General features: G+C 56.9%; 54 protein-coding genes and 1 pseudogene (2 of these 55 only partly in view). 41 read left to right on the plus strand and 14 right to left on the minus strand.

The features are described 5' to 3' along the window. The 4 genes from O2N63_RS08100 to O2N63_RS08115 all read left to right on the plus strand — a co-directional run. A protein-coding gene (locus O2N63_RS08100; RefSeq protein WP_271053745.1) for a UDP-N-acetylmuramoyl-tripeptide--D-alanyl-D-alanine ligase crosses the window boundary here: on the plus strand, positions 1 to 1030 show its 3' portion. Its footprint begins 389 nt before the window's first position; the window shows 1030 of its 1419 coding nt (coding positions 390–1419); the start codon falls outside the window, past its left edge; its stop codon occupies positions 1028 to 1030. Between the two features lie 101 nt (positions 1031 to 1131). Beyond that, positions 1132 to 2214: a phospho-N-acetylmuramoyl-pentapeptide-transferase gene (mraY, locus tag O2N63_RS08105; protein ID WP_271053833.1), complete on the plus strand. Its 1083-nt coding sequence runs from the start codon at positions 1132 to 1134 to the stop codon at positions 2212 to 2214. Between the two features lie 138 nt (positions 2215 to 2352). Beyond that, positions 2353 to 3750, plus strand: a complete 1398-nt coding sequence (gene murD, locus O2N63_RS08110; RefSeq protein WP_271053746.1) for a UDP-N-acetylmuramoyl-L-alanine--D-glutamate ligase — start codon at positions 2353 to 2355, stop codon at positions 3748 to 3750. A 184-nt stretch (positions 3751 to 3934) separates the two neighbouring features. Beyond that, positions 3935 to 5215 (plus strand): DUF3422 family protein, encoded by a 1281-nt coding sequence (locus O2N63_RS08115; RefSeq protein ID WP_271053834.1) that lies wholly within the window; start codon positions 3935 to 3937, stop codon positions 5213 to 5215. A gap of 69 nt (positions 5216 to 5284) precedes the next feature. Here O2N63_RS08115 and O2N63_RS08120 read toward each other — a convergent pair whose 3' ends face one another. The 3 genes from O2N63_RS08120 to O2N63_RS08130 form a co-directional block, all read right to left on the minus strand. After that, positions 5285 to 6184 carry an ABC transporter permease gene (locus O2N63_RS08120; RefSeq protein ID WP_271053747.1) on the minus strand — a complete coding sequence of 300 codons (900 nt, stop codon included), beginning with the start codon at positions 6182 to 6184 and terminating at the stop codon, positions 5285 to 5287. Further along, positions 6177 to 7187, minus strand: coding sequence for an ABC transporter permease (locus tag O2N63_RS08125; protein WP_271053748.1), 1011 nt, complete (start codon positions 7185 to 7187; stop codon positions 6177 to 6179). The genes O2N63_RS08120 and O2N63_RS08125 overlap by 8 nt, the downstream gene beginning before the upstream one ends. Before the next feature lie 69 nt (positions 7188 to 7256). Next, positions 7257 to 8960 (minus strand): peptide ABC transporter substrate-binding protein, encoded by a 1704-nt coding sequence (locus tag O2N63_RS08130; protein ID WP_271053749.1) that lies wholly within the window; start codon positions 8958 to 8960, stop codon positions 7257 to 7259. Positions 8961 to 9300: 340 nt separating this feature from the next. Between O2N63_RS08130 and O2N63_RS08135 the strand changes: the two genes are divergently transcribed. Then, positions 9301 to 11127 (plus strand): ABC transporter ATP-binding protein, encoded by a 1827-nt coding sequence (locus O2N63_RS08135; RefSeq protein ID WP_271053835.1) that lies wholly within the window; start codon positions 9301 to 9303, stop codon positions 11125 to 11127. Positions 11128 to 11146: 19 nt separating this feature from the next. Further along, entirely contained in the window at positions 11147 to 11380 is a 234-nt protein-coding gene (locus O2N63_RS08140) for a hypothetical protein (protein WP_271053750.1), read from the plus strand. 430 nt (positions 11381 to 11810) lie between these two features. On the opposite strand, the gene O2N63_RS08145 is transcribed toward O2N63_RS08140, so the two are convergent. Next, positions 11811 to 12530 carry an RHS repeat-associated core domain-containing protein gene (locus O2N63_RS08145; RefSeq protein ID WP_271053751.1) on the minus strand — a complete coding sequence of 240 codons (720 nt, stop codon included), beginning with the start codon at positions 12528 to 12530 and terminating at the stop codon, positions 11811 to 11813. Between the two features lie 246 nt (positions 12531 to 12776). Between O2N63_RS08145 and O2N63_RS08150 the strand changes: the two genes are divergently transcribed. Beyond that, positions 12777 to 13940, plus strand: a complete 1164-nt coding sequence (locus O2N63_RS08150; RefSeq protein ID WP_271053752.1) for a M20 aminoacylase family protein — start codon at positions 12777 to 12779, stop codon at positions 13938 to 13940. Positions 13941 to 14074: 134 nt separating this feature from the next. On the opposite strand, the gene moaA is transcribed toward O2N63_RS08150, so the two are convergent. Beyond that, positions 14075 to 15121, minus strand: a complete 1047-nt coding sequence (moaA, locus tag O2N63_RS08155; protein ID WP_271053753.1) for a GTP 3',8-cyclase MoaA — start codon at positions 15119 to 15121, stop codon at positions 14075 to 14077. Between the two features lie 173 nt (positions 15122 to 15294). Here moaA and O2N63_RS08160 point away from each other — a divergent pair, with 173 nt between their 5' ends. Together O2N63_RS08160 and O2N63_RS08165 are read left to right on the plus strand one after the other, a co-directional pair. Continuing rightward, positions 15295 to 15687, plus strand: coding sequence for a hypothetical protein (locus O2N63_RS08160; protein WP_271053754.1), 393 nt, complete (start codon positions 15295 to 15297; stop codon positions 15685 to 15687). A 68-nt stretch (positions 15688 to 15755) separates the two neighbouring features. Further along, positions 15756 to 17324 carry an AMP-binding protein gene (locus O2N63_RS08165; RefSeq protein WP_271053836.1) on the plus strand — a complete coding sequence of 523 codons (1569 nt, stop codon included), beginning with the start codon at positions 15756 to 15758 and terminating at the stop codon, positions 17322 to 17324. Positions 17325 to 17333: 9 nt separating this feature from the next. Here the strand turns inward: O2N63_RS08165 and O2N63_RS08170 are convergent, their stop codons facing one another. The 4 genes from O2N63_RS08170 to glmU are packed head-to-tail and all read right to left on the minus strand — an operon-like array spanning position 17334 to position 21838. After that, entirely contained in the window at positions 17334 to 18098 is a 765-nt protein-coding gene (locus O2N63_RS08170) for a DNA alkylation repair protein (protein WP_271053755.1), read from the minus strand. Continuing rightward, positions 18095 to 18643 (minus strand): pyridoxamine 5'-phosphate oxidase family protein, encoded by a 549-nt coding sequence (locus O2N63_RS08175; protein ID WP_271053756.1) that lies wholly within the window; start codon positions 18641 to 18643, stop codon positions 18095 to 18097. Before O2N63_RS08175 ends, O2N63_RS08170 begins: the two co-directional genes overlap by 4 nt. A gap of 17 nt (positions 18644 to 18660) precedes the next feature. After that, a complete protein-coding gene (gene glmS / locus O2N63_RS08180) occupies positions 18661 to 20481 on the minus strand; it encodes a glutamine--fructose-6-phosphate transaminase (isomerizing) (protein ID WP_271053757.1) in 1821 nt (606 codons plus the stop codon). Position 20482: 1 nt separating this feature from the next. Next, a complete protein-coding gene (gene glmU / locus O2N63_RS08185) occupies positions 20483 to 21838 on the minus strand; it encodes a bifunctional UDP-N-acetylglucosamine diphosphorylase/glucosamine-1-phosphate N-acetyltransferase GlmU (protein WP_271053758.1) in 1356 nt (451 codons plus the stop codon). Positions 21839 to 21982: 144 nt separating this feature from the next. Between glmU and O2N63_RS08190 the strand changes: the two genes are divergently transcribed. Then, positions 21983 to 22660, plus strand: a complete 678-nt coding sequence (locus O2N63_RS08190; RefSeq protein WP_271053837.1) for an HAD-IA family hydrolase — start codon at positions 21983 to 21985, stop codon at positions 22658 to 22660. 51 nt (positions 22661 to 22711) lie between these two features. Continuing rightward, a pseudogene (locus tag O2N63_RS08195) lies at positions 22712 to 22852 on the plus strand (aminotransferase); the annotation flags it as partial. 4 nt (positions 22853 to 22856) lie between these two features. Here O2N63_RS08195 and O2N63_RS08200 read toward each other — a convergent pair. Beyond that, positions 22857 to 23756, minus strand: coding sequence for a LysR substrate-binding domain-containing protein (locus tag O2N63_RS08200; protein ID WP_271053759.1), 900 nt, complete (start codon positions 23754 to 23756; stop codon positions 22857 to 22859). Positions 23757 to 23876: 120 nt separating this feature from the next. On the opposite strand from O2N63_RS08200, the gene O2N63_RS08205 reads away from it, so the two are divergent. The 30 genes from O2N63_RS08205 (at position 23877) to O2N63_RS08350 (ending at position 52273) form a co-directional block, all read left to right on the plus strand. After that, entirely contained in the window at positions 23877 to 24110 is a 234-nt protein-coding gene (locus O2N63_RS08205) for a hypothetical protein (RefSeq protein WP_271053760.1), read from the plus strand. A gap of 225 nt (positions 24111 to 24335) precedes the next feature. Beyond that, complete coding sequence (locus tag O2N63_RS08210; protein ID WP_271053761.1) at positions 24336 to 25496, plus strand: isovaleryl-CoA dehydrogenase; 1161 nt, start codon at positions 24336 to 24338, stop codon at positions 25494 to 25496. Next, positions 25496 to 26035, plus strand: coding sequence for a lysozyme inhibitor LprI family protein (locus O2N63_RS08215; protein WP_271053762.1), 540 nt, complete (start codon positions 25496 to 25498; stop codon positions 26033 to 26035). Before O2N63_RS08210 ends, O2N63_RS08215 begins: the two co-directional genes overlap by 1 nt. Further along, on the plus strand, positions 26032 to 27636 hold the full coding sequence (locus O2N63_RS08220; protein WP_271053763.1) for a carboxyl transferase domain-containing protein: 1605 nt from the start codon (positions 26032 to 26034) through the stop codon (positions 27634 to 27636). Before O2N63_RS08215 ends, O2N63_RS08220 begins: the two co-directional genes overlap by 4 nt. Positions 27637 to 27737: 101 nt before the next feature. Further along, on the plus strand, positions 27738 to 29672 hold the full coding sequence (locus tag O2N63_RS08225) for an acetyl/propionyl/methylcrotonyl-CoA carboxylase subunit alpha (RefSeq protein WP_271053764.1): 1935 nt from the start codon (positions 27738 to 27740) through the stop codon (positions 29670 to 29672). Then, positions 29665 to 30351: a glutathione S-transferase family protein gene (locus O2N63_RS08230; protein ID WP_271053765.1), complete on the plus strand. Its 687-nt coding sequence runs from the start codon at positions 29665 to 29667 to the stop codon at positions 30349 to 30351. Before O2N63_RS08225 ends, O2N63_RS08230 begins: the two co-directional genes overlap by 8 nt. An 8-nt stretch (positions 30352 to 30359) precedes the next feature. Next, positions 30360 to 31217, plus strand: coding sequence for a hydroxymethylglutaryl-CoA lyase (locus O2N63_RS08235; protein ID WP_271053766.1), 858 nt, complete (start codon positions 30360 to 30362; stop codon positions 31215 to 31217). Positions 31218 to 31219: 2 nt separating this feature from the next. Continuing rightward, a complete protein-coding gene (locus O2N63_RS08240) occupies positions 31220 to 32005 on the plus strand; it encodes a crotonase/enoyl-CoA hydratase family protein (RefSeq protein WP_271053767.1) in 786 nt (261 codons plus the stop codon). A gap of 353 nt (positions 32006 to 32358) precedes the next feature. Then, entirely contained in the window at positions 32359 to 32724 is a 366-nt protein-coding gene (locus tag O2N63_RS08245) for an NADH-quinone oxidoreductase subunit A (RefSeq protein WP_271053768.1), read from the plus strand. Next, complete coding sequence (locus O2N63_RS08250) at positions 32715 to 33248, plus strand: NuoB/complex I 20 kDa subunit family protein (RefSeq protein WP_271053769.1); 534 nt, start codon at positions 32715 to 32717, stop codon at positions 33246 to 33248. Before O2N63_RS08245 ends, O2N63_RS08250 begins: the two co-directional genes overlap by 10 nt. Positions 33249 to 33251: 3 nt before the next feature. Next, entirely contained in the window at positions 33252 to 33860 is a 609-nt protein-coding gene (locus tag O2N63_RS08255) for an NADH-quinone oxidoreductase subunit C (protein ID WP_271053770.1), read from the plus strand. Continuing rightward, positions 33857 to 33997, plus strand: coding sequence for a hypothetical protein (locus tag O2N63_RS08260; RefSeq protein WP_271053771.1), 141 nt, complete (start codon positions 33857 to 33859; stop codon positions 33995 to 33997). Before O2N63_RS08255 ends, O2N63_RS08260 begins: the two co-directional genes overlap by 4 nt. Further along, complete coding sequence (locus O2N63_RS08265) at positions 33997 to 35217, plus strand: NADH-quinone oxidoreductase subunit D (protein ID WP_271053838.1); 1221 nt, start codon at positions 33997 to 33999, stop codon at positions 35215 to 35217. The genes O2N63_RS08260 and O2N63_RS08265 overlap by 1 nt, the downstream gene beginning before the upstream one ends. Then, on the plus strand, positions 35217 to 36344 hold the full coding sequence (locus O2N63_RS08270; protein ID WP_271053772.1) for an NADH-quinone oxidoreductase subunit E: 1128 nt from the start codon (positions 35217 to 35219) through the stop codon (positions 36342 to 36344). Before O2N63_RS08265 ends, O2N63_RS08270 begins: the two co-directional genes overlap by 1 nt. 21 nt (positions 36345 to 36365) lie before the next feature. After that, the gene (locus tag O2N63_RS08275; protein ID WP_271053773.1) at positions 36366 to 36593 is read left to right on the plus strand and encodes a DUF5337 domain-containing protein; all 228 of its coding nucleotides are present in this window, start codon (positions 36366 to 36368) and stop codon (positions 36591 to 36593) included. A gap of 6 nt (positions 36594 to 36599) precedes the next feature. Next, positions 36600 to 37895, plus strand: a complete 1296-nt coding sequence (nuoF, locus tag O2N63_RS08280) for an NADH-quinone oxidoreductase subunit NuoF (RefSeq protein WP_271053774.1) — start codon at positions 36600 to 36602, stop codon at positions 37893 to 37895. 145 nt (positions 37896 to 38040) lie between these two features. Next, the gene (locus tag O2N63_RS08285) at positions 38041 to 38451 is read left to right on the plus strand and encodes a DUF5333 domain-containing protein (RefSeq protein ID WP_271053775.1); all 411 of its coding nucleotides are present in this window, start codon (positions 38041 to 38043) and stop codon (positions 38449 to 38451) included. Positions 38452 to 38526: 75 nt separating this feature from the next. Next, positions 38527 to 40545, plus strand: a complete 2019-nt coding sequence (gene nuoG, locus O2N63_RS08290) for an NADH-quinone oxidoreductase subunit NuoG (RefSeq protein ID WP_271053776.1) — start codon at positions 38527 to 38529, stop codon at positions 40543 to 40545. A gap of 20 nt (positions 40546 to 40565) precedes the next feature. Next, entirely contained in the window at positions 40566 to 40982 is a 417-nt protein-coding gene (locus O2N63_RS08295; protein ID WP_408629795.1) for a hypothetical protein, read from the plus strand. A 14-nt stretch (positions 40983 to 40996) separates the two neighbouring features. Then, entirely contained in the window at positions 40997 to 42034 is a 1038-nt protein-coding gene (gene nuoH / locus O2N63_RS08300) for an NADH-quinone oxidoreductase subunit NuoH (RefSeq protein WP_271053777.1), read from the plus strand. Positions 42035 to 42037: 3 nt separating this feature from the next. Beyond that, positions 42038 to 42529 (plus strand): NADH-quinone oxidoreductase subunit NuoI, encoded by a 492-nt coding sequence (gene nuoI / locus O2N63_RS08305; protein ID WP_271053778.1) that lies wholly within the window; start codon positions 42038 to 42040, stop codon positions 42527 to 42529. Positions 42530 to 42550: 21 nt separating this feature from the next. After that, complete coding sequence (locus O2N63_RS08310; RefSeq protein WP_271053779.1) at positions 42551 to 42958, plus strand: carboxymuconolactone decarboxylase family protein; 408 nt, start codon at positions 42551 to 42553, stop codon at positions 42956 to 42958. Further along, positions 42955 to 43569 carry an NADH-quinone oxidoreductase subunit J gene (locus O2N63_RS08315; protein WP_271053780.1) on the plus strand — a complete coding sequence of 205 codons (615 nt, stop codon included), beginning with the start codon at positions 42955 to 42957 and terminating at the stop codon, positions 43567 to 43569. Before O2N63_RS08310 ends, O2N63_RS08315 begins: the two co-directional genes overlap by 4 nt. A gap of 83 nt (positions 43570 to 43652) precedes the next feature. Beyond that, the gene (gene nuoK / locus O2N63_RS08320; protein ID WP_271053781.1) at positions 43653 to 43958 is read left to right on the plus strand and encodes an NADH-quinone oxidoreductase subunit NuoK; all 306 of its coding nucleotides are present in this window, start codon (positions 43653 to 43655) and stop codon (positions 43956 to 43958) included. A 4-nt stretch (positions 43959 to 43962) separates the two neighbouring features. After that, a complete protein-coding gene (nuoL, locus tag O2N63_RS08325; protein ID WP_271053782.1) occupies positions 43963 to 46086 on the plus strand; it encodes an NADH-quinone oxidoreductase subunit L in 2124 nt (707 codons plus the stop codon). Next, entirely contained in the window at positions 46086 to 47630 is a 1545-nt protein-coding gene (locus O2N63_RS08330; protein ID WP_271053783.1) for an NADH-quinone oxidoreductase subunit M, read from the plus strand. Before nuoL ends, O2N63_RS08330 begins: the two co-directional genes overlap by 1 nt. Before the next feature lie 11 nt (positions 47631 to 47641). Beyond that, positions 47642 to 49078, plus strand: a complete 1437-nt coding sequence (gene nuoN / locus O2N63_RS08335) for an NADH-quinone oxidoreductase subunit NuoN (protein WP_271053784.1) — start codon at positions 47642 to 47644, stop codon at positions 49076 to 49078. After that, the gene (locus O2N63_RS08340) at positions 49068 to 49820 is read left to right on the plus strand and encodes a biotin--[acetyl-CoA-carboxylase] ligase (RefSeq protein WP_271053785.1); all 753 of its coding nucleotides are present in this window, start codon (positions 49068 to 49070) and stop codon (positions 49818 to 49820) included. The genes nuoN and O2N63_RS08340 overlap by 11 nt, the downstream gene beginning before the upstream one ends. A gap of 12 nt (positions 49821 to 49832) precedes the next feature. Continuing rightward, positions 49833 to 50612, plus strand: a complete 780-nt coding sequence (locus tag O2N63_RS08345; RefSeq protein WP_271053786.1) for a type III pantothenate kinase — start codon at positions 49833 to 49835, stop codon at positions 50610 to 50612. Beyond that, on the plus strand, positions 50609 to 52273 hold the full coding sequence (locus O2N63_RS08350) for a ribonuclease J (RefSeq protein WP_271053787.1): 1665 nt from the start codon (positions 50609 to 50611) through the stop codon (positions 52271 to 52273). Before O2N63_RS08345 ends, O2N63_RS08350 begins: the two co-directional genes overlap by 4 nt. A 63-nt stretch (positions 52274 to 52336) precedes the next feature. Here the strand turns inward: O2N63_RS08350 and O2N63_RS08355 are convergent, their stop codons facing one another. From O2N63_RS08355 to O2N63_RS08370, 4 genes are all read right to left on the minus strand, one after another. Next, the gene (locus O2N63_RS08355) at positions 52337 to 53767 is read right to left on the minus strand and encodes a DEAD/DEAH box helicase (RefSeq protein ID WP_271053788.1); all 1431 of its coding nucleotides are present in this window, start codon (positions 53765 to 53767) and stop codon (positions 52337 to 52339) included. Between the two features lie 191 nt (positions 53768 to 53958). Next, positions 53959 to 54588, minus strand: coding sequence for a hypothetical protein (locus tag O2N63_RS08360; protein WP_271053789.1), 630 nt, complete (start codon positions 54586 to 54588; stop codon positions 53959 to 53961). Between the two features lie 20 nt (positions 54589 to 54608). After that, positions 54609 to 56216, minus strand: coding sequence for a peptide chain release factor 3 (locus O2N63_RS08365; RefSeq protein WP_271053790.1), 1608 nt, complete (start codon positions 56214 to 56216; stop codon positions 54609 to 54611). 54 nt (positions 56217 to 56270) lie between these two features. Continuing rightward, positions 56271 to 57143, minus strand: the 3' portion of a protein-coding gene (locus O2N63_RS08370; RefSeq protein ID WP_271053791.1) for a Hint domain-containing protein. 141 nt of this gene lie beyond the right edge of the window; the window shows 873 of its 1014 coding nt (coding positions 142–1014); its start codon lies beyond the right edge, outside the window; it ends in the stop codon at positions 56271 to 56273.

Raw genomic sequence — 57143 nt, forward strand, 5'->3', positions numbered from 1 at the left:
CCACGTGGCGGAAGCGAGCTATAACAATCACTGGGGCGTGCCTTTGACCCTCGCCCGCATGCCTGCTGACACAGAATTTGCCGTGATCGAGATCGGCATGAACCATCCGGGCGAGATCGCACCACTGTCAATGCTGGCGCGTCCACATGTGGCGATGGTCACAACAGTCGCCGCCGCCCATCTGGAAGCTTTTGACGACATCGACGGGATTGCCCGCGAAAAAGGCTCTATTTTTGAGGGGCTTGAACCGGGGGGCGTGGCCGTGGTGAATGGCGATTTGCCCACCACTCCGATCCTGATCGAGGCGGCAGGAGGGGCGCAGGTTGAGCGCTTTGGGGCAGATGCAGTCAATGCGAACCACCTGACACATGTGTCCCTGAACGAAGAGGCGACGATCTGCAAAGGATGTGTCGCGGGGCTGGAGTATCTATTCAAAATCTCAACTCCTGGGAGGCATTTTGCAAGCAATGCGCTCGCGGTCCTGATCGCAGCCCAAGCTTTGGGGGCCGATGCCGCCCTTGCAGCTCGCGACATGCCACTTTGGCAGCCTCCAACTGGGCGCGGCACCCGCGAAAATGTTGTGCTGGATCCAGCAGAAGGGCTTTCAGTCACATTGATCGATGACGCGTTTAACGCAAACCCGACATCAATGGCGGCTTCGTTGGAAGTTTTATCGATCATGCAGCCGACGGATGGGGTCGGGCGGATCCATAAGGGACGCCGGATCGCTATTCTCGGAGATATGCTTGAACTAGGCCCTGATGAGGTTGCGTTGCACGAAGGCCTTGCCGAATTACCCTATCTGGCTGGTATCGACGTGGTGCATTGTGTTGGCGCGCGTATGAAGGCGCTGTGGTTGAAACTACCTGTCGACAAACAGGGGGAATGGGTGGCCAGCGCGCCCGAGATCCAGCCGACGTTGAATGCACTGGTGGATGCGGGTGATATTGTGCTGGTGAAGGGATCAAAGGGATCCAAAGTCAGCCTCGCGGTTGACGCGCTCAGGAAATTGGGCCATCCGGTCGGGTGAATGTAGGGTATTGCCGGACCTGTTGATCGGTGAAATGAAAAAAAATGCGTCCACCGCGATCAGGTGGAGTCGTGTGGGCGCAGGTCAAAGGAACGGTTCTGATGCTTTACTGGCTTACCGAATTTTCAGACGGCGGCGATGTCTTCAATCTGTTCCGCTATATCACCTTTCGGTCAGGTGGAGCGTTTTTCACGGCTTTGCTGTTTGGCTTCATGTTCGGCAAGCCGCTGATCAATATCCTGCGTAAAAAGCAGGGCAAAGGGCAGCCGATCCGCGATGATGGACCGCAAAGCCATCTGGAAAAGCAGGGCACGCCCACCATGGGAGGCTTGTTGATCCTGTCAGCCCTGCTGGTCGCCACGCTTCTCTGGGCGCGTTGGGACAATCCATTTATCTGGATCACGCTGTTTGTCACCTATGGGTTCGGACTGATTGGCTTTGCTGATGATTTTGCCAAAGTGTCGAAGAACAATACCGCAGGTGTTTCAGGCAAGATCCGCCTGGCTCTTGGGTTGCTGATTGCGGCAATTGCCGGGATCTGGGCATCCTGGGCACATCCTGAAGCCTTGCAATACCAGTTGGCATTCCCCTTCCTGAAAGACACGCTTTTGAACATGAGCTTTCTGTTCATCCCTTTCGTGATGATCGTGATTGTGGGCTCTGCCAATGCGGTGAATCTGACGGATGGCCTGGATGGGCTTGCGGTGATGCCGGTGATGATTGCCGCCGCCACGCTGGGGGTGATTGCCTACGCGGTTGGCCGGGTCGACTTTACGCAATACCTCGAAGTTCACTATGTGCCGGGCACGGGTGAGCTTTTGATCTTCACCTCTGCCCTTATCGGTGGGGGGCTTGGGTTCTTGTGGTACAACGCTCCGCCCGCAGCTGTTTTCATGGGGGATACGGGCTCTCTTGCTCTTGGTGGTGCTCTGGGGGCGATTGCGGTTGCCACGAAGCACGAGCTGGTTTTGGCCATTGTGGGTGGGCTGTTTGTCGTCGAAGCGCTCTCGGTGATCATTCAGGTGCTTTACTTCAAACGCACCGGAAAACGCGTGTTCCTGATGGCGCCAATTCACCACCATTTTGAACACAAAGGCTGGAAGGAACCGCAGATCGTAATCCGCTTCTGGATCATCTCGTTGATCCTTGCGCTGATCGGACTGGCGACGCTGAAAGTCCGCTAGGCGGTGAACATTAGCGCTGCAAGTTTGGCCCCGTCGTATGCCTCCGGCGGGGATATTTCTTGCAAGAGGAAAGGCGTAGGGCTTTCGTTTTTTGCGCCACTGGTCTAGCCATAAATAATCGAACTTGGAGGCGCGCGCATGATCCCGGTCAAAGGTTACGAAGGGCAAAAGGTTGCAGTTCTCGGGATGGGGCGCTCGGGGCTTGCCACAGCCCATGCGCTTGAAGCGGGCGGCGCTGATGCGCTTTGCTGGGACGACGGGCAAGAGGCGCGCGAGAAGGCCGAGGCTCAGGGGCTTACGCTGCATGATCTGAACAAGGGCAACGCGTGGGAAGATGTTGCTGCGCTTATTGTCAGCCCTGGCATCCCACATCTTTATCCGGAACCCAACAAGCTTATCGCCCGCGCGATGGAGGCGGGTGTACCGGTCGACAATGACATCGGTCTGTTCTTCCGCAGCTTTGCCACTCAGGAGTGGGACAATTTCGAACAGCTTCCGAAAGTGGTTGTTGTGACCGGTTCCAATGGCAAATCCACCACGTCGGCGCTGATCCATCACGTGATCGAAGCCTGTGGTCGTCAGGCGCAGCTCGCAGGCAATATTGGCCGTGGGGTTCTGGATATCGATTCCGCGCATGATGGCGAGGTGGTGGTGCTTGAACTGTCGAGCTATCAAACGGACCTTGCGCGCGCGCTTACACCGGATGTGGCGGTGTTCACCAATCTTTCTCCCGATCATCTGGACCGGCATGGCGGGATGGGCGGTTATTTCGCTGCCAAGCGCCGCCTGTTTGCCGAAGGCGGACCTGACCGTGCCGTGATTGGTGTGGATGAGAAAGAGGGTGTTTATCTTGCAGGGCAGCTAAGTGAAGGGGCCGCCGATGACCGGGTGATCCGGGTGTCGGTTGACCGAAAGCTCACAGGACCCGGCTGGCAGGTTTTTGCCCGCAAAGGGTTCTTATCGGAGTATCGCAAGGGGCGTCAGGTGGGCTCGATTGATCTGCGTGCGATCAAGGGGCTGCCCGGCAGTCATAATCACCAGAACGCCTGCTGCGCCTATGCTGTCGCACGCACGCTGGGGCTGGCGCCGCGTCAGATTGAAGCAGCGTTTTCGAGCTTTGCCGGGCTGCCGCACCGCTCGCAGCTGGTGGGCGAAAAGGATGGTGTGGCCTTCGTGAACGATTCGAAAGCCACAAATGTCGACAGTGCCCGTGCCGCTCTCGGTGCGTTCACGAATATTCGCTGGATTGCTGGGGGGCTTGGCAAGGATGGCGGAATTGAAAGCTTGCGGGGGGATCTCGGCGGGGTCACCAAAGCCTATCTGATTGGCCATTCCGCACGGGAATTTGCCTTGCAGATCGGGGATTTACCCCACGAGATTTGTGAAACGATGGAGGCTGCGGTTGCTGCCGCCGCTCGGGATGCCGAGCCGGGAGATACGGTGCTATTAGCACCGGCAGCGGCTTCGTTTGATCAATATCCGGATTTCGAAAAACGCGGGGAAGATTTCTCGCGTCTGGTGCAGGCGGTTATCTGATTTTCTGTCAGATCGGTTCTTTGTAGAAGACTGATCCACGTTCGCGCTAACTGTATTCCGCGGTATGCGAATGCGGCGAAAAATAACGTGTTTATAAACACTTGCAATGTATGTGGGCTCTGTTAACGCTTCGGCTCAGGAGGAATGCCCCAATCAGGTGATGGGGTGTCAGGAGGACAGTGCAATGTTTCCATTGGCGGATCACAAGGATCGTTACGGTCTGGCAAACGAGCTGCATGCCCGACCTTTTCCGCCGGTCTCGGCGCCCGCTGTTGCGGCCTATCTGGCCGTGAAACGGCCCTCGGATGCGGCAAAGCGCGACCGCTCCGCAGATCGCGCGCATCTGATCGAACTTCTGGATCGCTTCGGCGCGCCCCATCCGCAGCCCGATGCCAGCCATTATTACGGTCAGATTGGACGGCATCACCTGAAATGGGAGAGCCACACCGAATTTGTCACCTACACGGTGTTCATGGACGGCTTGGCAGATCGTCCGTTTGATCCTTCCAAGTTTGATGTCTTCCCCGAAGACTGGGTGGCCCGTGCACCGGGAGTACGGATGACCTCCGCGCTGATCCAGATCCAGGAGCAGCCTCCTGAAGAAGTCATGATGCACGCAATCGCCGACTGGTTTGTCGCAGAAAGCGTGGCGGTGAGCTGGGTGCTGGATCGGGCTGCGATTGTCATGGGGGATTTCCGTATCGATCCGGCTGGGCATATGCGATTTTCGGTCTTTGTCGCCCCTGGAACCGGGCGACGGCGGACCGGTCGCATTGTCCAGCGGATCTGTGAGATCGAGACCTACAAGAGCATGTCGATGCTTGGGCTGAACCGTGCCCGGCGCCTGCATGCGCGTCTGGGCGTGCTTGATGGCGAGTTGTCGCGCGTGGTTCAGGAAATGGGGCAGGGGGAAGATGCCGCCAGCACCTTGGACGAACTCTTGTCGATCTCGGCAGAGCTTGAGGATCTGATGGCGCGGAACTCTTTCCGTTTCGGAGCCACACAAGCCTACCGCGCGATCGTGAACCAGCGCATCGAAGTGCTGCGCGAAGAACGATTCAACGGGCGTCAGACGTGGCGAGAGTTTATGATGCGCCGCTATGATCCTGCCATGCGCACGGTGGAGAGTGCAGAAACACAGCTGACTGCGATGGCACAACGCGCGAAACGCGCCGGGGATTTGCTTCGGACACGGGTTGATGTAGAGCGCTCGGCGCAGAACCAGGCTCTGCTTGAAAGCATGGACAAACGGGCGCAATTGCAACTGCGCCTGCAGGAAACGGTTGAAGGGCTGTCAGTGGTGGCGATCAGTTACTATGCCGTCTCACTGGCGAGCTATTTTGCCTATCCGCTGACGGGATGGATGGGGATCAGCAAGGGAATGCTAACCGCGATGCTCACCTTGCCGGTTGTTGTTCTCGTATGGATGATGGTGCGGCGCATCCGCCATTCGATTGACAAATAATGTCTCTGAGGTGGGATCTTCTACCCCGATGTCACAGCGATGAATATATCGTCGTCGTTTTCTATTGGCTTATCGGCGCAGGCGGGGATCCAACGCATCACGCAACCCATCCCCTATGTAATTCACGCTGAGAACTGTCAATGAGATCGCCAGACCGGGCCAGAGCACACGCCATGGGGTCAGCGTCATGTAATTGGTGCCGTCAAACAAAAGCCTTCCCCATGTCGGGAAATCGGAGGGAAAGCCAAGCCCAAGGAAGGACAGCGCACTTTCAGTGATGATCGCATTGGCGATGCCCAGCGTGGCCGAGACCATGATCGGGCTCATCACATTGGGAAGGATATGGCGCAGGATCATCATCCGGTTAGAGGTGCCGACGGATCGGGCGGCGAGAACAAACTCGCGCTCCTTCAATGCCAGCACATCGCCGCGCACAATCCGCGCAGTCTGCATCCAGCTGGTGATGCCAATGATGAAAACGATCAGCAGAAATATCCCGGTTTCGGCGCCAAAAGCCGCGCGTAACGTATCGCGCCAGAGCATGATGATGACAAGTAGGAGAGGGAGCAGGGGCAGGGCGAGAAACAGATCGGTGAGCCGCATGAGCGGCCCGTCCAGCCGCTTGAAAAACCCTGCCAGAACACCAATCAAGGCCCCGAGGAAAAGCGACAACAACATCGCCACGACACCCACCAGAAGTGAGACACGACCACCCTGCAGAACGGCGGCAAACGTGTCACGGCCCAGCTGGTCTGTCCCCATCGGGTGCGCCCAGCTCGGTCCTTGGTTTTTCGCGCGAATGTCGATCTTGCTGGGATCAAGGTCCCACAAAATGGGCCCGAGGATCACCATCAAAGTGATCAGGACAAACACCGCCATGCCCAGCATCGCACCCTTGTGACTGCGAAACTGCTGCCAGATGTCCAGCCATTTGGAATGGGGGGGCGTGTTTAGGGATGTCTCACTCATACCGCACCCTCGGATCCAGTAAGCCGTAGAGGATGTCGGCCACGAGGTTAAACAGCACAATCAACACCGCAAAGATGAAGGTGAGCGTTTGCACCAGCGGAATATCTGCCCCCTGAATGCCTGTGATCAGCAGTTGCCCCAGCCCGTTCACCTTGAACACCTGTTCTGTGATGATCGCGCCGCCAAACACCTGCGGGACACCAAGCGCAATCACAGTCACCACGGGAATGAGCGAGTTACGCAGCACATGGACCAGCACCACGGTCTTTTCGGTGAGCCCCTTGGCGCGCGCCGTGCGCACATAGTCCTGATTGAGGTTGTCCAGCATCGAGGCGCGCATGAAGCGACTAATCTGCGCGGCAGTGTATAATGCGAGCACGAAGACCGGCATTGCCATCTGGCGCAGCTGATAGATAAAACTCTCCCAGTTGGTGACCTCATGTGTCGTGTCATAGATCGACGGGAACCATCCAAGCCCAACCGAAAACACCACAATCATCAATACACCGGTGAAAAAGGTTGGCACCGAAAATCCGATCATCGAGATGAACGTGCCAATCTGATCGAACCAGCTGTATTGTCGATAGGCCGAGAGGACGCCAATTGGAACAGCGATCAGGATGCCAACCACATAGGACAGGCCAACCACCCACAATGTCTGCGGTAAACGCTCGACAATCAGGTCCACAACGGGTGAGCGTGTCGACCAGCTGCGCACACGCAGGCGCTCGCCATCGCCAATTGTCCAGCCCGTGACCTGCTCTAGAATATTCAGCGGCTCGTTGATGAAAAACTGTTTGCACCAAAGCAGATAGCGGATGTGGATAGGCTCGCCCAAACCCAAACTCACTCGGATCTTTTCCCGCACCTCAGGTGGGATTGTCATCGGCAGATTGCCGGTCGGATCATTGGGGGCCAGATCCAGCAGCAGAAAGATTATAAAGCTGATGAACAGCAATACGGGTACGGTAAAGATCAAGCGCCGCAATGTGTAATTGAACATATCGCCGTCTCGCCGGGCTGGTGTTGAATGGCGGCCCCGTTTGGGCCACCACTTGTTAGGGTCGCGCCTTTACTTTGCCCGCGTCCAATCCGCAATATTCCACAAATGGCTGTCCCATGCATTCAGGCGAATACCTTCAAGCGAGTTGGCATGACCAATGGTGGTGCCACGGTTGATCAGAGGGATCATTGCCCCCTCTTGCATCAACATGTCATTGAGCTGTTTGACAATCTCACCACGGGTCTCAGTGCCTGATGTGCTGGCCAGCTTGGTGACCAATGCATCGTAATTCGGGTTGCAATAGCGCGGCATGTTGAAGCCCAGCCAGTTGTTCGACGGGTTCGGGATCTCGCCACAGGTCCAGTTGGTCATGTAAGTTTCCGCATCGGTGCCGGGGAAGAGATTGGTGTACATCTCAATATCGGCATAGAATTTCTGGTAGGTATCCGGGCTGGACTGATCCCCGCCAAAGAACACGGCAGCGTCCACGTTCTTCAACTCGGTTTCCACGCCAATCTCTTCCCACCACGCCTTGATCAGTGCCTGAGTGTCCTGACGCACGGCGTTGGTTGAGGTCTGAAAAAGGATCGACAGGCGCACACCGTCTTTCGACCGCACGCCGTCGGCACCGCGCGACCACCCGGCCTCATCAAGGATCTGATTGGCCTTGGCGACATCCTGAACCAAGCATTCGTCATTGGCGGTGGACATGTTGTAATCTGGGGCCGTGACCACATTGCAGGTCGGTTGGCCGGCAAATCCATATCCCACTTCCGCCAGTGTACCCCGGTCGATTGCCACGCTCAGTGCCCGCCGCACGGCAGGATCAGTGAGGAACGGGTGGGGGCCACCCTCAAGCGTTGATCGCGCATCCGCGAGATCGGGGGATGGATTGGTAAGGTTCACCATCAGGCGTTCGACGGAGTTCGAGAAAGCGGCAGCCACTTTGCCACGTCCGGCGGCCTCCATCTGGGCCAGAATGACGGGATCGATTTGCAGGTTCCAAGCGTAGTCGAACTCGCCCGTTTCCAGAACCGCACGAGCGGCCGCAGCAGCATCGCCCCCACCTTTAAACGTCACAGTGGCAAATCCGGGTTTGGCTGCGTCCCGATAATGTGGGTTTGCCTCAAAACTGACCACATCATTGGCTTTGAAGTCAGCAACACGGAACGGACCGGTCCCATGTGGGGCAAAGTTTTCAGCCGTGCAATTTGGGGCATTGGCCCCTACGCAGTTTTCAAACTGCGCCTTTTGGATGACCGGGCTTTCCATGCCTACGAATGGACCATAGGGGAAAGGCTTGGGTTTGGAAAAGTTGACCTTCACAGTGAGTGGATCAAGGGCTTCGACGCTATCGACATCGGAGAATTTGGTCAGTTGCTGGCATCCGCCGTCCGGATTCATGCAGTAGCCCGCGGTAAAGGCCACGTCGTCTGCGGTGAAGTCGCTCTCGTCAGACCATTTCAATCCGGGTGTGATCTTCCAGGTGATCGACATCAAATCCGCACTGATCCCACCATTCTCAACTGTCGGGATCTCAGTGACCAGCCAGGGGATAAGCTGCCCTCCATCATCGTAGCGAGCCAGGGGTTCAATCACCATCGACGCGGCGTGAACGTCTTTTGTGCCGCCGGACAGGAACGGGTTCATGATCGAAACAGCCTGCCAATAGAGAATATTCAGATGCCCATCGCTGCCACGTTCGGCAAGCGCAGCAGTGCCGGTTGATGCGGCGAGGGCCGCAGCCCCCAAAAGTCCAGATGTTAGTTTCATTATTTCCTCCGGAGGTTTGGCAGGGGCAAAAATTGCGATCATCGCATGAAGGTGGAAAGATTGCGGATCACCAGGGTGTATTGAACATCAATTTGAGAATATCCTTAACTCGTTACCTATGTGAGAGATTCCATTTGCGAATTACTAGAGTTTGGCGAATTTTCCTTTGAAATTCAATTCCGCATTGCGTTGGTGTAGAGTGATCGACAGCTGGGGATTACTGAAAATTGACACCCGTTTCATCGGGATGCTCGAGATATGAAATGCGATTTGAATTCGGTCAAGATAGGATCATGTAATGCTGGACAAGTCGGAGAATATTGCTTCTGGGGCCTCTGGAATGCGAAAGCCGCTTGTTCAGTTTGATCGCCTGAAAGTGGTGTTTCAGACCAGAAATGGCCCTGTAACGGGGGTTGAAGACGTATCCTTCTCAATCCATCCCGGTGAGACGGTTTGTGTGGTTGGGGAAAGCGGATCGGGCAAATCCGTCTCCTCCCTGTCCCTGATGGGGCTTGTGGGGTACGGCGGTGGTAAAGTGGCCGACGGTCAGGTGTTGTTTCAACGGCGTGACCTAAATGAGATCGATATGGCCAACGCCGAAGAAGAGGACATGCGCCTCTTGCGTGGAAACGATATCGGCATGGTGTTTCAGGAACCGATGACCGCGCTCAACCCGGTGTTCACGGTGGGGTACCAGCTGGCAGAAGGTCTGCGGCATCACAAGGGGATGAGCAAGCGGGACGCGCGAGAGCATGCGACCCAGCTGTTGAAACAGGTGCGCATCCCTGAACCGGAACGGCGGTTGGACCAATACCCTCATGAACTTTCCGGTGGGATGCGGCAGCGCGTTGTGATCGCCATGGCACTGGCCTGCGAACCGCGTCTGCTGATCGCGGATGAGCCCACAACTGCGCTCGATGTGACAATTCAGGCGGAAATCCTGGCCCTGATCAATCGGCTCAAGCGTGAGACTGGCACCGCTGTGATGTTTGTCACGCATGACATGTCTGTGGTTGCCCAGATGGCAGATCGGGTGGTGGTCATGTATCGCGGGCACAAGGTTGAAGAAGGTCCGGTCGAGCAGATCTTTGCCGCACCGAAACACGACTACACCAAGGCGTTGTTGGCCGCCGTTCCGAAACTGGGAGATATGCGGGGCAAACTCACCCCGGAACCGATGCGGTTGATGGGGCAGGAAGAGGACCATGATCGTGCAATTACGCCCGTCGAAAGTACGCAGGAACCTTTGCTCTGCGTGCGCGGCCTGACCACCCGTTTTCCGGTGAAAGGCGGGCTGCTACGGCGGACGGTGGCCCAGGTTCATGCGGCAGAGGATGTCTCATTCACTTTGAACAAAGGGCGCACGCTGGCTCTGGTCGGGGAAAGCGGCTGTGGTAAATCCACGGTGGGGCGTTCCATTCTGCGATTGGTGGAGCCGACAGGGGGCGAAGTCACGCTGGAGGGCACCGATATTCTGTCGCTCGGCCCGGATGCGTTGCGCAAGGCCCGGATGCAGATGCAGATGGTGTTTCAAGACCCGTTTGCCTCGCTCAATCCGCAGATGACATTGATGGAGCAGGTGGCCGAACCCCTGCGTAACTTTACCAGCCTTCGGGGCCGCGACCTGATCGATCGTGTGGCACATCTGTTTGACCGGGTGGAGCTGCCGCAAAGCTTCCTGCGCCGCTATCCGCACGAGCTTTCGGGCGGACAACGCCAGCGCATCGCCATCGCGCGCGCGCTGGCTCTGAACCCCAAACTGATCGTCGCCGATGAAGCGGTGTCTGCGTTGGATGTCTCGGTACAGGCGCAGGTTCTCAACCTGATGATGGAGCTGCAGGCAGAGCTTGGCCTGTCCTATCTTTTCATCAGTCACGACATGGCGGTGGTAGAACGTGTCGCCCATGATGTCGGGGTCATGTATCTTGGTCGGATCGTCGAAATCGGACCCCGTCAGGCGGTGTTTGAAGATCCGCAGCACCCCTATACCAAGGCCCTGCTCAAAGCGGTGCCTATTGCCGATCCGGCCCAGCGAGTTCTGGACCGTGACGTGTCCTTCAAACCAATCCCATCCCCTATCCACCCTCTTGGCCACATCCCACCCCCTTCGATCTATGAAGAGGTGTCGCCGGGGCACAAAGTCTTGGTCTCTGATTGCGGATATTGAGGCGTTCAAGCGGTTGACGGTGGCGCATCAGGAGGCGTTGGCGCAGGATGCGGCGCGGGCGCTCATTCGGCCTGCGGTTGCGGAGGCGATGGTGCGGTTTGAGGGGGCGGCGGCGGCGCGGTTTTTTGACACGCCGCATCTGGTGGAATTTGCCGGGGCGCGGGTGGAGATTGTGGTCAGCGTGGTGGAGGAAAGTGCGAGCGGGCAGCCGGTTGCAGTAACTGCAAGTCAAGAATCCAATCCGTTGAGTTAGACTGGTAGCGCTGATCAATCTCTAGCCCCCAAAATCAATCATACGAGATATCCAAGTCTAGCGTGTTCCAGTGCTACCGAGACCAACGAAAACCAACTCGGGCAAATTAAGCACCCAAGGATCCTCTCTTTCGCAAGAGAACAATTCCAGTCTTTTACCATCCGATAGATAAAAAGCTGGATCAATTGGGAAGTCAGAACTCTGGTATCTGACGTCAACGACCTGCAACCCTTCCAACGTGTTACAGATTTTTTCTGATTTTTCATCCTCGTACCCAATCGAGATAGAATTTGCCTCGACAACTCTCCATGCAGATTGACAACTCAAGCTCCAATCCAACCCTGAGACGACAAGAGTCGTGTTATCCCAAGAGCAAAATGAAATCTTGAGTGGCAGAGCCGATCTTATTTTAGAAGTTAAATCCTTCATTTCATTCCTCCTGTTCAATATGTGTCCTGCTGCGCACATACTGCTTGCGTTCCGCTCTAGTCAAATTACTTGGTGGCTGTGGTGGCTTTCCAGTTCTTGGATCAATAGGCTGTCCATTAGAATTCTCAAAAGAGGCACGACGAGGGTTTCTGCCATCTGGGTCCATCACTCTAACCTTTGACCCATCTGGTAGAGTATATTGCTTCCCAACCAACTTCCCACTGGTGGGGGATACAACCGGCTTACTTTGATACCCAGCATCTTCAAACTCACTAACCATTTGGCGTTGGCTCGTAGGTAATGAGACACCGCTTGAATGTTTGACATCGCCCAATCGGCCACTTCCGGGCACCTTTGCAGTCCCGCGCTCATCAGCGACAAGATCTTTCACTGTTGATTTGACAGCCCCACCGACTTTTTCGACGACTTTTGCGAGACCCTTGCCAACAGTGGCCCCTATGACCACATCCCCGGCAACGCCTGCTACGGCTTCGCCGACGCTGACGCTCCCATTAGAAACGCTCTGAACCGTCTGATAGGCGTCATGAACAGCGATGGCCGCCGAGACTGCTTTATACGCTGCAACTGCGCCCCAGACGGCCAATGGTACGAAGTTCCCGTTGGGATCACTGAGGTTCACCGGATCGTTAAACGAGTAGGAGCACCTGTTTGTTCCGGCTCCTGGTTGTGTGACTTCGAACCAGTCGGGTTGGATGAACATGGCGAGTTTGGGGGCGTCGTAGCGGGCGCCCGCGCATGTAGTCCTCGTTGGTCGCCCGCGTGAGAGTGATGGCGCCAGGATCAGTCGGGAAGTTGGCCGCGCTGTTGCCAATCTCGTTCAAGGGCAGAAAGCGGAGCACGACATCTCTTTGTTCCGGTTTGACCGGTTTTACGGTGGTTCCACGCTGGAGCTTGGCTGCTTGATGTGACACTCTCTTCCGGTAATGACGTGATCAAGGAACGCTCCATGCCCATCAAGAACCGCTTTGCCGAATTGCAGCAGGACATCACGGCCTGGCGTCGTGATTTTCACGAGCATCCCGAAATCCTGTTCGAGACCCACCGTACGGCGGGGATCGTGGCGGAAAAACTCGCTGAATTTGGGTGCGATGAGGTGGTCACGGGAATTGGACGCACCGGGGTTGTTGGTGTGATCAAGGGGCAGAAAACCGGATCCGGCAAGGTAATCGGGTTGCGGGCGGATATGGATGCGCTGCCAATTCTTGAACAGACGGGGTTGGATTATGCCTCAAAGACCGAAGGTGCAATGCATGCCTGTGGGCATGACGGGCATACGGCGATGCTGTTGGGCGCGGCCAAATACCTGTCCGAGACGCGCAATTTCGATGGGACCGTTGTGGTGATCTTCCAGCCCGCCGAAGAAGGTGGCGGCGGCGGCAAGGAGATGTGTGACGACGGGATGATGGATCGGTTTGGCATTCAGGAAGTCTATGGCATGCACAATTGGCCCGGTCAGCCGGTGGGGAGCTTTGCGATCCGCCCCGGTCCGTTCTTTGCGGCAACTGACATCTGGACCGTGACATTTGAGGGCAAGGGCGGACACGCCGCCAAGCCCCACACCACTGTGGATACGACGGTGATGGCAGCGCAGGCGGTGACCGCGCTTCAGACCATCGCGGCGCGCAACGCCAATCCGGTGGAGCAGCTGGTGGTGAGCGTGACCTCGTTTGAGACATCATCCACAGCCTTCAACGTCATCCCGCAACAGGTTGTGGTCAAAGGCACGACGCGGACATTGTCAGGTGAGATCAGGGATCTGGCACAGGTGCGGATCACCGAGATATGTGAAGGGATTGCCGCGACCTTCGGTGGCGTGGCCACAGTGGAATATAATCGCAATTATCCGGTGATGGTGAATCACGAAATGCAGACCGAATTTGCAGCGGATGTGGCCCGGAAGGTCTCTGGGGACTGCAATGATGCGCCTCTGGTGATGGGTGGAGAAGACTTCGCCTTCATGCTCGAAGAACGACCGGGTGCCTATATCCTGGTGGGCAATGGCGACACGGCGATGGTCCATCACCCGGAGTATAATTTCAACGATGAGGCCATTCCCGCGGGATGCAGCTGGTGGGCAGAAATTGCCGAACAAAGGATGCCGATCGGGTAAAGTCGCCTGCCGCATTGTTCGGGGCGCTGCTGGTGGCTCACGTTGTGAGCCTAAAAGGGGCGCTGCCCCTCGACCTGCGGTCTCACCCCGGGATATTTTGAGACAGAAGATGAGGTGATGGGGCGGCTGATCGATCAGCCGCCGGTATGGCTCATGTGGCGCTGGGTCTGCCCTGCGACTGACTGACGGGAATAGTCGAAGTCATGACCTTTGGGTTTGCGCGCGATAGCAGCATGGATCGCTTCGATCAGATGAGCGTCATCGTCATTCTCGCGTAGCGGTGCGCGCAGATCCGTCATGCCGTCATGGCCAAGGCATGTGTAAAGCTGGCCGGTGCAGCTCATCCGCACGCGGTTGCAGCTTTCGCAGAAGTTATGGCTGAGTGGCTGGATCAGACCAATTTTCTGGCCGGTTTCTTCAAGGCGCATATAGCGGGCCGGACCGCCGGTATTGTCGCCCAGATCGGTAAGCGTATAGCGCGTTGCCAGTTCATTTCGAAGATCGGTGAGCGACCAGTATTGGCCCAGACGCGCGACCTCGTCCATATCGCCCATTGGCATGACTTCGATGAAGGTCAGGTCCATGTCGCGTTCGGCACAGAAGGACACAAGGTCAAAAAGTTCCGACTGGTTGAAATCTTTCACCGCAACTGCGTTGATCTTTACCCGCAGCCCAGCTTTTTGCGCCGCTTCGATGCCGCGCAATACCTGGGGCAGGCGACCCCAGCGGGTGATTTTGGCAAATTTCTCTTCGTCCAGCGTGTCGAGCGAGACATTCACACGGCGCACTCCGCAGGCGTAAAGCTCATCGGCGAAACGGTGCAGTTGTGAGCCATTTGTGGTGAGGGTCAGTTCGTTGAGTGCCCCGCTATCGAGATGGCGCGACATGGCGCGGAAAAACTCCATGATCCCACGGCGCACAAGGGGTTCCCCCCCGGTAATCCGCAGCTTTTTTACGCCCAGCCCGATAAACGCGGTACAGATCCGGTCAAGCTCTTCCAGCGACAGAAGGTCCTTTTTTGGCAAAAAGGTCATGTGTTCGCTCATGCAATAGGTGCAGCGGAAATCGCAGCGATCGGTGACCGACAGACGCAGATAGGTCACTGGCCGCAGAAATGGATCGACCAAGCGCGGCGCGTCCGGGGAGACGGAAGAGGATGGATGTTGTGCAGTGTTTTCCATGACGCGAACCTATGCCTGTGATGGGCCGTATGCAAGGGCAGGGGCATCAAATCTCCATTGATCCAGGATCAAATATGCGTCACGTTCACCATATGAAAAACTATGTTTTACTCCCCGCAATTGGGCTTGTCCTCTCAGGATGTGCCGGAATTGAAATCCCTCAATTTCTTCCGATGCCATCTGATCCGGATAGAACTTCGGCGCCTGTTTCCTCAACCGCGCCACCACCGCCGGTGGAGGGGGTGACTGTTGAAGAGTTGAGTGCGGTAGGCCCTGAAGACGTGCAGGGGTCAGCAAGTGCATCTTCGGCCTCTGATGGCGTGATTGGCACCACGATTGCCACTTTGGGTAACGCAACTGATCCCGGTTTCTGGATGGAAACCCCATTGGTTGCGACGGTCAGGGAAGGGCGGATCAAATCCAATGTGACCGGCCGTACCGTCAAGGTCACCTTGCGTCCGATACCGGGGCCGGCGGGGGCTGGTAGCCGGATATCTCTATCAGCGCTGCAATTGTTGGATCTACCCTTGGATGGTCTTCATAAGCTTGAGGTGTCTGGCCTGTGACAACAGACCAATGGCTTGCTGAAGGTCGGGCGCGAAAACAAGTGCGCCGCTGGGCGAGCTGGGATGATATGCGGGCCGAGTTTTCGTGGGACATCCCCGATCACCTCAATATCGCAGAACGCTGTTGTGACAGCTGGGCAGCGATGGATCCCGCGCGGGTTGCCCTGACCCACGTTACACAGGATGGCGTCGCCAGAGAGTGGAGTTTTGGCGAGCTTCGCGACTTGTCTGACCAATTTGCAACTGTGTTGCAGGGGTCCGGTGTGACCAAAGGTGACCGCGTTGCGGTGTTGTTGGGGCAGGGGCCAGAGGTTCTGGTTGCACATTTTGCGGCTTATAAAATTGGTGCAGTCGTGCTGCCGCTCTTTACACTATTTGGGGTGGAAGCTCTGCGTTACCGGCTTTCGGACAGTGGGGCGAAAGCGGTGGTGACGGACGCTGAAGGCATGATCAAACTGTCTGAGATTCGCGAGGATCTTCCGGGTCTAACGCGTGTGTTCGTGACTGATGATGTCGCTGGAACAGCAAGCTTTTATGATTTGATCAACGCAGCAGAGCCGCTGAGTGAGCGCGTGATGACAAAAGCCGAAGACCCGGCGCTGATGATCTACACGTCCGGTACAACCGGTGCGCCCAAAGGGGTGTTGCACGCGCATAGGTTCCTGTTGGGGCATTTGCCCTGTGTCGAAACCTACAACCCTGATTTTCCGCAGGCGGGGGACAAGGGTTGGACGCCTGCGGATTGGGCCTGGATCGGCGGGCTGATGGATCTGGCCATTCCGTTTCTTTACTTCGGTATTCCCATCGTCAGTCACCGGATGCGCAAGTTCGAGGCAGACGCGGCCTACCGCCTGATCGCTGATCATAAGGTCCGCAACCTTTTCCTGCCGCCAACTGCACTGAAACTGATGCGACAGTCGGGTGCTGTGCCCCCAGAGGTGGATATTCGGTCCATCGGGACCGGCGGGGAAAGTCTTGGGACAGAGCTTTTGAGATGGGCGCGTGGGGCCCTGAAGGTGGAGCTCAGTGAGTTTTACGGCCAGACCGAATGTAATCTGGTTGTGTCCTCTGCGGCCGGGGCGATGACGGTAAAGCCGGGGTCAATGGGGCAACCCGTGCCCGGTCACGATGTGACGGTGATTGATAAGAACGGCCAAGAATGTGCTCCGGGAGAAATGGGGGAGATTGCGGTGCGCGCGCCAGATCCGGTCATGTTTTTGCGCTACTGGAACCTGCCAGAGAAGACGCAAGATAAGTTTCAGGGGGACTGGATGCGCACCGGTGATCTCGCCGTGCGCGATGCATATGGATATCTGACCTTTGCCAGCCGCGATGACGATGTGATTACCTCAGCAGGTTATCGCATTGGCCCGTCCGAGATTGAAAACTGCCTGATGGCCCATCCCGATGTGGTGATGGCCGCCGTAATTGGCGTGCCGGATGATCTGCGCACCGAAATCGTCAAAGCCGTTGTGGTGCTGCGCCAAGGTTGTGATGCCACAGGCAAGGATCGGGAACTTATTGATCTTGTGAAATCCCGGATCAGCCCGCATGTGGCACCACGCATCGTGGAATTCGCAGACGCCCTGCCGATGACAGCCACCGGCAAGATCATGCGGCGTGAATTGCGGGGCTAACCTAGTAATTTACTCTTCCGTTGCTGAATCCTGAGGCTCTGAGGTGTCGATCTCTTCAACTGGTGCAGGCACATCCTCCGGTGTGAAACCGATATATTTTCCGGCTTCCTTTACAGCGAAATCTTTCATGATGTGACCGTGTTCCATGAGGAACTCCCGCACACGGTCCGGGTCATGTTTCGACAGATCTCGCAGCCACCAAGCCACAGCCTTTTGCATGGCGCCATGCTTTAGGGTGGCCGCTGAGGCAACCCAGCCCAAGATCCGCTCACGTGCCTCGCGTTCCTCGGGTTTCGGATGGTTCTGCTTGGTCCATGGCAGGGTGATTACCAATGCGGCCCGCCGGATCCAGAGTGTGTCGGGCCACGGTGCCGCCTCAATCCATTCCTCAACTTCGTCAAGACGTGTGGGATCAGCCACGAGGCGTTTTTGCCCCGCCATGCAAGCGTGATCGGCAATGGCCCAGCTGTCGAACTGTGGCACCCAGCTTTTGATCAACTCCCAAGTGGCGTCATCCGGGCGAATGCGCGCTTGTGTCAGCAGCTTCGCAGCCGCGATACGTGCCTCGAAAATATCTGTGTTCCAGAGTTCATCTGCCAGGGCCACACGCTCATCCACACTCAACTCTTTGCGCCAGGTTTTGGTCAGATCATTGAGTGTCGGGTTCGCTACGCCCAATACTTCGCGGGTCTGTTTGTGATAGGTGGCACTTTCCACCGCCCGTTTCGGGTCGATATGCGCGCGTATCGCGTTCAGGGCGTCATCGATGGTCATTCATTATCTCCAAGGACGCCAGTGGGCAGCCCATCAATTGTTGCGGTGTTTTTTGCGGCCCAGTAGTCTTCGACCGGTTCTGGTTTGGCTTTTAAGGCGGGCAACAGGATGTTCCGGTCACCGGTCAGTTCCATTTGCGGAACGGCATAGCCGCAGGAGGTCTGCACCATCTCAACCTGCATATCGTAGATCTGTCGTGCTGCGTAGTCTTCCCCAAATCGGGCAATCAGTTCGTTCCAGTTATCATCCCGCGGGTGAAGTGTCCGCGCAGTGCCATAAGCGCGCAGGATCTGAGGGCGTTTGCCAAAGCTGCACCACATCAGGGTCATCCGATTGAGTGCGCGAAGGTGCCCCGCCGTTTCATTGCCCGACCCCGTGTAGTTCAGCCAGAGGATCCGGTTTGGTCCCATGACGCGAAGGCTGTCCATCCCTTTGGGCGAGACATTCACCCGCCCCTCGGGCGCTGCTGTGCCGGTAAAGAACATGGGTTGTTCTTCGATAAAGGCGCGGTGGCTATCTTCGATCTTGTCAAACTGTTTCGCCATGAAAGGCTCCTGTCCGGTTATTCCACTGTGACCGATTTTGCGAGGTTGCGCGGCTGGTCAACATCCGTGCCTTTGGCAATGGCGGTGTGATAGGCGATCAGCTGCGCCGGAATTGCATAAAGGATCGGCTGCAACAGCTCAGGTGCTTCTGGCATGGTGATGGTATTCCACACACCGTCACCGGCGCTGTCCGCTGCTCGAACATCCGAGATAAGCAACACGCGACCACCACGCGCCATCACCTCCTGCATGTTCGAAACAGTCTTGTCGAAAAGCCCGTCATGGGGTGCCATGACCACAATTGGAGTATGCTGGTCGACCAATGCGATTGGGCCGTGTTTCAGCTCGCCTGATGCATAACCTTCGGCGTGGATATAGCTGATTTCTTTCAGCTTTAACGCACCTTCCAGCGCGAGTGGGAACATTTGTCCGCGACCGAGGAATAAAACATCCCGTGCCTCAGCCAGCTTGGTTGAGATTTTTTGGGTGATGTCGTCAATGGACAAGGCTGCTGACATCAATCCAGGCAATTGCCTCAGCTCGGCCAGCTTCCCGGCCAGCACATCGGCACTCATATGACCGCGTTGGTGGGCTGCCTTCAGCGCCATAATGGCGAAGCTGGTAAGCTGCGCAGTGAAGGCTTTCGTTGAGGCGACGGACACCTCGACACCTGCATGGATTTTAACCGCCACGTCACTTTCACGGGCAATCGAGCTTTCGGGGACGTTGATCAGGCTGATGATGTGATCGGCTTTGTCGCGAGAGTAGCGCAGGGCGGCAAGCGTGTCAGCGGTTTCCCCGGACTGGCTGACGAAAAGCGCTGCGGTGCCGGGGCTGAAGGGCGCTTCGCGATAGCGGAATTCAGATGCCACGTCGATATCCACGGGCAGGCGGGCATAGTGTTCAAACCAATATTTCGCGGTGAGACCCGCGTAATAGGCCGTGCCACAGGCAACAATGGACAGGCGGTCGATTTTTGAAAAATCGACCGGGCCAAGATCCATGGTGATCTGATCGTTCTGCACATAGGCTGACAGGACTCCCCCAACCACAGTGGGCTGCTGGGCGATTTCTTTCGCCATGTAGTGCTTATAGCCGCCTTTTTCTGCCATGCTGGCATCCATGCGTACCTGTTTCATGGGCCGATTGGCATGTTGGTTCCGAGCGTCAAAAATTTCGGCTCCCGCGCGGGTGATCACGGCCCAGTCCCCTTCTTCAAGATAGGTGACTTTGTCGGTCATCGGGGCAAGTGCTATGGCATCAGATCCCACGAACATTTCACCGTCCCCATGGCCGATGGCCAGCGGGCTGCCCCTGCGGGCCGCGATTATCAAATCGTCTTGCCCATCAAAGAGAAAACAAAGTGCAAAAGCTCCGTCCAGCCGCGCCAGCGTGGCCTTGACGGCTTCAACCGGGGACACCCCTTTTTCCAGATGGCTTTGCGCCATCAGGGCAACGGTTTCCGTATCGGTTTCGGTGCAGAAGTTGATGCCTTCTGCTGCCAGTTCTTCACGCAGTTCGCGGAAGTTTTCGATGATCCCGTTATGCACCACCGCCACAGGACCCGCGCGATGTGGGTGGGCGTTGTCGGTTGTGGGGGCGCCATGGGTGGCCCAGCGGGTGTGACCGATCCCGGATTTGCCTTGCAGCGGATTATGCACAAGTTCATCGGAGAGGTTTACCAGTTTGCCCACGGCGCGGCGGCGGTCTAGCCTGTTGTCTTTGTTGACCGTGGCAATGCCCGCACTGTCATACCCGCGATATTCCAGCCGTTTCAGCGCTTCGACCAAAATCGGAGCGGCTTCGTGATTACCCAATACGCCGACAATTCCACACATATCAGTTTGCCCCCTGTTTGCGGGCTTTGAGAGCCTTGAGTTTCTTGAACAGTTTCACCGCCAAACCCGGTTTGATCTGCTGGTCTGCCCGCGCGATCGACAATGCGCCATCCGGGACATCTTTTGTAATGGTCGAGCCTGAGGCCGTCATCGCCTCATCTCCTACCCGCACCGGGGCCACAAGCATCGTATCCGATCCAATAAAGGCACGGTGACCAATATGGGTGTGGTGTTTCATCACCCCGTCATAGTTGCAGGTCACGGTGCCCGCACCCAGATTGGCCTCGTCCCCGACGAACGCATCACCTACGTAGGACAGGTGATTGACCTTTGCCCCTTCACCAATCTGCGCGTTCTTGATTTCTACGAAATTTCCGATCTTGGCGCCATTTGCCAGTTCCGCCCCAGGGCGCAGTCGCGCAAAGGGACCAACGATAGATCCGGCAGACACATGGCAGCCCTCGAAATGGCTGAAGGCGCGCAGGCGCGCACCACTTTCCACGGTCACATCAGGCCCGAAATAGACGTTGGGTTCGATAAACGCATCGCGGCCGATGACCGTATCGAGCGAGAAAAACACGGTGTCTGGGGCTTGCAAAGTGACGCCGTCTTCCAGCGCCTCTGCGCGACGGCGGGCTTGGAACAGCTCTTCTGCGGCAGCCAGTTCCGAGCGAGAGTTGATGCCCAGTGTTTCGGCTTCATCACAGCTTACGGCCACAGACTTCAAACCACGCGAATTGGCCACAGCAACGATATCAGGGAGGTAGTATTCGCCGGCCGCATTGTCATTGCCAACATTGTCGAGCAGGTCGAACAGAAGCCCGGCATCCGCAGCCACAACACCGCTGTTGCAAAGGGTGATGGCGCGTTCTTCTTCCGTGGCATCCTTGTATTCCACAATGCGTGACAGCTGCCCATTTTCAACCACCAGACGCCCGTAACGCCCGGGATCAGCGGCTTCAAACCCCAAGACAACAATATCTGCCCCGTCACGACGGGTCATTGCCATCTCTTCAAGGGTCTCTGCACGAATGAAGGGTGTGTCGCCATAGAGCACAAAGGCATCGCCTTCAAATCCGGCCAGCGCGTCCTGAGCCTGAAGCACAGCATGCCCGGTGCCAAGTTGTTCGTCCTGAACGGCAATTGTGATGTCTGGGTCAATATTTTCGGCGGCTTTCTGAACAAGATCAGCGCCATGCCCCACAACAAGAACAGTTCGATCGGCATTCAGCTCGCGGCCAGACCCCAGAGTATGCGCAAACAGGGGCGCATTGCCAACCTCATGCAACACCTTCGGAAGGTCTGATTTCATGCGCGTGCCCTGGCCTGCGGCGAGGACGATCAAAGCTGTTGTCATATCGATCTGCTCTTTTAAATCCGTTCATCCCGTTTTACCTCTTGGGAAAACCCCTGCAAGGGGGCAAGGTTCAATTAACCTTACCATGGGTTACAAAACGAAGCAGAGTAAGGCAGGGGGCGGCAGGGAATTGCCGATATCATGATGCAGACCGTGATTTTTGATCTGGACGGAACACTGGCGGATACCTCTGGCGATCTGATTGCTGCGGCCAATGCCTGTTTTCAGGCGCTTGGCCATGGTGAAGTGCTCGACCCGTTGGCGGATGCGCTGACAGCCTTTCACGGCGGGCGGGCGATGTTGACACTTGGGTTTGAGCGCTTGGGGGTAGACACATCGGATGTGGTCGACCGGGAGTTCCCAAATCTTCTTGTGCACTATGAGCAGGGGATTGATCGGCACACGGTGCTTTATCCCGGCGCAATTGATGCTGTGGAGAGGCTGCGGGCAAATGGCTACGCCGTCGGGATCTGCACCAACAAACCCGAAGGGCTGGCCGAACTGCTGCTTATGCGCCTTGGGATCCGCGACCTGTTTGGATCTCTGATCGGCGCGGATACATTGCCAACTCGAAAACCGGATGTGGCGCCGTATGCAGCTTCGGTGGAGAGGGCTGGGGGCGTGGTCGGGAAATCCCTGATTATCGGAGATACAGTGACCGACCTGAACACAGCGCGGGCAGCGGGTGTTCCCTGCATCCTTGTGGGGTTCGGCCCTGAGGGTAGCGGCGTTGCGCGCTTGAACCCCGATGCGCTTTTGGATCACTACGACGGTTTGGATCAGATCGTTGCCCGTCTGATAGGACATCCGGTCTTGGTATAAGATAGGACCATTTTGATGAGCGAGGTTTTTTGCCGGTAATTTCACCCGACTTCGCCCAACCTGCCGCAGACCGACCGCATTCTGCGCGCTGTGCTGGATCTGCGGCTTCCGCTGACTTTCAGTCTTGAAGACTGCGCCCAGATTGCCCGGATCATTCGAGCTGAGATCTCATCGGCTTTTCAACGAACCTGACGGGTCACTGAGTTTTTTCGTCGCCTAGAATTTCACTTTTCAACCATTCTGCAAAGGCAAGGATCCGCGGGTCGGGATGTGGTGTTTCCGGAAAGACCAGATACATCCCGCGGGGGCTGGGAATGGTCATGGGGTGAAGACGCAGAAGCTGCCCCTGCGCCTCGTCCGTCTGGGTCAGGCGCGCATCCGCCAGCGCCACACCGTTGCCGGACAAGGCCAGGTCGAGCATCCTCGCACGGTTCTTGTATTCGACGCTCATGAGCTGTGGCACCTCTTCCAGCCCTGCCGCCAGAAACCAGTCATGCCAGTCCGTTTCACGCCCCTGAATGTAACCAAGCGTCAGTTTTGCGATCTGATCTGGAGGAAGGGGGAAGGGTGCCCCATCCACATAAGATGGCGCACAAACCGGTCCGATCCTGTCCCCGTGAAGGTGTAGGGCTGTCAGCCCCGGCCAATTTCCATCGCCATAGCGAAGGCCTGCCTCCAGATCATCGGATTGAAAATCAACTAGACGATCCTCGAACATCAACTGGACCTTTAGGTCCGGATATAGATCGTGAAACCGGGAGAGCCGTGGCAACACAAGGCGGTTGGTATAAAAGGGGGCCGCCGAAATTCTCAAGCTGCCGGACATTTTCCGGGAAGCCATGTCTGTTGTCGCGGTTTCCAACTGGTCCAGCGCCTGCGTGATGGTTGGCGCGAGCTCAGCCCCGACTGGTGTCAGCCTGACCTCTCGCGTGAGGCGACGGAATAACTGCACCCCCAGATGCTCTTCCAGCGCCTTGATCTGATGGCTCACCGCTGCCTGTGTGACGCATAATTCATTCGCGGCCTCTTTAAAACTTTGATGACGCGAGGCGGCTTCAAAGACGCGCAGTTGGTTCAGGTTCGGCAATTTACGCATGTTACATACCTTAGAAAATCTAAAGTATCATGTGAAAAACCATCGTTTGTTGTCAAATCCACCATTCGGTTAAGCTCTTCTCAGGCGCCTCGAATGAAACACTGTCCCGAGGAGAATGACATGGCACATCAACCAAAAACGCAGCTGACACTGAGTGAATATGACCTGATGTTGTTGCGCAGTGGATTTATCCTGCCGGGGGATCACCGCTATCTGACGCTGGGAGAGCGCATTCCACTGTCGCGATTAAAACCGGTTTTTGGTCAAGTGATGCATAAGATTGCAATGTGGCTTCACGCCATCGCTGACCGGATTGATGTGAAGTCATCCCGATCCGAGACAGCGGCACTTTGACTGCGTAAAATCATATCTGACATTGAATTGGAGCGGGAATTGCCCGCTCCTTTTGTTGGTTATCGAGAGGCTGGCTGTGCTCTCAGCTGATCTTCGTATGTTTTTGCGACGCTGCGTCCCCATTGACGCGAATCTCCCGCTTCGTCTAAGAACTGAACAACCGTTCAATAATGGGCAAGAGACATATACGACCGGCAGACCCGGCCATATTCAGAGGATCCAGCCATGTTCATGCAATCTATGAATTTCGACCTTGGGGAAGACGTCAACGCACTGCGTGAGATGGTACATCGTTTTGCGCAGGAACGGATCAAGCCGATCGCGGAACAGGTCGACAAGACCAATGAGTTTCCGAACGAGCTGTGGAAAGAGTTTGGTGATCTGGGCCTGCTGGGTGTGACCACTCCCGAAGAATATGGCGGATCGGACATGTCCTATCTGGCCCATGTTGTGGCGGTGGAAGAGATTGCCCGAGCTTCGGCCTCGGTCTCGCTGTCCTATGGCGCGCATTCGAACCTCTGCGTGAACCAGATCCGCCGCAACGCCACCGACGAACAGAAGGCGAAATACCTGCCGAAGCTGTGTTCGGGTGAACATGTGGGCGCATTGGCCATGTCCGAAGCGGGCGCTGGCTCGGATGTCGTGGGCATGAAACTGCGGGCGGAAAAGCGCAACGGCTACTATGTTCTGAACGGCACCAAGTTCTGGATCACCAACGGCCCCGACGCCGATACCCTTGTGGTTTACGCCAAGACCGACCCGGATGCTGGCGCGAAGGGCATCACCACCTTCCTCATCGAAAAAGACATGAAGGGCTTCAGCACCTCCCCGCATTTCGACAAGCTTGGGATGCGCGGCTCCAATACTGCTGAACTCATCTTCGAAGGCGTGGAAGTGCCGTTTGAGAACGTGCTGGGTGAAGAGGGCAAAGGCGTTGCCGTTCTGATGTCCGGGCTGGATTATGAACGCGTCGTGCTCTCGGGCATCGGCACCGGCATCATGGCCGCCTGCATGGATGAAATCATGCCTTACCTGAAAGAGCGCAAACAGTTTGGCCGCCCGATTGGCGACTTCCAGCTGATGCAGGCCAAGATCGCCGATATGTATACCGCGATGAACTCGGCCCGCGCTTATGTCTACGAGGTTGCCAAAGCCTGTGATCGCGGTCAGGTGACACGCCAAGACGCCGCTGCCTGTGTGCTATACGCCTCCGAAGAAGCAATGAAACAGGCCCATCAGGCTGTACAGGCCATGGGTGGCGCCGGCTTTATGAACGAAAGTGCCGTCTCGCGCTTGTTCCGTGACGCCAAGCTGATGGAAATCGGCGCCGGCACCTCGGAAATCCGCCGTATGCTGATCGGCCGAGAGCTGATGGCGAACCAGTAATGACGCGCTGGGCGATCATATGCGCCCTGACCTGTGTGGGGGCTCCGGCCCTTGCACAGGACGTCATTTATTCGTTTGACGCGACAGTGAACTGTCTTGCGGAAAAGGGCGAAGAAGGCGAAGCGCATCAGTGTTTTGGCACATCTGCGAATGCCTGTATGGAAACAACCGACGGTGGTTGGTCCACGTTGGGCATGGTGCAATGCCTTGATGCTGAGTTGAAAGACTGGGATCGCCGATTGAACACCGCTTACGGGCTGTTGATGAAACACAGCAAAGAAGTTGATGCGGAAATGGCTGAATGGGGCTCAAGCGCCCCCAGTCAGGCGGAAGCTCTGCGAAAAATGCAGCGCGCCTGGATCCCCTTCCGCGATGCCTCCTGCGAATACGAACGCTCGACCTGGGGGGGCGGCACGGGCGGCGGACCGGCCAGCTTGTCCTGCTTTTTACACCTGACCGCCCAACAGGCCTGGTCCTTGGAAAAGAACGTTGAGGCTTATGAAGCTGCGACCTGCAACCACGAAGGATGCACAGAATGAAACTGAACTCACAAGCGATGCCGGGATCAGAGGCCTATAAAGCCAATCGTGACGGACATTTGGAGGCGCTGGATGTGGCAGCGGCTGCTGCCGAAAAGGCGATGCAGGGGGGCGGGGAGCGCTCTCGCGACCGCCATCTGTCGCGCGGCAAAATGCTGCCCCGCGACCGCGTATCGAACCTGTTGGATCCGGGCAGCCCGTTCCTCGAAATCGGCGCGACGGCTGCCCATGGTATGTATGACGATGCCGCCCCCTGTGCAGGCGTGATCGCCGGGATCGGGCAGGTGCATGGTCAGGAAGTGATGATCGTCTGTAATGATGCCACCGTAAAAGGCGGCACCTATTACCCGATGACGGTGAAGAAACACCTGCGCGCACAGGAGATTGCCGAGGAATGCAACCTTCCCTGCATCTACCTTGTGGACAGCGGCGGAGCGAACCTTCCGAACCAGGACGAGGTGTTCCCAGATCGCGACCATTTCGGCCGCATCTTCTACAATCAGGCGCGCATGTCGGCCAAGGGCATCCCGCAGATCGCCGTGGTGATGGGGTCCTGCACCGCTGGCGGCGCTTATGTGCCCGCCATGTCAGACGTGACCATCATCGTGAAAGAGCAAGGCACCATCTTCCTTGCCGGTCCTCCGCTGGTGAAGGCGGCAACCGGTGAGGTCGTGTCCGCCGAAGACCTTGGCGGCGGTGACGTGCACACCCGTCTTTCTGGCGTGGCCGACTACCTTGCCGAAGACGACGCCCACGCGTTGGCGCTCGCCCGACGGGCCGTGGAAAGCCTGAACCGCGAAAAGCCTTTCACGGTGAAATGGCAGGAACCGGAAGAACCGCTTTATGATGCAGAAGAGCTGCTGGGCGTAGTCCCCGCAGATTTGAAAACGCCTTACGACATCCGCGAGGTTATCGCCCGCATCGTGGATGGTTCACGTTTCGACGAATTCAAACCGCGTTTCGGTGAAACCATCGTCTGTGGCTTTGCCCATCTGATGGGCTGCCCAATTGGCATAATCGCCAACAATGGCGTGATTTTCTCGGAAGCCGCACAAAAAGCCGCGCATTTTGTCGAGCTCTGCTCGCAGCGCAAGATCCCGCTGGTGTTTTTGCAAAACATCACCGGCTTCATGGTCGGCCGTAAATATGAAAACGAAGGCATCGCACGCCATGGCGCCAAGATGGTGACCGCCGTGGCGACCACCTCAGTGCCGAAAGTGACCATGGTTGTGGGCGGCTCTTATGGCGCGGGCAACTACGGCATGGCCGGTCGCGCCTATCAGCCGCGTTTCATGTGGACCTGGCCGAACTCGCGCATCTCGGTCATGGGCGGCGAACAGGCGGCGGGCGTGCTCGCCACCGTGAAACGTGACGGGATTGAACGTAAAGGCGGGGAATGGTCAGCTGAGGAAGAGGCAGCCTTCAAACAGCCCACTATTGACATGTTCGAAGAGCAATCCCACCCGCTCTATGCCTCTGCCCGCCTTTGGGATGACGGGGTGATCGACCCGCGCAAATCGCGCGAAGTGCTTTACCTGTCACTCCTTGCCGCCCTCAACGCTCCGATCGAAGACACCAAATTCGGCGTATTCAGAATGTAAGCCAGAGAGGGAAGGCCTGTTCTTCCTCTTGCCATAAATATCCTCGGGGGTCCGGGGGCAGACAGCCCCCGGTTCCGCCGCCCGAAAAAAGGAACAAATAGATGTTCAAGAAAATTCTGATTGCCAACCGGGGCGAGATCGCTTGCCGAGTGATGGACACCGCCCGCAAGCTGGGTGTGGCAACAGTGGCGGTTTATTCCGATGCGGATGCAAACTCCCGCCATGTAAAGCTGGCCGATGAGGCAGTTCACATCGGCCCACCGCAGCCCGCCGAAAGCTATCTTCTTGGGGATCGCATTATTCAGGTGGCGCTGGAAACTGGTGCGCAGGGCATCCACCCGGGCTATGGCTTTCTCTCTGAAAACCCCGACTTCGTGGACGCGGTTGAACAGGCGGGTCTGACTTTCATTGGTCCGTCTGCCGACGCGATCCGCAAAATGGGTCTGAAGGACGCAGCCAAGAAGCTGATGGTAGAGGCAGGCGTTCCAGTTGTGCCTGGCTATCATGGCGAGGATCAGGACCCGGCGCTGCTGGCATCCGAGGCTGAAAAGATGGGCTATCCGGTTTTGATCAAAGCCGTCGCAGGCGGTGGCGGCAAAGGGATGCGCCGTGTGGATGATCCCAAAGACTTCGCCGACGCGCTCGCCAGCGCACAGGGTGAAGCACAGACCGCTTTCGGCAATGCCGATGTTTTGGTTGAGAAATATATCCTCAGCCCGCGCCATATCGAAGTGCAGGTCTTTGGTGATGGCACCCATGCGGTGCACCTGTTTGAACGCGACTGTTCACTGCAGCGCCGCCACCAAAAAGTGATCGAAGAAGCACCTGCGCCGGGCATGACCGAAGAGGTGCGTGAGGCAATGGGTATGGCGGGTGTACGCGCCGCTGAAGCCATTGGCTACAAGGGTGCAGGCACGGTGGAATTCATCGTGGACGGCGCAAATGGTCTGCGCACCGATGGGTTCTGGTTCATGGAAATGAACACGCGCCTGCAGGTGGAACATCCCGTGACCGAAGAAATCACTGGTGTGGATCTGGTCGAATGGCAGTTGCGCGTTGCCTCGGGGGAAGGTCTGCCCAAGCAGCAGGACGAACTCTCGATCAACGGTCACGCGTTTGAGGCGCGACTGTACGCAGAGGATGTGCCGAAGGGCTTCCTTCCTGCCACCGGCACACTGACCCACCTGAAATTCCCCGAAGGCGCACGCGCCGATACCGGCGTTCGGGCCGGGGACACGATCAGCCCATTTTACGACCCGATGATCGCCAAGCTGACCGTGCATGCGGCGACCCGTTCGGCGGCGCTCCGCATGATGTCGACGGCGCTTGCCCACACCGAAGTGGCGGGCTCGGTGACGAACCTCGCCTTTCTCGGTGCCCTGACCCGGCATGATGGATTTGCGGTGGGGGACGTGGACACGGGCCTCATCGACCGCGATCTTGACGCGTTGATTGACGAACCGGGCCCGACCATGAGCGATATCGGCGCGGCTGCGCTCTGTGCGCTGGATTTGCTGAAACCCAAAGGCAACGGCTTCACGTTGTGGGGTGGTCTCAACCATTTCGTCACATTGACCCATGCAGACGAGAGCGTGGATGTGGTTGTCACCTCGCGTGGTGCCGATCATCACATTATCACCGTGGGTGAGGAGCAGATCGAAGCCACACGTATTCATGGCCAGTGGAAAATGGGTGGTGATCGCGGCCCGCGCGTGGCCAAGGCGGGCAACGTGGTGACCGTATTTGCGCAGTCTGGACTTGAATTCCATGTTGTTGATCCGCTGGATCAGGACGCAGGAGCCGGGGCGGGCGCAGGGGTGATCGAAGCCCCGATGCCGGGCCTAGTGAAAGCTGTGTTTGCTGAGGCCGGTCAAGAGGTAAAACAGGGCGACCGCCTTGCTATCCTTGAAGCGATGAAGATGGAGCATTCGCTGGAAGCGGCACGCGACGGCGTGGTGGCAGAAGTGCTCTGTGCCGCAGGTGATCAGGTCGAAGCCGGGGCGCCGCTTGTGCGTCTGGAGGAAGAGGATGAGTGATTATCCATTCCGCCTGCACCACGTGCAATATGGCCGCTCGATCCGTGTTCTCTGGCTGATTGAAGAGATCGGGCTGGAAGAAAAGCTTGGGACTCCACTTGAAGTGGTGGATTACCAGATCGGGTCAAAAGAAATGTTCGAGGGGGGGCTGAATAAGGTCTCCCCGGCGACCCGCATCCCCGCGCTGGAACTCGGTGACATCACCATGAGCGAAAGCGGGGCCATTGTTCAGTATCTGATCGAGGAATACGCCCCCAATCTGGGGGTGGCCCCCGGTCAGCCTGGGCGCACGGATTTCCTGCAATGGATCCATTACGCCGAAACCATGGCGAGCCTGATTGAACAGCTCAATCTTCAGATGGTGTTCCTGCGTCCGCCCGCAAAACCCAGCCCGATTGTGATCAAGCTGAATGTGGCCCGGTTGCGGCACACGCTGGCTGGGCTGGAGGCGCGGCTTGCGGGGCGCGATTGGCTTCTGGATCAGGGGTTTTCGGGTGCAGATATCATGCTGGGGTTCAACCTCTTTGCCGCGCCCTACTACGTCAAACTGGACGCGTTTCCCAATATTCTCGCCTATAAGGCACGCATCGAGGCGATGCCATCTTATCAGCGTGTTGTGGCTCGCGAAGGAGAACAGAGATTTTATGCTCAGGATTTCTATCCTGTGCCTGAAACGTGAGGACGCATATGTCTGATTATGTAGAAATCTTCGAAGTTGGCCCGCGTGATGGGTTGCAAAACGAAAAGCGCCAGATCCCGACAGTCGAGAAGATCGCTTTGGTGGACCTGCTCTCCGGGGCTGGTTTCAGGCGGATCGAAGTGGCTAGCTTTGTCAGTCCCAAATGGGTGCCCCAAATGGCCGATAGCGCTGATGTGCTGGCCGGGATCACCCGTGCGCCGGGCGTATCTTATGCGGCGCTCACCCCAAATATGCGGGGCTTTGAGGGGGCTGTGGCCGCCAAAGCGGATGAAATCGCCATCTTCGGTTCCGCCTCAGAAGGATTTTCCAAGGCTAATATCAATTGTTCGATTGAGGAAAGCCTTGAGCGGTTTCAGCCGGTGGCAGAGGCCGCCAAAGCCGCAAATCTGAAAATGCGCGGCTATATCTCCTGCGTGACCGACTGTCCCTATGACGGCGAGACACCACCTGAGAAAGTGGCATGGGTGGCCGAGAAGCTGATCGCGATGGGCTGTTACGAAATCAGCCTTGGTGACACGATTGGCAAAGGGACGCCGGAAACGATTACGCGCATGTTGGATGTGGTTCTGGGCGTAGCCGGGCCAGAGATGTTTGCCGGTCACTACCACGACACATCTGGCCGCGCCTGTGACAATATCGAGGCCTCGATTGAAAAGGGTCTGCGGGTATTTGACGCCGCTGTTGGCGGTCTAGGGGGGTGCCCCTATGCACCGGGAGCACAGGGCAATGTTGCCACCGAAGCCGTCCATGACCGTGTGATAGCACTGGGAATGACCACCGGGTTGGATCGCACCATCCTGGACAAAGCCGCCGACTTGGCGCGGCGTATGCGAGTTGAGGGATAACAATGGGTTACGAAACGATTTCGATTTCAATGGATGAGCGTGGCGTGGCCACCTTGCTTTTGGATCGCGCGGAAAAGCACAACGCTATGTCGGCGCAGATGATCGAGGAACTGACCGATGCAGCCCACAAGCTTGGCGTGGATCACAATGTTCGTGTGGTGATCCTGACCGGTGATGGCAAGAGCTTTTGTGCCGGTGGCGATCTGCGCTGGATGCAGGATCAGATGGCCGCCGATCCGGTCACGCGTGGGGTTGAGGCGAAAAAGCTCGCCATGATGCTCAATGCGTTGAATACCATGCCGAAACCATTGATTGCGCGGGTACAGGGACAGGCCTTTGGCGGAGGGGTCGGTATGGCGTCGGTCAGCGACATCGCTATCGGTGTGGAAGGCGCAAAATTTGGTCTGACCGAAACGCGACTGGGGTTGATCCCGGCCACCATTGGTCCCTATGTCCTGGCCCGTCTGGGCGAGGCGATGGCGCGGCGTGTCTTCATGTCAGCGCGAATTTTTGATGCTGAAGAGGCGGTCACACTGGGTCTCTTGGCAAAAGCGGTGGAAGCAGATGATCTGGACGCAGCGGTGGAAGCCGAGGTGAAGCCATATCTCAGTTGCGCCCCCGGTGCTGTGGCCGAGGCCAAGGCCCTGGCCCGCCGTCTCGGACCACCGATCACCGAAGAGATCATCGATGAGACCATCGCCGGTCTGGTATCGCGCTGGGAAAGCCCCGAGGCGCAGGATGGCATTGCAGCTTTTTTCGCCAAGGAAAAACCTAGGTGGCAAATGTGAATGGAAAGGGGGCGGCCTCAATCCCGAGTGTTTTGCTTGTGATTAGGGCGGGTGAGTCTCTTTTCAACCCCAAAAAGCGACATCGTTGCAAAAAGGAGATGGCCATCACGGCACATCTCCTATTTTTTTGATTAACAGGTGATGAAACTGACCATTTTTGTGGGGTTAAAAAACCTCAAAAAATCTCCGGAAACCCCTGTTAAACAAGGATATGCTTCACAGGTGAGACAATGTGACGGACTTTTATAACACAGTTTGAATAATTGACCCGCTCGGTTGACCCGACAACAGTGCGGCGGTAAACCGCACATAGCTAGCGAAATGTGGATTAAACCACATAAAAGGAGCCACACGTGGAAGACCTTCTCAGGGAATATCTCCCGATCATCATTTTCCTCGGACTTGCCATCATTATCGGTCTCGTACTGATCATCGCTGCCGTTGTCCTGGCTGTCCGCAACCCCGATCCCGAAAAACTCAGCGCTTACGAATGTGGTTTCAACGCATTTGATGACGCACGGATGAAGTTCGACAGCCGGTTTTATCTGGTGGCGATCCTATTCATCATTTTCGATTTGGAAATCGCCTTCCTGTTCCCTTGGGCCGTGGCCTTCAAGGGCGTCGGGCTGGTTGGCTTCTGGTCGATGATGGTGTTCCTCGCCGTGTTGACCATTGGCTTTGCCTATGAGTGGAAGAAAGGGGCGCTCGAATGGGAGTGATGACCGGAGCAAACACGGCGCAGGGCGACCGTGAACACGCCACCCGTCTGCTGAATGATCAGCTGGCGGATAAGGGATTTTTGCTGACCACAACCGATGACATCATCAACTGGGCCCGCACCGGGTCACTGCACTGGATGACCTTTGGTCTGGCGTGTTGCGCTGTTGAGATGATGCATGCTTCGATGCCACGTTATGATCTTGAGCGCTACGGGGTCGCCCCGCGTGCTTCCCCGCGTCAGTCGGACGTGATGATCGTGGCAGGGACGCTGACCAACAAGATGGCGCCGGCGCTGCGTAAGGTTTACGACCAGATGCCAGATCCTCGCTACGTGATCTCTATGGGATCCTGTGCAAACGGTGGCGGCTACTACCACTATTCCTATTCGGTTGTGCGCGGCTGTGACCGCATCGTGCCGGTTGACGTCTATGTGCCCGGCTGCCCGCCGACGGCAGAGGCGCTGGTATACGGCATCCTGCAGCTGCAACGCAAAATCCGCCGCACCGGCACGATTGTGAGGTAAGCGATGAGTGAAGCCCTGAATGAACTTGGAGCGACGCTGGAAGCAAAGCGCCCAGATTGTGTGCTGAGCTGGGAGGTTGCCTATGGCGAGCTGAACGTGAACGTTCCGCTCTCGGCCATCCCTTCCTTCATCGAATTTCTGAAGACTGACAAAGCCTGCAAGTTTTCGAGCCTAGTGGATTTAACCGCCGTGGATTACCCGTCACGCGAAGAGCGTTTCGACGTGGTTTACCACTTCCTGTCGATGTACACCAACCAGCGCATCCGCGTGAAAGTGGCCGTGCGCGAAGAAGAAATGGTGCCCTCGATCACCGAGGTTCACCCCTCGGCGGGATGGTTCGAACGCGAAGTCTTTGACATGTTCGGCATCCTTTTTTCCGGGCACCCGGATCTGCGCCGCCTGCTGACCGACTATGGTTTCCGCGGCTATCCGCTGCGCAAGGACTTCCCGACCACCGGTTATACTGAAGTGCGCTATGACGAGGTCGAGAAACGTGTGGTCTATGAACCTGTGTCACTCACTCAGGACTACCGCCAGTTTGACTTCATGTCGCCATGGGAAGGGGCTGATTACATCCTGCCCGGCGATGAGAAAACCGACGAGGCAAAATGATGGCTCTGCTGATTGAATTCATCGAGCTATTCACAGCTTCGATCCTGCTGCTTGGGGCATCACCCTTTTTTAAAACAAGCTGCGGATCACCTTTTAAGGTGAAAATCACCACGAAAGATTGGGGAAAGCGCCAATGATGGACGGAACCAAAGGCTTCAACGACGCCGAGACCGGCGAACAGAAGATCCGCAACTTCAACATCAACTTTGGCCCGCAACACCCGGCGGCACACGGCGTGCTTCGGATGGTGCTGGAGCTGGATGGTGAGATTGTGGAGCGCGCTGACCCGCATATCGGCCTGCTGCATCGCGGCACCGAAAAGCTGATGGAAAGCCGCACCTATCTGCAAAACCTGCCCTATTTCGACCGGCTCGATTACGTGGCCCCGATGAACCAGGAACATGCCTGGTGTCTGGCCATTGAAAAGCTGACCGGTGTAGAAGTGCCGCGCCGCGGCCAGTTGATCCGCGTGCTCTTCTCCGAGATTGGCCGGATCCTGAACCACCTTCTGAACATCACCACGCAGGCCATGGACGTGGGCGCGCTGACGCCGCCGCTCTGGGGCTTTGAAGAGCGTGAAAAGCTGATGATCTTCTACGAGCGCGCCTGTGGTGCCCGCCTGCATGCCAACTATTTCCGTCCCGGTGGTGTGCATCAGGACCTGCCGCCGGAGCTGATCGACGACATCGAAACCTGGGCCAATGAGTTCCCGGAGAAGATCGCCGATATCGACGGGCTGCTGACCGAAAACCGTATCTTCAAACAGCGTAACGCCGATATCGGTGTAGTGAATGAAGAAGACATTCTGAATTGGGGCTATTCGGGCGTGATGGTCCGTGGTTCGGGCCTCGCCTGGGATTTGCGCCGTGCGCAACCTTATGAATGTTATGACGAATTCGAGTTCCAGATCCCAGTGGGTAAAAATGGCGACTGTTATGACCGTTACCTCGTCCGCATGGAAGAGATGCGCCAGTCGCTGAAGATCATGCATCAGGCGATCGAGAAATTGCGCGCTCCCGAAGGGCAGGGCGACGTTCTGGCCCGTGGCAAGCTGACTCCGCCTAATCGCAGCGACATGAAGCGCGACATGGAAAGTCTGATCCACCACTTCAAGCTTTACACCGAAGGGTTCAAGGTTCCGGCCGGCGAAGTTTACGCCGCTGTGGAAGCCCCGAAAGGTGAGTTCGGCGTCTATCTCGTCTCGGATGGGTCGAACAAACCCTACCGCGCCAAGATCCGCGCGCCGGGGTATCTGCACCTTCAGTCGATGGATTATGTGGCCGGTGGCCACCAGCTCGCCGACGTCGCCGCCATCATCGGCACCATGGATATCGTGTTTGGGGAGATCGACCGCTAATGCTCCGCCGTCTGCATCATGAACAGCCCGAAAGCTTTGCTTTCACCGCCGCCAACCTTGCTTGGGCGGAAGGGCAGATCACCAAATATCCCGAAGGGCGTCAGGCCTCTGCGGTTATTCCGCTTTTGTGGCGTGCCCAGGAACAGGAAGGCTGGCTTTCGAAGCCGGCAATTGAAGCCATCGCCGACATGCTCGGCATGGCCTATATCCGCGTGCTGGAAGTGGCGTCTTTCTACTTCATGTTCCAACTGCAACCGGTTGGCTCCGTCGCTCATATCCAGATCTGTGGCACCACGTCCTGCATGATCTGCGGCGCGGAAGACCTGATTGCCGTCTGTCGCGAAAAGATCGCCGACAAGCCGCATCAACTCTCGGAAGATGGCAAGTTCAGCTGGGAAGAGGTTGAGTGCCTCGGTTCCTGCACCAACGCCCCGATGGCGCAGATTGGCAAAGATTACTACGAAGATCTGACGGCCGAGGGTTTCGCCAAGATGATCGATGAGATGGCCGCCGGTCAGGTGCCGGTACCAGGCCCGCAGAACGGCCGTTACGCGGCCGAACCGCTTTCGGGTCTGACCTCGCTTACTGAATATGATAGCGGCAAGACCAAGTATAATGCGTCTGTGCAGCTTGCGACCGATATCGGTGACAGCATCAAACGGATCGATGGCACCGAAGTGCCGCTCTCGACACCTTGGCTGGGCAAGAACGCCACTGGCACCAAGGCGACCCCGCCGAAAGCTGCCGAAACCGGCAAACCTGCCAACCAGCAGAAAAAACCTGCTGCAAAGAAGGCAAAAGCCGACAAGGCTGAAGCAGCCGCTCCTGCTGCAACCGGTAAGCCGAAAAAACCGCGCACCATGAAAGCGCCGCGCAAGGCGGGTGCCGATGATCTGAAGCAACTCAAGGGCGTTGGTCCGAAGCTGGAACAGACGCTCAATGAGTTGGGTTTCTGGCATTTCGACCAGATCGCCAAATGGGGTGCGGATGAAATTGCCTGGGTGGATGACAACCTGAAATTCAAAGGCCGGATCGAACGCGATGGCTGGATCGAACAGGCCAAGATCCTCGCGGAAGGCGGCGAGACCACGTTTTCGAACAAGGTCAAGAAGGGCGACGTCTATTAAGGACGGGATAAGGGAATGACGATGGCACAAGATCCACAGAACAGCATTGGCCGGGAAGGGCGGTTGGCGGGCATCGTCATCGCCATGACCGGCGCGCTGTGGGTTGGTGCCTCCTGGGTCGGGAAAAGCCTCGATTGGTCCATGCGGACCATGGCTCTGGTGGATCTCATGGCCCTGGCCGGGTTCGTGTTTGGCCTGGTGGTAACATATCGGATCTGGCGCAAATCACGCCAGAATGACGAAGGATAAGAGCGAATGCTGCAGGATAAAGACCGGATCTTTACCAACCTTTACGGCATGCACGACCGTACCCTTGCGGGTGCAAAAGCGCGTGGCCATTGGGACGGCACAGCCGGGATCATCAAAAAAGGTCGTGACTGGATCATTGATCAGATGAAGGACTCGGGCCTGCGGGGCCGTGGTGGCGCGGGTTTCCCGACCGGTCTGAAATGGTCGTTCATGCCAAAAGAAAGCGACGGTCGCCCGGCCTATCTGGTGATCAACGCGGATGAATCCGAGCCCGGCACCTGTAAAGACCGTGAGATCATGCGCCATGATCCGCATACGCTGATCGAAGGGGCGCTGATCGCGTCTTTCGCCATGAACGCCAACACCGCCTATATCTATATTCGCGGCGAGTTCATTCGTGAACGCGAAGCGCTTCAGGCTGCGATTGACGAAGCTTATGACGCGGGTCTTCTGGGCAAGAACGCTGCGAAATCCGGCTGGGATTTTGACCTCTTCCTGCACCACGGGGCCGGCGCCTATATTTGTGGCGAGGAAACCGCTCTGCTGGAAAGCCTTGAGGGCAAAAAAGGCATGCCGCGCATGAAACCTCCTTTCCCGGCGGGCGCTGGTCTTTATGGCTGCCCGACCACGGTGAACAACGTGGAATCGATTGCTGTTGTGCCGACCATCCTGCGCCGAGGCCCTTCGTGGTTTGCAGGGTTTGGCCGTCCGAACAACGCGGGCACCAAACTGTTTGGCATCTCGGGTCACGTGAACAACCCCTGTGTGGTTGAAGAAGCTATGTCGATCTCGTTTGAAGAGCTGATCGACAAACATTGCGGCGGCATTCGCGGCGGCTGGGATAATCTCAAAGCCGTGATCCCCGGTGGTTCGTCGGTGCCCTGTGTAACCGGCGAAAACATGCGCGAAGCGATCATGGATTTTGATTATCTGCGCAATGAGCTGGGCTCGGGTCTGGGTACCGCTGCCGTCATTGTGATGGACAAGCAGACTGACATCATCAAAGCGATTTGGCGCTTGTCGAAATTCTATAAACACGAAAGCTGCGGGCAGTGTACCCCGTGCCGCGAAGGCACCGGCTGGATGATGCGCGTGATGGATCGCCTGATGCGCGGTGAAGCCGAGGTCGAGGAAATCGACATGCTGTGGGACGTGACCAAGCAGGTCGAAGGCCACACCATCTGTGCTTTGGGTGATGCGGCTGCATGGCCGATCCAGGGCCTGATCCGCAACTTCCGCGATGAGATCGAAGATCGCATCCGGGTGAACAAACAAGGTAAAGCCAGCCTCGCGGCAGAGTAATACGGGTAGTAGAGACGTCAGATGACACTGAAGATGCAACCACATAATAGCTTGAAAGCGGGCGAAAATTCGCCCGTCGAAGCTATGTGTTATTGCATGACAGTGGCTGCTCTCCCCATCTCCTTTCTAATGAAAGGAGAGTTTAATGAGTAAACTGACATCACTTCTGGCTGGCCTCTTTTTTGCGGGAACCGCCACGGCGGCAACAGCAGTGGACTATACAGCGATGCGGCAAGATGCCCGCGTGCATGATGAGCTTTTGGGCGCTTCGATTGCCTATCTGATCGATGAGAATTGCCAGGATCTCAAACTGCGCAAATTTCGTCTCTTCAACAAGGCGATGGCGTTGCAGTCTTATGCCCGCGGACTTGGCTACTCTTTCCGCGAGATCACTGCTTACGTGGACAGCAAAATAGAACAGGACCGGTTTCGGGCGATTGCCGAACCGATGCTGGCCGAAATGGGTGCCCGTAAGGGCAATGAAGATAGTTACTGCGCGGCGGGCCGCGCGGAAATGGAAAAGGGTTCTTTTGCAGGCAAGTTGCTGACGGATTGACGTCGCACATTGCAGGCAGGGGCCAATAAAAAGGGCAGGGGGCACAGACCCCTTGCAGAATGAAAAGGGACCGTGATGAGCGACCTGAAAAAGATCGTCATTGACGATATGGAAGTCGAAGTGGATGGCGCAATGACGCTGATCCAGGCTTGTGAGGTAGCGGGCGTGGAAGTGCCGCGCTTCTGTTATCACGAGCGCCTCTCGATTGCCGGCAACTGTCGTATGTGCCTTGTCGAGGTTGTGGGTGGCCCACCCAAGCCCGCTGCAAGCTGCGCCATGCAGGTGCGCGATCTGCGTCCCGGTCCCGAAGGCCAACCGCCGGTGGTGAAAACCAAGTCTCCGATGGTCAAGAAAGCCCGCGAAGGTGTGATGGAGTTCATGCTCATCAACCACCCGCTGGACTGTCCAATCTGCGATCAGGGTGGCGAATGTGATCTGCAGGATCAGGCCGTGGCTTACGGTCTGTCCGGTTCGCGTTTCAAAGAACAGAAACGCGCGGTGGATGATCTGGACCTTGGTCCGCTGGTCTCGACCACCATGACACGCTGCATTTCATGCACCCGTTGCGTGCGGTTTACTTCTGAGATCGCTGGCATCAACCAAATGGGCCAGACCGGCCGTGGCGAAGATGCCGAGATCACCAGCTATCTGAACCAGACGCTCGACAGCAACCTGCAGGGCAACATCATTGATCTCTGCCCGGTTGGCGCGCTGACCTCGAAGCCTTATGCCTTTACCGCCCGTCCGTGGGAACTGGCCAAAACCGAAACCATCGACGTGATGGATGCGCTTGGGTCTAACATCCGCGTGGACACCAAGGGCCGCGAAGTGAAACGCATTCTGCCGCGCAACCATGATGGTGTGAACGAGGAATGGATTTCGGATAAGACCCGTTTCATCTGGGACGGGCTGCGTCGTCAGCGTCTGGACACCCCTTACATCCGCGAAAACGGCAAGCTGCGCAAAGCCAGCTGGGGCGAAGCCCTCACCGCCGCCGCAAGCGCGATGAAAGACAAAAAGGTCGCCGGTCTGATTGGTGATCTGGCCAACGTCGAAATGGCCTATTCGCTGAAAACCTTGATCGAAGGTCTGGGTGGCAAGGTTGAATGCCGCGTCGACAACGCGCGCCTGCCTACCGACAACCGTTCGGGTTATGTGGGCAACGCGTCGATCGAAGACATCGACAATGCGAAATTCATCCAACTGATCGGCACCAATCCTCGGGTGGAAGCTCCGGTTCTGAATGCACGTATCCGCAAGGCATGGCTGAAGGGCGCTGAAGTGGGTCTGGTGGGTGAAGCCGCGGACCTGACTTATGAATACGCGCATGTGGGCAATGACCGTGCCGCGCTGGATAGCCTGCTGGGCAAAGACTACGGCGCAGTGAAAGACGCGCCGAGCGTTGTGATTGTTGGCATGGGTGCTCTGCGCGAAGCTGACGGTCTGGCCGTTCTCGCAGCTGCGATGAAACTGGCTGAAGATACCGGCTCTAAGCTGATGGTTCTGCACACCGCCGCTGGCCGTGTGGGTGCGCTGGATGTGGGGGCCGTGACCGAAGGTGGGATCGAAGCCGCCACCCATGACGCTGAAGTGATCTTCAACATGGGTGCCGATGAGATCGATATCGATGCAGGCCCCACAGTGATCTACATGGGTAGCCATGGGGACCGTGGCGCGATGCGTGCCGACATCATCCTGCCCGGTGCCGCCTACACCGAAGAAGGTGGTCTTTTCGTGAACACCGAAGGTCGCCCGCAACTGGCACAACGTGCTGCCTTCCCGGTGGGTGAGGCCAAGGAAAACTGGGCGATCTTGCGCGCATTGTCGGCAGAACTGGGCCAGACCCTTCCATGGGACAGCCTCGCAGGTCTGCGACAGGCGATGGTCGGCGCCGTGCCGCATCTGGCACAGATCGATCAGGTTGTGGAAAACGAATGGCAACCGCTGACCACAGGTACGCTGGGCAAAGCCAGCTTCCGCTATGTGATTGGTGATTTCTATCTGACCAACCCGATTGCACGGGCGTCAGAAGTGATGGCAGAGCTTTCGGCCAACGCGCGCGCGCGTCAGGCTGAAAAGATTGCAGCTGAGTAAAGACAGGACGGGATCCCAACATGTTCGAGGCAGCGATACAGGCAAAGATGGCAGGGGCGGCGATGCTGACCCTTCTGTCGGCGTGTGTGCAGCCCACAGAACAGACTGAATATGCAAAAGCACCGTTTACCCCGGAATATCTGGGGATCGAAACACAGCTTTTGGACGGGGATCTGGTCAATTTCCGCGTCGCCATGAAAGGTGCGCGCGGACAGGAAGATGTGGCGGGGTATGCACGTTGTGCGGCCGCGCAATATGCGCTCATTCGGGGGTACGGATTTGCCCGCCATGTGCGCACCACAGTAGATGAAAACGGCAAGCGCTGGACAGGCGATGCGGCTTATGTGATTTCGGCCGCCCTTCCTGATGGGATCAAGACCATCGATGCGGAAGTGACTGTGCAGAATTGTCTTGAAAACGGAATACCGACGGTCTGAGGGCATGAAGAGATATGTATGAATTCTTCACGACAACGAACTTGGGGCTCGCGCTTCTGATCCTCGGTCAGTGTTTGCTGATCGTGGTCCCACTTCTGGTGGCGCTGGCTTTCCTGCTCTATTTCGACCGCAAGGTCTGGGCCGCTGTGCAGATGCGCAAGGGTCCGAACGTGGTGGGCGCCTTTGGCGTGCTGCAAAGCTTTGCGGACTTTCTGAAATACGTGCTGAAGGAAATCGTCGTGCCTGCGGGTGCGGATCGGTTTGTCTTCTTCCTTGCCCCAATGATGAGCTTTGTGCTTGCCATGGTGGCCTGGGCGGTGATCCCGTTCAATGATGGCTGGGTTCTGGCCGATGTGAACGTGGCGATCCTCTTTGTTTTCGCAGTCTCCTCGCTTGAGGTTTACGGCGTGATCATGGGTGGCTGGGCGTCAAACTCGAAATACCCGTTCCTGGGTTCACTGCGCTCTGCGGCGCAGATGATTTCTTATGAAGTTTCGATTGGTTTGATCATCATTGGTGTGATCATCTCGACCGGGTCGATGAACTTCGGAGATATCGTGAAAGCACAAGACGGCGCAGGCCTTCTGAGCTGGTACTGGTTGCCGCATTTCCCGATGGTCTTCCTGTTCCTGATCTCGGCACTGGCGGAAACCAACCGGCCTCCGTTTGACCTGCCTGAGGCGGAATCGGAACTGGTTGCGGGGTATCAGGTGGAATACTCTTCGACCCCGTTCCTTCTGTTCATGATCGGTGAATATGTGGCCATCGTTCTGATGTGCACGCTGATCTCGATCCTGTTCTTCGGTGGCTGGCTGTCGCCGGTGGAATGGCTGCCCGATGGCATCCTGTGGCTCTTTGCGAAGATCTTCTTCTTCTTCTTCGTGTTCTCGATGGTAAAGGCCATCACGCCGCGTTACCGCTATGACCAGCTGATGCGCATTGGTTGGAAAGTGTTCCTGCCTCTGTCGCTGGGTTGGGTTGTTCTGGTCGCATTCTTCGCCCAATACGGGGCATTCTGGGGCGCTTATGCCCGATGGACTGTAGGGGGCTGATCAATGGCTTTTGATTACGCACGCGCAACGAAATACTTCCTGCTGGCGGACTTTGTGAAAGGGTTTCAGCTTGGGCTGAAATACTTCTTCGCGCCCAAGGCGACGTTGAACTATCCGCATGAAAAAGGCCCGCTGTCGCCGCGTTTCCGTGGGGAACACGCGCTGCGCCGTTATCCGAATGGGGAAGAGCGCTGCATCGCCTGTAAGCTTTGCGAAGCGATCTGCCCCGCACAGGCAATCACCATCGACGCGGAACCCCGCGAAGATGGCTCACGCCGCACCACGCGCTATGACATCGACATGACCAAATGCATCTATTGCGGCTTCTGCCAAGAGGCCTGCCCGGTGGATGCAATTGTCGAAGGGCCGAACTTCGAGTTTGCCACTGAGACCCGTGAAGAGCTGTTCTACGACAAGGAAAAGCTTCTGGAGAACGGGGAACGCTGGGAAGCCGAGATCGCCCGCAACATCGAGCTGGACGCGCCTTACCGCTAAGGCCCGACGAAAGGAAAGAACATGGACGAACTATCCAAGAAATACGCCGAGATGCTGGAGCAGGGCACCCTGATGCTGCGCGCCTTCAATCCTGCGCTCGAGAAGTTCGTCCCCGAAGGTCTCGACAAGCTGATGCCCACCATGCCGAAAGACATGATGGACATGATGTTTGGCAACACCTTCAACAAGGACGGGCTGGATGCCAAGACCCGCATGCTGGTGGGGCTGGCTGGTCTCGTCGCTGCCGGGGCGCAAGCTGGCCCGCAGATAAAAGTGACCGTGCGCCATGCCCTTGAGGCCGGCGCGTCTGAAAAAGAGATCGCGGAAGTGATCTATCAAATGTCCATGTTGGGCGGCCTGCCGGCGATGAACCGGGCGCTGGAAGAAGCGCAAGCCGTCTTTGACGAAAACGAGGAGGGGGACGCATGAGCGTTGCCGACTACGCTTTTTACCTCTTTGCCCTGACCACGGTCATGGGTGGATTTTTCACCGTGATGGCCCGCAACCCGGTCCATTCGGTCCTGTGGCTGATCACGGCTTTTGTCGGGGCAACCGGCCTCTTTGTGCTTCTGGGCGCAGAGTTCGTCGCGATGCTTCTGATGATCGTCTATGTGGGCGCGGTTGCTGTGCTGTTCCTCTTCGTGGTGATGATGCTGGATGTGGATTTTGCCGCATTGAAAGCCGAGATGGCACAATCGCTGCCGCTGGCCCTGCTGATTGGTGTGATCCTTCTGATGGAACTAGGCACGATCTTTGGCACCTGGCATTTCGCCGACGGCGCGGAAGCGGCCCGTCAGTTTGTGACGCCAGCAATCACCGAGGTTCACAACACCGAGGCACTGGGTCTGGTGCTTTACACCGACAATATCCTGCTCTTCCAACTGGCTGGTCTGATCCTGCTGGTCGCCATGATCGGCGCCATCGTCCTGACCCTGCGCCACCGCACCCATGTGAAGCGCCAGAATGTGGTTGCCCAGATGCACCGCGATCCGGCTGAAGCGATGGACCTGATCGACGTGAAACCGGGCCAAGGTCTGTGAATGAGGCTCTGAGATGACGCGCAAACAAGAATTCGAAAAGAATGGGGCGGCAGTTCGCGCCGCTCAAAGAGGGAACGGATAGTATGGTAGGACTTGAGCATTATCTAGGCGTCGCGGCGGCATTGTTCGTCATCGGCATTTTCGGCCTCTTTCTGAACCGCAAGAACGTGATCATCCTGCTTATGAGCATCGAACTGATGCTTCTGGCGGTGAACATCAACCTGGTCGCTTTCTCGTCCTATCTGGGCGATCTGACCGGCCAGGTCTTTACCCTCTTCGTGCTGACGGTTGCCGCGGCTGAGGCCGCAATTGGCCTCGCCATCCTCGTCAGTTTCTTCCGGAACCGCGGCACGATTGCCGTGGAAGACGTCAACGTGATGAAAGGCTGAGGCAATGGCAGCAACGATCGTTCTCTTTGCGCCGCTGATTGGCGCGCTGATCGCGGGCTTTGGCCATCGCGTGATCGGGGATAAGGGCGCGCAGGTGGTGACCACCGCGCTTCTGTTCCTCGCCGCTGCGCTGTCCTGGTCCATTTTCCTCGGGCTTGAGCACCCTGAAACCATCCACATCATGGAGTGGGTGCAATCGGGCAGCCTGTCGGTGGATTGGTCGATCCGCCTGGATCGCCTGACCGCGATCATGCTGATCGTGGTGACCACGGTGTCCTCGCTCGTGCACCTCTACTCAATGGGTTACATGGCGCATGACGATCACTTCGGTGATGCAAGCTATCGTCCGCGTTTCTTCGCTTATCTCTCGTTCTTCACCTTTACCATGCTGATGCTGGTGACCTCGGACAACCTGCTGCAGATGTTCTTTGGCTGGGAAGGCGTGGGTGTGGCCTCGTATCTGCTGATCGGTTTCTACTACAAGAAACCGTCCGCAAACGCCGCTGCCATCAAAGCCTTCGTTGTGAACCGTGTGGGCGACTTTGGCTTTGCCCTCGGTATCTTCGGCCTCTTCTACATGACCGATAGCATTCGTCTGGACGATGTGTTTGCCGCAGCTCCTGCGCTTGCTGAAACCAACATTCACTTCCTGTGGACCGAATGGAATGCCGCAAACCTCTTGGCCTTCCTGCTCTTCGTCGGTGCGATGGGGAAATCGGCACAGCTGATCCTGCACACATGGTTGCCGGATGCGATGGAAGGTCCGACCCCGGTGTCGGCGCTGATCCACGCTGCCACCATGGTGACCGCTGGTGTGTTCCTTGTCTGCCGCATGTCGCCGCTGATGGAATATGCCCCCGAGGCGACCGCCTTCATCACCGTGCTGGGTGCCACCACCGCGTTCTTCGCGGCGACCGTGGGTCTGGTGCAGAACGATATCAAACGCGTGATCGCCTATTCGACCTGTTCGCAGCTTGGCTACATGTTCGTGGCCGCTGGCGTTGGTGTCTATTCGGTTGCCATGTTCCACCTGTTCACTCACGCCTTCTTCAAGGCGATGCTCTTCCTCGGGGCCGGTTCGGTCATCCACGGGATGCATCACGAACAGGACATGCGTAACTACGGCAATCTTCGCAAAAAGATGCCGATTACTTTCTGGGCGATGATGATCGGGACGCTGGCAATCACCGGCGTCGGCATTCCGCTGACCCATTTTGGCTTCTCAGGCTTCCTGTCGAAAGACGCGATCATCGAGAGCGCCTATGCGGGCACCCAAGGCGGTTATGCCTTCTGGCTCTTGGTTATCGCAGCGCTGTTCACCAGCTTTTATTCGTGGCGCCTGATGTTCATGACTTTCTACGGCAAGGCGCGTGGCGACAAGCACACTCATGATCACGCCCATGAAAGCCCACTGACAATGACCATTCCGCTGGGTGCACTGGCCGTTGGTTCAATTGCAGCCGGGATGATCTGGTATGGTTCGTTCTTTGGTGATCACCATCAGGTAAGCCACTTCTTCGGGATCGAAACTCATGAGACCGAAGATGCGGGCCATGGTGAAGCCGCTGCTCCGTTGGTAGTGGATCATGGGGAAGAGGCTGATGACGCTGACCACGATACGGCTATGGCGGATCCCGACCATGCACCGGTTGTAGCTGCGCATCACGGAGAAGCCCCGCAAGGTGCGATCTTCATGGCACCGGACAATCACGTGATGGATGACGCACACCATGCCCCCAAGTGGGTCAAGGTGTCGCCCTTTGTTGCGATGCTCATCGGTTTTGTCACAGCATTCTGGTTCTACATCGTGAACCCGTCGCTGCCCAAACGCCTCGCGGCCACGTTCCCGTTCGTCTACCAGTTCCTGCTGAATAAATGGTATTTCGACGAGATCTACGACGCGATTTTCGTCAAACCTGCTTTTGCCATTGGTCGTTTCTTGTGGAAGCGCGGTGACGGGCAAACCATTGACGGCTTCCTGAACGGTGTGGCCATGGGGATTGTTCCCTGGGTCACCAAACAGGCCGGCCGGGCCCAGTCCGGTTACGTCTTCACCTATGCCTTCGCGATGATCCTCGGCATCGTTGCGCTGGTTTCGCTCATGCTTCTGAACGGTGGGTCGCACTAATGAATAACCTGCTTTCCATCATTACTTTCCTGCCGCTGGTTGCTGCAATCATCCTCGCGCTTTTCCTGCGTGGCGATGATGAGGCTGCGGCACGGAATGCGAAATATCTGGCCCTTGCGGCCACGGTTGCCACTTTCTTCTTCTCGCTTCTGGTTCTTGCTGGGTTTGACCCGAGCAACACCGGTTACCAGTTTGTGGAAGAGGCCGAGTGGATCATGGGCCTCAAATACAAAATGGGTGTAGACGGGATTTCGGTTCTGTTTGTCATGCTGACCACCTTCATGATGCCGCTCACCATCTGGGCGAGCTGGGGCGTGAAAGCCCGCGTGAAGGAGTACATGATTGCCTTCCTGCTGCTTGAAACCCTGATGCTGGGCGTGTTCATGGCGCTGGATCTGGTGCTGTTCTACCTGTTCTTCGAAGCTGGGCTGATCCCGATGTTCCTGATTATCGGGATCTGGGGCGGCAAAGAACGTATCTATGCGGCGTTCAAGTTCTTCCTCTACACTTTCATCGGTTCGGTTCTGATGCTGGTGGCCATGGTCTATATGGCGCTGGAAGTAGGCTCGACGGATTTCGAAGCCCTGGCAGCCCATAACTTTGATAGTGTAAACCTCTCGATCCTCGGCATTCAGATTGTCGGCGGTGTGCAGACGCTCTTGTTCCTGGCCTTCTTTGCATCGTTTGCTGTGAAGATGCCGATGTGGCCAGTACACACCTGGCTGCCAGACGCTCACGTTCAGGCGCCAACTGCGGGTTCGGTTGTTCTGGCGGCGATCTTGTTGAAGATGGGTGGCTATGGCTTCCTGCGCTTCAGCCTGCCGATGTTCCCAGTAGGGGCGGACACGATGGCCTGTTTCATTCTTTGGGTATCGGCAATCGCGATCGTCTACACCTCGCTCGTGGCAATGGTGCAGGACGATATGAAAAAGCTGATTGCTTATTCCTCGGTTGCTCACATGGGCTATGTGACCGCTGGTATCTTTGCAGCCAACCAGCAAGGTGTGGATGGCGCGATCTTCCAGATGATCAGCCACGGCTTCATTTCGGGTGCACTCTTCCTCTGTGTTGGGGTGATCTACGACCGGATGCACACCCGCGAGATTGACGCCTATGGCGGTCTGGTGAATCGGATGCCAGCCTATGCCCTGATCTTCATGTTCTTCACGATGGCCAATGTCGGCCTTCCCGGAACCTCAGGCTTTATCGGTGAATTCCTGACACTCGTGGGCATATTCAAAGCCAATACCTGGGTGGCTCTGGTTGCAACATCTGGTGTGATCTTCTCGGCGGTTTACGCGCTTTACCTCTATCGTCGGGTGGTCTTTGGCGACCTGATCAAGGAAAGCCTGAAAACGATCACCGATATGGACAAGCGCGAGAAGATGATCTTTGCGCCGCTTGTGGCCATGACCCTGATCCTGGGTGTTTACCCGTCGCTGGTGACCGATATCATCGGCCCGTCGGTTGAGGCACTTCTTATCAACTACCACGCTGCGATCCCGGCCGACTTGGCCGACATGCACGCAGCTTCGTCGCACTGAAGGGGGCGGATATGATCTCTGTCGACATTCAAACGGTTCTTCCCGAGATCCTGCTGTCCGTCTACGCTATGGCCGCCCTTTTGGGCGCGGTCTACACGGCGAAAGATGGTCTGGCGAAACTGCTGACCTGGGTCACAGCGGGCGTCATGGTCGTGATTGCGGTCATGGTGGCCGGGGGCGAAGGGGCCACTTCGGCCTTCAGCGGCATGTTCCTTGATGATGCCTATGCGCGCTTTGCCAAGGTCGCGATCTTACTGGCTGCTGCCGCCGTTCTGGTGGTGGGCGAAGCCAGCATGGAGCGTCGTGGCCTCTTGAAATTCGAGTATCCGATCCTTGTGGCGCTGGCCACGGTGGGGATGATGATGATGGTGTCTGCGGGCAACCTGATGTCACTTTACATGGGCCTCGAACTGCAATCGCTTTCGCTCTACGTGGTGGCGTCGCTCAACCGCGACAGCGTGCGCTCGACCGAAGCGGGCATGAAGTATTTTGTGCTGGGCGCCTTGTCGTCTGGTCTGCTGCTTTACGGCTCGTCACTGGTTTACGGCTATGCCGGAACCACCGATTTCGCGGGCATCATCACAGCGGCAACTGATGGTCACGTCGGGCTTGGGATGCTGATCGGTCTGGTCTTTGTCGTGACCGGCATGGCATTCAAAGTATCAGCCGTGCCGTTCCACATGTGGACGCCGGATGTTTACGAAGGCGCTCCGACCCCGGTCACCGCCTTCTTTGCCACCGCACCGAAGTTCGCTGCAATGGGTCTGTTCGCTCGCGTTATGTTTGACGCCTTTGGCAACGCCATTGGTGACTGGCAGCAAGTGATTGCCCTGATCGCCTTCCTGTCGATGTTCTGGGGTGCTTTTGCGGCTATTGGTCAACGCAACATCAAACGTCTGATGGCCTATTCGTCCATCGCGCATATGGGCTTTGCTCTGCTGGGGCTGGCTGCTGGCACCGAACAAGGTGTGCAGATGATGCTGCAATACATGGCTGTTTATGTGGCCATGAACATCGGCACCTTCGCCTTCATCATGTCGATGGAACGCGATGGCCAGCCGATTGCTGATATCTCGGCTCTGCATCAGTATTCGACCGTCAACAAGACCAACGCGCTGGCCATGCTGATCCTTATGTTCAGCCTTGCGGGCGTACCACCGATGCTTGGCTTTTTCGCCAAATACGGTGTGCTGGTCGCTGCTGTGAATGCAGGTTTGACCTGGCTGGCTGTCGGCGCAGTGATCGCCTCGGTTATCGGCGCCTTCTATTACCTTCGCATCGTCTACTTCATGTATTTCGGTGAGGAAAACGAAGGTGTGGAAGTGAACATGTCGCCTGCTGCTTGGACTGCGCTCATGGCCTCGGCTGTGATCGTTCTGGTCGGCTTTGTAAACTTCTTCGGTATCGAAGGGGCGGCTCAGGCTGCGGCTGCGGCTCTTGTCAAGTAATTGGCCAGAAGGCGTTGGTCGGCATGTGCTGACCTCGGTCGACAGTACAAATGAAGAGGCCCGGCGCATCGCGCCGGGTCTTCTTGGTCCGACTTGGATCCTGGCGCATGAACAGACCAAGGGGCGCGGGCGCCGGGGCCGTGCATGGGTCGCGCCAAAAGGGCATTTTTCCGCGACATTGGTGATGCATCCGAAAGAGCCACCGCAAGTGGTGGCCCTGCGCAGCTTTGTGGCATCACTTGCACTGTATGACGCCTTTGCCGCTGCCACCGGACGGGCAACGGGCCTTTCGCTGAAGTGGCCCAATGACGTGCTCTTGAATGGCGGCAAAATCGCCGGGATCCTGCTGGAAAGCGCAGGTGTCGGCACGCAGATGGGACATCTTGCTATCGGCATCGGCGTGAACCTGATTGATGCACCCATGATCGAACAGGTGGAACAGGGCGCAGTGGCCCCGGTTAGCCTGGCGGGTGAAACCGGCATTACGGTAACGCCTGAAGAATTTCTTGATTTGCTGGCCCCGGCTTATGCCCATTACGAGGCACAATTCACCACCTACGGGTTCGATCCAATTCGCGAGGCGTGGCTTGACCGCGCCGCCAAATTGGGTGAGGTGATCACCGCACGCACCATGCAGTCCGAGTATCAAGGGCGATTTGACACGGTGGACGCCGAGGGCAACCTTGTTCTATCAACTGCGAAAGGGCGTGAGGTGATCCCCGCGGCCGAGATTTTCTTTTGAGGGAGGCAGATCATGCTTCTGGCCATTGATACCGGCAATACCAACACGGTGTTCTCGATTTGGGACGGCGAAAAATTCCTGTGTACCCTGCGTACCTCGACCCACCATTCGCGTACCGCTGATGCCTATTTTACCTGGTTCTCTACTTTGATGAGCCACTATGGGATCAAGCCGGATATCACCGGGGTTGTGATCAGCTCCACTGTGCCGCGCGTGGTCTGGAACCTGCGCGTCTTTGCTGACCGTTTCTTCGGTTGCCGTCCACTGGTGGTCGGAAAGCCCGATTGCCTGTTGCCGATTGCGCCGCGTGTTGATGAAGGTGCGGTACCCGGTCCGGACCGGTTGGCCAATGCGGTTGCGGCCTTTGACCGGCATGGCGGTGATTGCATGGTGGTCGATTTCGGCACCGCAACCAATATCGACGTGGTGGCCGAGGATGGTGCCTATATCGGTGGGGTGATCGCACCGGGTGTAAACCTCTCTCTGGAAGCATTGCATCAGGGCGCAGCCGCGCTTCCTCATGTGGATGTGACCCAACCCGACAAGGTGATCGGCACCAATACCGTAGAATGTATCCAATCTGGTATCTTCTGGGGTTATGTCGGGCTTGTGCAGGGATTGATCGACCGTGTGAAAGTTGAATATGGCAAACCAATGAAGGTGATCGGCACCGGCGGCCTGTCCTCGCTTTTTGCACAGGGCGCGGAACTTTACGACTTCATCGAGCATGACCTGACCCTGCATGGGCTGGTCAAAATTTACGACTACAATAAGGAACAGGGCAATATATGAGCAGTGATCGCCTGATTTACCTCCCCCTTGGGGGCGCCGGCGAGATCGGCATGAACGCCTATGTCTATGGCTATGGCCAGCCGGGCAAGGAACGTCTGATCCTTGTCGATCTTGGCGTAACTTTCCCGGATATGGACACAACACCGGGCGTGAACCTGATCATGCCAGATATCAGCTGGCTTGAAGAAAACGCTGACCGGCTTGAGGCGATTTTTATCACCCATGCCCACGAAGATCATGTTGGCGCAGTCGGTCGGCTCTATTCGAAACTGAAGGCGCCTATTCATGCGCGCCCCTTCACCCGCCATCACGCACAGCGCAAGCTGGAAGAGGCGGGGCAGGTGCCCGAGGCCGTGATTGCCGCAGGTGTTTATCCCCAGGTGATTGATGCAGGGCCATTCAAGATCTCGTTCCTGCCTCTCAGCCATTCGATTCCGGAAAGCTCTGGCCTGATCATCGATACGCCTGCAGGACGCATTGTGCACACGGGCGATTTTAAACTCGACACCACCCCTGTGCTGGGTGATCCGTTTGATGAAGATCTGTGGCGCGAGATCGCAAAACCGGGCGTCAAGGCGTTGGTTTGTGATTCCACCAATGTATTCTCACCCTATGATGGTCGATCTGAGGCCTCGGTCGGTGCCCCTCTTCGTGATCTCGTGAAATCCGCGCCGAACATGTTTGTGGCGACGACATTTGCATCGAATGTGGCTCGAGTGAAACAACTGGCTGAAGCGGGCGAGGCCGCTGGCCGGTCTGTCTGTCTGCTAGGCCGCGCCATGCGCCGGATGATCCAGGCGGGTGTTGAAACCGGTGTGCTGGGCGATTTTCCAAAAACCGTAACCGTCGAAGACGCACGTGACATTCCACGTGGAAACCTGATGCTGATTGTGACCGGAAGCCAAGGGGAGCGGCGGGCCGCTTCAGCACAGCTGTCACGTGGAAAATACCTTGGGATGACGTTGAAAGAGGGCGACATGTTCCTCTTTTCCTCGAAAACCATTCCAGGCAATGAACGCGGTGTGGGCCGGATCATGAACGCCTATTCGGAAATGGGTGTGGATGTGGTGGCGGAAAGCGATCAATACCATGTGTCGGGCCACGCCAATCGGCCTGACCTGCAGCGTGTACATGAGATCATCAACCCGCAAATGGTTATCCCGATGCATGGCGAGCACCGCCATCTGCGTGAGCACGCCAAACTGGCCGAGCAAGCCGGTCGCAAATCCTTGGTGGTCGTCAACGGTGCAGTCTGTGACCTGACCGGTGATGCCCCCCATGTGGTAGAGCATGTGGAAGCGGATCGTATCTATCTGGATGGGGATATCCTGATTGGTGCCATGGATGGCATCGTGCGTGATCGGATCCGTCTGGCGTTGAATGGCCATGTGATCGTGAACGTGATCGTGGAAAACGACGAACCTCTTGGAGAGCCTTGGGTCGAGCTGATGGGATTGCCCGAAATCGGCCTGTCCCGTGCGCCACTTGTCGATGTGCTCGAGGAAGATCTGGGCCAGTTTCTGATGCGGGCAGGGGACAAAACCCTGCGTGACGACGATAAACTTGGGGAAGAGCTGAAGCGTATTGCCCGTAAGACTGCCAATGAAGAGATTGGCCGCAAGCCTGAAGTTACAGTTGTGGTCAGCCGTCTGGAAGGCTAACCCCATTAGTATAAAGAAAAAAAGGCGCCTCATTGAGGCGCCTTTGTCATTTAGATGTCAAGGTTATCCCTGACGGCGTTCATCAAAGCTCTTGGCGATGAAGTCCGGCAAATGATCCCCCATTCCAACTGTGCGGTTGTTGTCACGACGGTTCGATCCACCTCGTGAGCGACCTCCACTGCTGCGCTCATTGCGACGCTCGTCACGTTGATCATCCCGGCGATTGGTTGATTTGGGAGCTGCTTCCGGCTTTTTGGAACCATCGCTGCGCTTGGTTTCTTGTTTCGGCGTATCGGCCTTAACATCTTCGGTGTTCTTGCGTGACCGCGATTTGCGCTCTTCCTTTTGAATCGGATTGTCGACTCGCGGGATTTCTTTCTCGATCAACCGTTCCACAGCATCGAGGTTCTTTTCGTCGCGTGGTTCACAGATCATGATCGCCTTGCCATCACGGCCAGCACGACCAGTCCGACCGATCCGATGCACATAGTCTTCGGCGTGGCCGGGCACATCGTAATTGAACACATGGCTTACATTTGGAATATCCAAACCACGGGCGGCCACGTCGGAGGCGCAGAGGAAACGAATGGTGCCGTCGCGGAACCCCTGCAGTACTTGCATCCGTTTGGATTGCTCTAGATCGCCATGAATCGGTTCGGCATTATAGCCGTATTTCTTCAATGATTTTGCGGCGATATCCACATCCGTCTTACGGTTGCAGAAGATGATTGCATTGCTGCATGCTTCCCCTTCACGTTCAATAAGCGCGCGCAGCAGTTTGCGTTTCTCCGAGGAGGCGCGGTCGCGGCGCGAAGCCTTGAACATACAGAGTTCCTGAGTGATCGTTTCCGAGGTGGTCGCTTGGCGGGCCACTTCAATCCGCTCTGGATTGGACAGGAATGTATTGGTGATCCGCTCGATTTCCGGCGCCATAGTTGCCGAGAAGAACAGGGTTTGGCGGGTGAACGGTGTCAAACCGAAGATGCGCTCGATGTCGGGGATGAACCCCATGTCGAGCATCCTGTCGGCCTCATCCACCACCATGATCTGAACGCCAGTCAGCAAGAGCTTGCCGCGTTCGAAATGGTCGAGCAGGCGACCCGGTGTGGCGATCAGCACGTCCACGCCACGATCGATCAACGCGTCTTGCTCTTTGAAGCTGACCCCGCCGATCAAGAGCGCCTTGGTCAGTTTAACATTCTTGGCGTAGGCGTCGAAGTTTTCCGCCACCTGCGCGGCAAGCTCGCGCGTCGGGCAGAGAACCAGCGAGCGCGGCATCCGCGCGCGGGCACGGCCACGCGCCAGTGCCGTGATCATTGGCAGGGTAAAGGATGCAGTTTTCCCGGTGCCGGTCTGGGCAATTCCCAAGACGTCACGTCCCTCCAAAGCAGGGGGAATGGCACCAGCCTGGATTGGGGTCGGGGTTTCGTAACCAGCCTCATCAATGGCCTTGAGGACCTTGGGGCTGAGTTTCAGGTCAGAAAATTTGGTCATATGTGTCCATGTTTCACGGACACTTCTGGCCCGCGCATCTGTGAAAGAAAGCCCGTATGGCCGTAACGCCCTTGGGTTCTTCGAGGGGCGCTCTTTCGGATGAGGAAGGGGTAAAGAAAAAACGGCGTGTGGTCAACGCGTTCACCCGATTTAAGCGCAATTGAAGCAATAAGTTGCGTTTGTTTCTTGAATTACCCGCATGTGTGGGCGCTAGGGTGCAGTTTTGGCCGATATCCTGCTTCCAGAATGGCAAGGCTCGGCTTGGGTGTCAGAACTTCGACCACCCCGGTTCCTCTCGGAACTTCAGTGCCATAACCGTTTGGCGAGTAAGGTAACAGGCAGCCTTCACGCACAAGAAAGGTCTGATCTTGCCAACGGATAATCGCCCCAACTGGCAGCGAGGCAAGGTCAGCCTGATGGCGGATTTGCGACCTACCTCGCCCAACCCGATTTTTATGCAGAGACTTGTCGATTTCACTGTGCCCTGCAGTGCCAAATCGCTCGATCCAGAGTGATTTGTACTGAGCATAGGCCTTTGGTCTGCAATAGGCACAGGGGCGGTGCCCTGCAGCCAGTGCAACCGCTTCATCGAGGAAAAACAAGGGGGTCCACGCGTGTTTCGGCATAGGGCCGTGATAGCGCCCTTTGGGGTGGGTGAGGGTGCAGATGATCCAGTGCTGATGTTTCCACCGCGATGTGCCCAGCTGCCCGTTTTCAAACTGCAATATGCCGCGATTTCCGGTGAAGATACCGCGAGCCGGGTCAGCAATGATCTCGCCTGTTGGGAGCACACGATTTTGCAGCGGCGAAGGGCGGGACAAGTCGCGCCCTTCGCACATAATCACACCATCATTTCTTTGGTGGCAGTCAGATTCACACCTTCAAAATCACGTTCAATTCGGTCGATATCCCATTGAAGCCGCGTAAGAAAAACAGGATCGCCATCATGGTCATGTGCGATGTGCTGCTTGTTGGTATTGATCAGCTTCTCGACCGTTGCCTTGTCTCCAGACACCCAGCGAGCTGAGGTGAATTGCGACGGTTCAAATCGCACTGGCAGACCGTATTCCATCTCGATCCGACTGGCGAGCACTTCAAATTGCAGCGCTCCCACGACGCCGACAATGAAGCCCGAGCCAATATGGGGTTTGAACACCTTGGCCGCGCCTTCTTCGGCAAACTGCATCAACGCTTTTTCCAGGTGCTTGGCTTTCATCGGGTCGCCGGCACGCACGACTTGCAAGAGTTCCGGGGCAAAGCTTGGAATGCCCGTCGCACGCAACACTTCACCTTCGGTCAGGGTGTCTCCGATACGAAGCTGACCGTGGTTCGGGATGCCGATAATGTCACCTGCCCAGGCCTCTTCCGCCAACTCTCGGTCAGACGCCAGGAACAGCACCGGGCTTGAGATTGCCATTGGCTTTTTTGACCGCACATGTGTGAGTTTCATGCCCCGTTTGAAATGCCCCGAGGCAAGGCGCACAAAGGCCACGCGGTCGCGGTGTTTCGGATCCATGTTGGCCTGAACTTTGAAGACAAATCCGGCGACTTTCTTCTCATCCGGCGAAATCTGACGCGGATCGGCCTGTTGGGGCTGCGGTTCGGGGCCGAAATCGGCAATCCCGTTCATCAGCTCTTGAACACCGAATGAGTTGATCGCGGAGCCGAACCAGATAGGAGTCATGTGCCCCTCAAGCACGGATTGCGGATCAAGAGCGGGCAGAAGTTCCTTGGCCATTTCCACTTCTTCGAGGAATTGTTCCAGAAGATGCTCAGGCACATGTTCAGCCAGTTTCGGGTCGTCCAATCCCGAGATTTCCACCGTCTCGCCAACCACATTGCGATCCGCGCGGTCCATCAGTTCCAGCCGATCATTCAGCAGGTCATAACAGCCCATGAAATCGCGCCCGACGCCAATCGGCCAAGACGCGGGGGTGACGTCAATCGCGAGCATTTCCTGAATTTCGTCAATGATCTCAAACGTATCGCGGCTTTCCCGGTCCATCTTGTTACAGAAGGTCAGGATCGGCAGGTCACGCAGACGGCAGACTTCGAAAAGCTTCTGCGTCTGGCTTTCCACACCTTTTGCCCCGTCAATCACCATCACAGCGGCGTCCACGGCGGTGAGCGTGCGATAGGTGTCTTCCGAAAAATCCGAGTGACCGGGCGTGTCCACAAGATTGAAGCGGAAGTTCTTGAAATCAAAAGACATCGCCGAGGCGGAAACCGAAATGCCGCGATCCTTCTCCATCTGCATGAAGTCCGAGCGCGTGCGCCGTGCTTCCCCCTTGGCGCGCACCTGACCCGCCATCTGAATGGCACCACCATACAGAAGGAACTTTTCCGTCAACGTGGTCTTACCCGCATCCGGGTGCGAAATGATCGCAAAGGTCCGGCGGCGCGCAATTTCGGGCGGCAATTCGGGGCGGTTTGTCTGCGTGTCCAACATGGTGTCGCTATAGCTGGGGTGGGGGGCTTTCGCAATGGGCTGCGTGCGGGGCCATCAGCGAGAACTGCCCCCTTTCAAGGCGCGCAGAGTGCGGGTAGACGAAGAGCGCCCAAGACGGTCTTTACCAACTTCACGAGCATAGGTGCCCTTGTCATGACTTGGGGTGCTGTCAGGCAAGGCCGGGCGGTTGATTTGATCGACAAACTGGCTTTCTGCGGGAATGCCCTCGGCATAGATGATTTCATGCTTGTCAAAAAGCAGCTGGAAATAGTCGACAAACCCGCCTTCGCTTTGGGTCACATCTTCACCATTCACAAGGTCGCCTGCACGCAGCAGAACTTCTTTCTGGCCGACATTCAATGCATCCACTCGCTGGTAAATGAACAGGCGGTGGCTCGGGCTAAGTGTCAGCTCGGCCTCGTTGTTCAGGGCCCCTGCGGCGATGGTGATCGGAGCAAATGCTCCGTTTGCACGCACTGTTTGCTGACCGATCCAGCGCAGGGGTTGCGGGCCGCTGTCGCGGGTCAGGATACGGTCCCCAGTAGTAAGCTCTTCAATCGGCACCTGCCGCCCGTCTGCCATTGTGATCCGCGTGCCGCGTGTAAAGGATACCGATGCGGATTCAGCCAGCCGTGCGCGCGCATTATCAGTGTCGATGGTGACAAGTGTGTAGGGTATGCCCTCGGTCAACGGAGCCAGCGGATAGAAATGAATATCCACAATGCGAGTGTGATCCGGGGTCGTCTCCACAAGGACAATTGCTTCAAATGTATCGCCATGTGGGGGCATCAGGGTCAACACGCAATCCAGAAAGACGGGGGCTCCGACTGTGCCAACCCGCGTTCCGTTTGCAATTTCCAGTGGGCCGGTTGCCTCGGAAATGCGCAGGCTGAGGGGGTGGGCCTCTGATCGGGTCAAGGCATAGGC

Source organism: Aliiroseovarius salicola, assembly GCF_027891095.1.
GTDB lineage: Bacteria > Pseudomonadota > Alphaproteobacteria > Rhodobacterales > Rhodobacteraceae > Aliiroseovarius > Aliiroseovarius salicola.

Excerpts from the sequence above, each read along its gene's own strand:
- mraY (WP_271053833.1), top strand. The coding sequence starts at position 1,132 with ATGCTTTACTGGCTTACCGAATTTTCAGACGGCGGCGATGTCTTCAAT.
- murD (WP_271053746.1), top strand. The coding sequence starts at position 2,353 with ATGATCCCGGTCAAAGGTTACGAAGGGCAAAAGGTTGCAGTTCTCGGG.
- O2N63_RS08115 (WP_271053834.1), top strand. The coding sequence starts at position 3,935 with ATGTTTCCATTGGCGGATCACAAGGATCGTTACGGTCTGGCAAACGAG.
- O2N63_RS08120 (WP_271053747.1), bottom strand. The coding sequence starts at position 6,184 with ATGAGTGAGACATCCCTAAACACGCCCCCCCATTCCAAATGGCTGGAC.
- O2N63_RS08125 (WP_271053748.1), bottom strand. The coding sequence starts at position 7,187 with ATGTTCAATTACACATTGCGGCGCTTGATCTTTACCGTACCCGTATTG.
- O2N63_RS08130 (WP_271053749.1), bottom strand. The coding sequence starts at position 8,960 with ATGAAACTAACATCTGGACTTTTGGGGGCTGCGGCCCTCGCCGCATCA.
- O2N63_RS08135 (WP_271053835.1), top strand. The coding sequence starts at position 9,301 with ATGCGAAAGCCGCTTGTTCAGTTTGATCGCCTGAAAGTGGTGTTTCAG.
- O2N63_RS08145 (WP_271053751.1), bottom strand. The coding sequence starts at position 12,530 with ATGTTCATCCAACCCGACTGGTTCGAAGTCACACAACCAGGAGCCGGA.
- O2N63_RS08150 (WP_271053752.1), top strand. The coding sequence starts at position 12,777 with ATGCCCATCAAGAACCGCTTTGCCGAATTGCAGCAGGACATCACGGCC.
- moaA (WP_271053753.1), bottom strand. The coding sequence starts at position 15,121 with ATGGAAAACACTGCACAACATCCATCCTCTTCCGTCTCCCCGGACGCG.
- O2N63_RS08160 (WP_271053754.1), top strand. The coding sequence starts at position 15,295 with ATGCCATCTGATCCGGATAGAACTTCGGCGCCTGTTTCCTCAACCGCG.
- O2N63_RS08165 (WP_271053836.1), top strand. The coding sequence starts at position 15,756 with ATGCGGGCCGAGTTTTCGTGGGACATCCCCGATCACCTCAATATCGCA.
- O2N63_RS08170 (WP_271053755.1), bottom strand. The coding sequence starts at position 18,098 with ATGACCATCGATGACGCCCTGAACGCGATACGCGCGCATATCGACCCG.
- O2N63_RS08175 (WP_271053756.1), bottom strand. The coding sequence starts at position 18,643 with ATGGCGAAACAGTTTGACAAGATCGAAGATAGCCACCGCGCCTTTATC.
- glmS (WP_271053757.1), bottom strand. The coding sequence starts at position 20,481 with ATGTGTGGAATTGTCGGCGTATTGGGTAATCACGAAGCCGCTCCGATT.
- glmU (WP_271053758.1), bottom strand. The coding sequence starts at position 21,838 with ATGACAACAGCTTTGATCGTCCTCGCCGCAGGCCAGGGCACGCGCATG.
- O2N63_RS08190 (WP_271053837.1), top strand. The coding sequence starts at position 21,983 with ATGCAGACCGTGATTTTTGATCTGGACGGAACACTGGCGGATACCTCT.
- O2N63_RS08200 (WP_271053759.1), bottom strand. The coding sequence starts at position 23,756 with ATGCGTAAATTGCCGAACCTGAACCAACTGCGCGTCTTTGAAGCCGCC.
- O2N63_RS08205 (WP_271053760.1), top strand. The coding sequence starts at position 23,877 with ATGGCACATCAACCAAAAACGCAGCTGACACTGAGTGAATATGACCTG.
- O2N63_RS08210 (WP_271053761.1), top strand. The coding sequence starts at position 24,336 with ATGTTCATGCAATCTATGAATTTCGACCTTGGGGAAGACGTCAACGCA.
- O2N63_RS08215 (WP_271053762.1), top strand. The coding sequence starts at position 25,496 with ATGACGCGCTGGGCGATCATATGCGCCCTGACCTGTGTGGGGGCTCCG.
- O2N63_RS08220 (WP_271053763.1), top strand. The coding sequence starts at position 26,032 with ATGAAACTGAACTCACAAGCGATGCCGGGATCAGAGGCCTATAAAGCC.
- O2N63_RS08225 (WP_271053764.1), top strand. The coding sequence starts at position 27,738 with ATGTTCAAGAAAATTCTGATTGCCAACCGGGGCGAGATCGCTTGCCGA.
- O2N63_RS08230 (WP_271053765.1), top strand. The coding sequence starts at position 29,665 with ATGAGTGATTATCCATTCCGCCTGCACCACGTGCAATATGGCCGCTCG.
- O2N63_RS08235 (WP_271053766.1), top strand. The coding sequence starts at position 30,360 with ATGTCTGATTATGTAGAAATCTTCGAAGTTGGCCCGCGTGATGGGTTG.
- O2N63_RS08240 (WP_271053767.1), top strand. The coding sequence starts at position 31,220 with ATGGGTTACGAAACGATTTCGATTTCAATGGATGAGCGTGGCGTGGCC.
- O2N63_RS08250 (WP_271053769.1), top strand. The coding sequence starts at position 32,715 with ATGGGAGTGATGACCGGAGCAAACACGGCGCAGGGCGACCGTGAACAC.
- O2N63_RS08255 (WP_271053770.1), top strand. The coding sequence starts at position 33,252 with ATGAGTGAAGCCCTGAATGAACTTGGAGCGACGCTGGAAGCAAAGCGC.
- O2N63_RS08260 (WP_271053771.1), top strand. The coding sequence starts at position 33,857 with ATGATGGCTCTGCTGATTGAATTCATCGAGCTATTCACAGCTTCGATC.
- O2N63_RS08265 (WP_271053838.1), top strand. The coding sequence starts at position 33,997 with ATGGACGGAACCAAAGGCTTCAACGACGCCGAGACCGGCGAACAGAAG.
- O2N63_RS08270 (WP_271053772.1), top strand. The coding sequence starts at position 35,217 with ATGCTCCGCCGTCTGCATCATGAACAGCCCGAAAGCTTTGCTTTCACC.
- O2N63_RS08275 (WP_271053773.1), top strand. The coding sequence starts at position 36,366 with ATGGCACAAGATCCACAGAACAGCATTGGCCGGGAAGGGCGGTTGGCG.
- nuoF (WP_271053774.1), top strand. The coding sequence starts at position 36,600 with ATGCTGCAGGATAAAGACCGGATCTTTACCAACCTTTACGGCATGCAC.
- O2N63_RS08285 (WP_271053775.1), top strand. The coding sequence starts at position 38,041 with ATGAGTAAACTGACATCACTTCTGGCTGGCCTCTTTTTTGCGGGAACC.
- nuoG (WP_271053776.1), top strand. The coding sequence starts at position 38,527 with ATGAGCGACCTGAAAAAGATCGTCATTGACGATATGGAAGTCGAAGTG.
- O2N63_RS08295 (WP_408629795.1), top strand. The coding sequence starts at position 40,566 with ATGTTCGAGGCAGCGATACAGGCAAAGATGGCAGGGGCGGCGATGCTG.
- nuoH (WP_271053777.1), top strand. The coding sequence starts at position 40,997 with ATGTATGAATTCTTCACGACAACGAACTTGGGGCTCGCGCTTCTGATC.
- nuoI (WP_271053778.1), top strand. The coding sequence starts at position 42,038 with ATGGCTTTTGATTACGCACGCGCAACGAAATACTTCCTGCTGGCGGAC.
- O2N63_RS08310 (WP_271053779.1), top strand. The coding sequence starts at position 42,551 with ATGGACGAACTATCCAAGAAATACGCCGAGATGCTGGAGCAGGGCACC.
- O2N63_RS08315 (WP_271053780.1), top strand. The coding sequence starts at position 42,955 with ATGAGCGTTGCCGACTACGCTTTTTACCTCTTTGCCCTGACCACGGTC.
- nuoK (WP_271053781.1), top strand. The coding sequence starts at position 43,653 with ATGGTAGGACTTGAGCATTATCTAGGCGTCGCGGCGGCATTGTTCGTC.
- nuoL (WP_271053782.1), top strand. The coding sequence starts at position 43,963 with ATGGCAGCAACGATCGTTCTCTTTGCGCCGCTGATTGGCGCGCTGATC.
- O2N63_RS08330 (WP_271053783.1), top strand. The coding sequence starts at position 46,086 with ATGAATAACCTGCTTTCCATCATTACTTTCCTGCCGCTGGTTGCTGCA.
- nuoN (WP_271053784.1), top strand. The coding sequence starts at position 47,642 with ATGATCTCTGTCGACATTCAAACGGTTCTTCCCGAGATCCTGCTGTCC.
- O2N63_RS08345 (WP_271053786.1), top strand. The coding sequence starts at position 49,833 with ATGCTTCTGGCCATTGATACCGGCAATACCAACACGGTGTTCTCGATT.
- O2N63_RS08350 (WP_271053787.1), top strand. The coding sequence starts at position 50,609 with ATGAGCAGTGATCGCCTGATTTACCTCCCCCTTGGGGGCGCCGGCGAG.
- O2N63_RS08355 (WP_271053788.1), bottom strand. The coding sequence starts at position 53,767 with ATGACCAAATTTTCTGACCTGAAACTCAGCCCCAAGGTCCTCAAGGCC.
- O2N63_RS08365 (WP_271053790.1), bottom strand. The coding sequence starts at position 56,216 with ATGTTGGACACGCAGACAAACCGCCCCGAATTGCCGCCCGAAATTGCG.